42 protein-coding genes are annotated in these 49,637 nt (G+C 73.8%); 20 read left to right on the plus strand and 22 right to left on the minus strand.

What is annotated here, in order from left to right; genetic code table 11:
• Window positions 1-123: 123 nt before the first annotated feature.
• Entirely contained in the window at window positions 124-1,335 is a 1,212-nt protein-coding gene (locus ABD284_RS24670; protein ID WP_344148485.1) for an ABC transporter ATP-binding protein, read from the minus strand.
• Window positions 1,336-2,171: 836 nt separating this feature from the next.
• Between ABD284_RS24670 and lnt the strand changes: the two genes are divergently transcribed.
• From lnt to ABD284_RS24690, 4 genes are all read left to right on the plus strand, one after another.
• Window positions 2,172-3,794, plus strand: a complete 1,623-nt coding sequence (gene lnt, locus ABD284_RS24675; protein WP_386699703.1) for an apolipoprotein N-acyltransferase — start codon at window positions 2,172-2,174, stop codon at window positions 3,792-3,794.
• A gap of 107 nt (window positions 3,795-3,901) precedes the next feature.
• Window positions 3,902-4,396, plus strand: a complete 495-nt coding sequence (locus ABD284_RS24680) for an FxsA family protein (protein ID WP_344148488.1) — start codon at window positions 3,902-3,904, stop codon at window positions 4,394-4,396.
• Window positions 4,393-4,884, plus strand: coding sequence for a hypothetical protein (locus ABD284_RS24685; protein WP_344148491.1), 492 nt, complete (start codon window positions 4,393-4,395; stop codon window positions 4,882-4,884). Before ABD284_RS24680 ends, ABD284_RS24685 begins: the two co-directional genes overlap by 4 nt.
• Before the next feature lie 118 nt (window positions 4,885-5,002).
• On the plus strand, window positions 5,003-5,794 hold the full coding sequence (locus ABD284_RS24690) for an HAD-IIA family hydrolase (RefSeq protein ID WP_344148596.1): 792 nt from the start codon (window positions 5,003-5,005) through the stop codon (window positions 5,792-5,794).
• A 73-nt stretch (window positions 5,795-5,867) separates the two neighbouring features.
• On the opposite strand, the gene ABD284_RS24695 is transcribed toward ABD284_RS24690, so the two are convergent.
• Complete coding sequence (locus tag ABD284_RS24695) at window positions 5,868-6,251, minus strand: RNA polymerase-binding protein RbpA (protein ID WP_344148494.1); 384 nt, start codon at window positions 6,249-6,251, stop codon at window positions 5,868-5,870.
• Window positions 6,252-6,897: 646 nt separating this feature from the next.
• The gene (locus tag ABD284_RS24700; RefSeq protein WP_344148497.1) at window positions 6,898-7,302 is read right to left on the minus strand and encodes a nitroreductase family deazaflavin-dependent oxidoreductase; all 405 of its coding nucleotides are present in this window, start codon (window positions 7,300-7,302) and stop codon (window positions 6,898-6,900) included.
• A 289-nt stretch (window positions 7,303-7,591) separates the two neighbouring features.
• Here ABD284_RS24700 and ABD284_RS24705 point away from each other — a divergent pair, with 289 nt between their 5' ends.
• A complete protein-coding gene (locus ABD284_RS24705; protein WP_344148500.1) occupies window positions 7,592-9,028 on the plus strand; it encodes a S28 family serine protease in 1,437 nt (478 codons plus the stop codon).
• Between the two features lie 85 nt (window positions 9,029-9,113).
• Here the strand turns inward: ABD284_RS24705 and ABD284_RS24710 are convergent, their stop codons facing one another.
• Window positions 9,114-10,520 (minus strand): MFS transporter, encoded by a 1,407-nt coding sequence (locus tag ABD284_RS24710; RefSeq protein ID WP_344148503.1) that lies wholly within the window; start codon window positions 10,518-10,520, stop codon window positions 9,114-9,116.
• A gap of 36 nt (window positions 10,521-10,556) precedes the next feature.
• Window positions 10,557-11,372 carry a glycerophosphodiester phosphodiesterase family protein gene (locus ABD284_RS24715; RefSeq protein ID WP_344148506.1) on the minus strand — a complete coding sequence of 272 codons (816 nt, stop codon included), beginning with the start codon at window positions 11,370-11,372 and terminating at the stop codon, window positions 10,557-10,559.
• 227 nt (window positions 11,373-11,599) lie between these two features.
• Between ABD284_RS24715 and ABD284_RS24720 the strand changes: the two genes are divergently transcribed.
• From ABD284_RS24720 to ABD284_RS24735, 4 genes are all read left to right on the plus strand, one after another.
• Window positions 11,600-12,121, plus strand: coding sequence for an Rv3235 family protein (locus tag ABD284_RS24720; protein ID WP_344148509.1), 522 nt, complete (start codon window positions 11,600-11,602; stop codon window positions 12,119-12,121).
• Window positions 12,122-12,367: 246 nt separating this feature from the next.
• A complete protein-coding gene (locus tag ABD284_RS24725) occupies window positions 12,368-13,525 on the plus strand; it encodes a Gfo/Idh/MocA family protein (RefSeq protein ID WP_344148512.1) in 1,158 nt (385 codons plus the stop codon).
• Window positions 13,522-14,688, plus strand: a complete 1,167-nt coding sequence (locus ABD284_RS24730) for a dihydrodipicolinate synthase family protein (protein WP_344148515.1) — start codon at window positions 13,522-13,524, stop codon at window positions 14,686-14,688. Before ABD284_RS24725 ends, ABD284_RS24730 begins: the two co-directional genes overlap by 4 nt.
• The gene (locus ABD284_RS24735) at window positions 14,688-15,593 is read left to right on the plus strand and encodes a sugar phosphate isomerase/epimerase family protein (RefSeq protein ID WP_344148518.1); all 906 of its coding nucleotides are present in this window, start codon (window positions 14,688-14,690) and stop codon (window positions 15,591-15,593) included. The genes ABD284_RS24730 and ABD284_RS24735 overlap by 1 nt, the downstream gene beginning before the upstream one ends.
• Window positions 15,594-15,939: 346 nt before the next feature.
• Here the strand turns inward: ABD284_RS24735 and ABD284_RS24740 are convergent, their stop codons facing one another.
• The 5 genes from ABD284_RS24740 to ABD284_RS24760 form a co-directional block, all read right to left on the minus strand.
• A complete protein-coding gene (locus tag ABD284_RS24740; RefSeq protein ID WP_344148521.1) occupies window positions 15,940-16,974 on the minus strand; it encodes a LacI family DNA-binding transcriptional regulator in 1,035 nt (344 codons plus the stop codon).
• A 195-nt stretch (window positions 16,975-17,169) separates the two neighbouring features.
• Complete coding sequence (locus tag ABD284_RS24745; protein ID WP_344148599.1) at window positions 17,170-18,072, minus strand: NAD-dependent epimerase/dehydratase family protein; 903 nt, start codon at window positions 18,070-18,072, stop codon at window positions 17,170-17,172.
• Between the two features lie 263 nt (window positions 18,073-18,335).
• Complete coding sequence (locus ABD284_RS24750) at window positions 18,336-19,265, minus strand: DUF6807 domain-containing protein (protein ID WP_344148524.1); 930 nt, start codon at window positions 19,263-19,265, stop codon at window positions 18,336-18,338.
• A 73-nt stretch (window positions 19,266-19,338) separates the two neighbouring features.
• The gene (locus ABD284_RS24755) at window positions 19,339-20,535 is read right to left on the minus strand and encodes a Gfo/Idh/MocA family protein (protein WP_344148527.1); all 1,197 of its coding nucleotides are present in this window, start codon (window positions 20,533-20,535) and stop codon (window positions 19,339-19,341) included.
• A gap of 261 nt (window positions 20,536-20,796) precedes the next feature.
• Window positions 20,797-21,753, minus strand: coding sequence for a sigma-70 family RNA polymerase sigma factor (locus ABD284_RS24760; RefSeq protein WP_344148530.1), 957 nt, complete (start codon window positions 21,751-21,753; stop codon window positions 20,797-20,799).
• 121 nt (window positions 21,754-21,874) lie between these two features.
• On the opposite strand from ABD284_RS24760, the gene ABD284_RS24765 reads away from it, so the two are divergent.
• Together ABD284_RS24765 and ABD284_RS24770 are read left to right on the plus strand one after the other, a co-directional pair.
• Entirely contained in the window at window positions 21,875-22,651 is a 777-nt protein-coding gene (locus ABD284_RS24765; RefSeq protein ID WP_344148533.1) for an SDR family oxidoreductase, read from the plus strand.
• 190 nt (window positions 22,652-22,841) lie between these two features.
• Window positions 22,842-23,210 carry an STAS domain-containing protein gene (locus ABD284_RS24770; protein ID WP_344148536.1) on the plus strand — a complete coding sequence of 123 codons (369 nt, stop codon included), beginning with the start codon at window positions 22,842-22,844 and terminating at the stop codon, window positions 23,208-23,210.
• Here ABD284_RS24770 and ABD284_RS24775 read toward each other — a convergent pair.
• Window positions 23,182-24,924 carry a PH domain-containing protein gene (locus ABD284_RS24775; RefSeq protein ID WP_344148539.1) on the minus strand — a complete coding sequence of 581 codons (1,743 nt, stop codon included), beginning with the start codon at window positions 24,922-24,924 and terminating at the stop codon, window positions 23,182-23,184. The two genes, ABD284_RS24770 and ABD284_RS24775, sit on opposite strands and share 29 nt — an antisense overlap.
• Window positions 24,921-25,454: a PH domain-containing protein gene (locus ABD284_RS24780; RefSeq protein WP_344148542.1), complete on the minus strand. Its 534-nt coding sequence runs from the start codon at window positions 25,452-25,454 to the stop codon at window positions 24,921-24,923. The genes ABD284_RS24775 and ABD284_RS24780 overlap by 4 nt, the downstream gene beginning before the upstream one ends.
• A gap of 107 nt (window positions 25,455-25,561) precedes the next feature.
• Between ABD284_RS24780 and ABD284_RS24785 the strand changes: the two genes are divergently transcribed.
• Window positions 25,562-26,494: an SPFH domain-containing protein gene (locus ABD284_RS24785; protein WP_344148602.1), complete on the plus strand. Its 933-nt coding sequence runs from the start codon at window positions 25,562-25,564 to the stop codon at window positions 26,492-26,494.
• Window positions 26,495-26,511: 17 nt separating this feature from the next.
• Window positions 26,512-26,796 carry a type II toxin-antitoxin system antitoxin gene (locus ABD284_RS24790; RefSeq protein WP_344148545.1) on the plus strand — a complete coding sequence of 95 codons (285 nt, stop codon included), beginning with the start codon at window positions 26,512-26,514 and terminating at the stop codon, window positions 26,794-26,796.
• Between the two features lie 37 nt (window positions 26,797-26,833).
• On the opposite strand, the gene ABD284_RS24795 is transcribed toward ABD284_RS24790, so the two are convergent.
• The gene (locus tag ABD284_RS24795; RefSeq protein ID WP_386699704.1) at window positions 26,834-28,570 is read right to left on the minus strand and encodes a class I adenylate-forming enzyme family protein; all 1,737 of its coding nucleotides are present in this window, start codon (window positions 28,568-28,570) and stop codon (window positions 26,834-26,836) included.
• Between the two features lie 104 nt (window positions 28,571-28,674).
• Window positions 28,675-29,766 carry a zinc-binding dehydrogenase gene (locus ABD284_RS24800; protein ID WP_344148550.1) on the minus strand — a complete coding sequence of 364 codons (1,092 nt, stop codon included), beginning with the start codon at window positions 29,764-29,766 and terminating at the stop codon, window positions 28,675-28,677.
• Window positions 29,767-30,015: 249 nt separating this feature from the next.
• Here ABD284_RS24800 and ABD284_RS24805 point away from each other — a divergent pair, with 249 nt between their 5' ends.
• From ABD284_RS24805 to ABD284_RS24815, 3 genes are all read left to right on the plus strand, one after another.
• Complete coding sequence (locus ABD284_RS24805) at window positions 30,016-30,600, plus strand: TetR/AcrR family transcriptional regulator (RefSeq protein WP_344148605.1); 585 nt, start codon at window positions 30,016-30,018, stop codon at window positions 30,598-30,600.
• Between the two features lie 211 nt (window positions 30,601-30,811).
• Window positions 30,812-32,608: a thiamine pyrophosphate-requiring protein gene (locus tag ABD284_RS24810; RefSeq protein WP_344148553.1), complete on the plus strand. Its 1,797-nt coding sequence runs from the start codon at window positions 30,812-30,814 to the stop codon at window positions 32,606-32,608.
• A gap of 70 nt (window positions 32,609-32,678) precedes the next feature.
• A complete protein-coding gene (locus ABD284_RS24815; protein ID WP_344148556.1) occupies window positions 32,679-32,933 on the plus strand; it encodes a hypothetical protein in 255 nt (84 codons plus the stop codon).
• Window positions 32,934-33,257: 324 nt separating this feature from the next.
• On the opposite strand, the gene ABD284_RS24825 is transcribed toward ABD284_RS24815, so the two are convergent.
• Window positions 33,258-33,710, minus strand: a complete 453-nt coding sequence (locus ABD284_RS24825; protein WP_344148559.1) for a hypothetical protein — start codon at window positions 33,708-33,710, stop codon at window positions 33,258-33,260.
• 361 nt (window positions 33,711-34,071) lie between these two features.
• On the opposite strand from ABD284_RS24825, the gene ABD284_RS24830 reads away from it, so the two are divergent.
• From ABD284_RS24830 to ABD284_RS24840, 3 genes are all read left to right on the plus strand, one after another.
• Window positions 34,072-35,367 (plus strand): GAF domain-containing protein, encoded by a 1,296-nt coding sequence (locus ABD284_RS24830; RefSeq protein ID WP_344148562.1) that lies wholly within the window; start codon window positions 34,072-34,074, stop codon window positions 35,365-35,367.
• A gap of 723 nt (window positions 35,368-36,090) precedes the next feature.
• Window positions 36,091-37,323, plus strand: coding sequence for an aminotransferase-like domain-containing protein (locus ABD284_RS24835; RefSeq protein ID WP_344148608.1), 1,233 nt, complete (start codon window positions 36,091-36,093; stop codon window positions 37,321-37,323).
• A gap of 55 nt (window positions 37,324-37,378) precedes the next feature.
• The gene (locus tag ABD284_RS24840) at window positions 37,379-38,338 is read left to right on the plus strand and encodes a D-alanine--D-alanine ligase family protein (protein ID WP_344148565.1); all 960 of its coding nucleotides are present in this window, start codon (window positions 37,379-37,381) and stop codon (window positions 38,336-38,338) included.
• Between the two features lie 133 nt (window positions 38,339-38,471).
• Here ABD284_RS24840 and ABD284_RS24845 read toward each other — a convergent pair whose 3' ends face one another.
• The 7 genes from ABD284_RS24845 to ABD284_RS24875 all read right to left on the minus strand — a co-directional run bounded on the left by ABD284_RS24845 (window position 38,472) and on the right by ABD284_RS24875 (window position 48,558).
• Window positions 38,472-39,524 (minus strand): TerC family protein, encoded by a 1,053-nt coding sequence (locus ABD284_RS24845; RefSeq protein ID WP_344148568.1) that lies wholly within the window; start codon window positions 39,522-39,524, stop codon window positions 38,472-38,474.
• 79 nt (window positions 39,525-39,603) lie between these two features.
• Window positions 39,604-40,185, minus strand: coding sequence for a hypothetical protein (locus tag ABD284_RS24850; protein WP_344148572.1), 582 nt, complete (start codon window positions 40,183-40,185; stop codon window positions 39,604-39,606).
• Complete coding sequence (locus tag ABD284_RS24855; RefSeq protein WP_344148575.1) at window positions 40,185-41,810, minus strand: Nramp family divalent metal transporter; 1,626 nt, start codon at window positions 41,808-41,810, stop codon at window positions 40,185-40,187. The genes ABD284_RS24850 and ABD284_RS24855 overlap by 1 nt, the downstream gene beginning before the upstream one ends.
• A 219-nt stretch (window positions 41,811-42,029) precedes the next feature.
• Window positions 42,030-44,171: an acetate--CoA ligase family protein gene (locus ABD284_RS24860; RefSeq protein WP_344148578.1), complete on the minus strand. Its 2,142-nt coding sequence runs from the start codon at window positions 44,169-44,171 to the stop codon at window positions 42,030-42,032.
• 4 nt (window positions 44,172-44,175) lie between these two features.
• On the minus strand, window positions 44,176-45,405 hold the full coding sequence (gene frc, locus ABD284_RS24865; protein ID WP_344148581.1) for a formyl-CoA transferase: 1,230 nt from the start codon (window positions 45,403-45,405) through the stop codon (window positions 44,176-44,178).
• Window positions 45,406-45,421: 16 nt separating this feature from the next.
• Complete coding sequence (locus ABD284_RS24870) at window positions 45,422-47,110, minus strand: thiamine pyrophosphate-binding protein (RefSeq protein WP_344148584.1); 1,689 nt, start codon at window positions 47,108-47,110, stop codon at window positions 45,422-45,424.
• 74 nt (window positions 47,111-47,184) lie between these two features.
• Complete coding sequence (locus ABD284_RS24875) at window positions 47,185-48,558, minus strand: MFS transporter (RefSeq protein ID WP_344148587.1); 1,374 nt, start codon at window positions 48,556-48,558, stop codon at window positions 47,185-47,187.
• A gap of 299 nt (window positions 48,559-48,857) precedes the next feature.
• Between ABD284_RS24875 and ABD284_RS24880 the strand changes: the two genes are divergently transcribed.
• Window positions 48,858-49,637 (plus strand): ATP-grasp domain-containing protein (locus tag ABD284_RS24880; RefSeq protein WP_425573293.1); only part of this gene is annotated, 780 nt, incomplete at its 3' end.

A 49,637-nucleotide genomic window follows, 5' to 3' on the forward strand; every position in this document is an offset into this window, starting at 1 on the left:
CTGGCCACCGAGGTCTCCGTGTAGACGGTCTGCTTGGTCGTTGATCCATCTACCGGAGACCTCGCTTATGCGCAGCCCCGACATGCCGGAGAAGCAGAACAAGCCGGGCTTCTTAAACAGGGCCTAGGCGGGCTGGCCGATGGCCAGGCCGCTGTCCTTGTCGAAGTAGTGCATCTGGGAGGTGTCGACCGCCAGGGTGATCGTCCCGCCGGGGCGCACCGAGCTGCGCGGGCTCACGCGGGCGGTGAACTGCGACTTGTCGCCGCTCAGCGGCAGCGCGGCCTCCTCGGCCTCGTCGCCGGCGGCGTCGGCGGCCAGAGCGGCGGCCTCCTCGTGGCGGACCGGAGGGGCGTTCACCGAGAAGATCACGTTGATCTCGGTGCCCAGCTCCTCGGTCACGTCGGCGACGGCCTCCATGGTGGCGTTGGTGCCGTTGCCGGCGATCGCGGCGTCCTCGTAGTCGGAGGGCCGGATGCCCAGGATGATCTGCTTGCCCATGTAGTCGCGCAGGCCGGGGCGGTCGTCGACGACGGCGCCGGGCACCGAGAGGGTCTGGTCGGCGAACTTCAGCAGCGCGCCCGAGCCGTCCTTCTGCAGTTCGGCGTTGACGAAGTTCATGGCGGGGGAGCCGATGAAGCCGGCGACGAACAGGTTGGCCGGGCGGTCGAACAGGTTCTTGGGGGTGTCGACCTGCTGGAGGCGGCCGTCGCGCAGCACCGCGACGCGGTCGCCCAGGGTCATGGCCTCGGTCTGGTCGTGGGTGACGTAGACCGTGGTCACGCCCAGGCGCTCGTGCAGCTGGTTCAGCGAGGCGCGCATCTGCACGCGCAGCTTGGCGTCGAGGTTGGACAGCGGCTCGTCCATCAGGAAGGCCTGCGGCTCGCGGACGATGGCGCGGCCCATGGCGACGCGCTGGCGCTGGCCGCCGGAGAGGGCGGCGGGGCGGCGCTTGAGGTAGGACTCCAGGCCGAGCATGGAGGCGGCCTCCTGCACGCGCTTCTGGATCTCCGGCTTGGGGATCTTGCGCAGCTTCAGGCCGAAGGCGAGGTTCTGCTCGACCGTCATGTGCGGGTAGAGCGCGTAGTTCTGGAAGACCATCGCGATGTCGCGGTCCTTGGGCGGGCGGTCGTTGACCACCTCGTCGCCGATGTAGAGGTCGCCGCCGGTGATCTCCTCCAGACCGGCGATCATCCGCAGGCCGGTGGACTTGCCGCAGCCCGAGGGGCCGACGAGCACCATGAACTCGCCGTCGTTGATTTCCAGGTTCAGGTTGTCGACGGCCTTGACTCCGCCGGAGTACACCTTGTCGACGCCGTCCAGGACGATCTTCGCCATGGGGTAACAGCTCCCGTGTCCGTTGCCCGCTCCGGATTCCGGGAGCGAGCTTCTCGCTGTGGTGATCGCTCTGTATCGATCTGTTGGCCAATATCGAACACCAGTGATGCCGATCTGTCGATAGTTCGCGCGATTTCGATCCGGTTGCGTCCAACATGTGAGACGGGGGTGGGTGGGGTGCCGGACGGCGGCGGGCGGGGTGAGGCGCGCGGCCCGGGCGCGGGTGCGGGGAGTCGGGAGGGCCGCCGCCCGCGCGCGCCGGTTTCCGCCCCGGTTTCCGGACGCCCGCGTGCGCGCCCCGCACCGGCGCCCACTCCCGCGCGTGCGGGAGGACGCGGGTGTGCCCGCACATGCGGCGTTCCGCGCATCGTCCCAGTACACAGCGTTGATCGAGGGCCTGTTCGGCGGTCCTCGCACCGACCGGGCGGACTGGCGTGCGGCCACCGGGTGCGTTAGCCTGGCGGCGGTTGCCCGGATCCGGTCGTTTCGCATCCTCCGCGTGCGTGAGCGGGCGGGACACCTCTCCCGACACGTCGGCGAAGCGTTGCGGCGCACGGCCCCGAGTCTGGGTAATCTACTGACCAGTCCAGCACTGGACGGACCGGTCGAGCGGTCCGGTCGTTGTCTTGCCGGACGTCGCACCACGCACCAGGTGCGGTCGGCGGCCTGATAAGGACCGGGGTTCCGCGACCGGGCGGGGGGTTGGACCCGGAGAAGGCCCGAACATCCAGTAGACAACGGTCTCCGCGCTCGCCGCCGACGAGACGGATCCGGTCCGAAGGGTGGTTTCGGGCCTTTTCCGCGTCCCCCCATTCACAGGTGAAAGCGAGCCAGGCGTGGTTACCGAGGACGCCCAGCACACGGGCGACAACGCACACGCCGCCACCGCGGCGGTTCGGCGGTCCCCTCGAAGCTCGCTGACCGGTCCCGCCCCGCGCGCCCTCGCGGCCGCGGCGGCGGGGCTGTGTCAACTCCTCGCCCTGCCGCCCTACGGGCTGTGGTGGCTCGGGCCCCTCGGCGCCGCCCTGCTCACCCTGGCCGTCATGGGCGCCCGCGCCCGCCGGGCCGCGTGGCTGGGCCTGGTCGCCGGCGCCGCGCTGATGGTGCCCCTGATCCGCTGGCAGGATGTCTTCGGGGTGGACGTCTGGCTGATCATCGCCGCCGCCGAGGCCGTCTACTTCGCGCCGATGGCGGTCGGCATCGCCTGGGTCGCCCGGCTTCCGGGGTGGCCCGTGTGGACCGCCGCCCTGTGGGTGCTGCAGGAGGCCGTGCGCGCCCGGTTCCCGCTGGGCGGGTTCCCCTGGGGCAAGCTCGCCTTCGCCCAGCCCGACACGCCCTTCTCCGGCTACGCCGCGCTGGGCTCCTCGCCGCTGACGACCTTCGCCGTGGCGCTCGTGGGCGCCCTGCTGCTGGCGGCCGCACTGCGTCTGGCGCGCCGGCCGAGGGCCCCGCTGGCCGCGACCGCGGGGCTGGCGGCCGGCGCCGTCGCGATCACCGCCGCCGGCTCGGCCCTGCCCGCGCTCACCGCGCCCGCCGTCGACCACACCGCCACCGTCGCCGTGGTGCAGGGCAACGTTCCGGGGGTCGGCCGGATGAGCGTCCTGGGCGAGCGCGCGCAGGTCCTGCGCAACCACGTCGATGCGGTGCACCGCCTGGCCGACCGGGTTCAGGCCGGCGAGGAGCCCCGGCCCGACCTGGTCGTGCTGCCGGAGAACGCCAGCGACATCGACGCCTACGCCGACCCGGCCGCCGCCGAGATGATCGGCGACGCCGCCCGCGACATCGGAGCTCCGCTGCTGTTCGGTATCACGCGGTACCGCTCGGGCGGCAGCGAACGCGAGGTGCGCAGCGTGGTCTGGGACCCCCAGGAGGGGCCGGTCGACCACTACACCAAGCGCTACCTGGTGCCCTTCGGCGAGTACATCCCCTACCGCGAGGTCTTCACCCGGTTCGTCGACCGCCTGAACCACGTCACCAGCGACGCCGTGCCCGGCACGGAACCGGGAGACCTGACCCTGGGCGGCACGACGCTGGCGACCGCGATCTGCTTCGACGTCGCCTTCGACCGGCCGGTGCGCGAATCGGTGGCCGAGGGAGGCCAGATCATCGCGGTCCCCACCAACAACGCCAACTACAACTTCACCGGCCAGTCCGAGCAGCAGTTGGCGATCACCCGCCTGCGCGCCGTCGAGCACGGGCGCCCGGCCGTCGTCGCCGCCACGAGCGGGATCAGCGCCGTGGTCACCGCCGGGGGAGAGGTGACCTACCGCTCGCCCGAGGCGCAGCCCGCGGTGCACGTGGCCGAAATGCAGGCCATGTCGGGGCTGACCCCGGCGACCCGCCTGGGCGCGCTGCCCGAGGCGGCCCTGTGCGCGCTGGCGGCCGGCGCCCTGGCCGCCGCCGGTGTCGCCGCCCGCCGCGCGAAACGCGCCCCGGACGGCGAAGCCTCCGCCGGCTAGCAGAGCCGCCCGTCCCCGAGGCGCATCACCGCGGCCCCGCAGGGAACGATGAGGGGCCGCGGGGCGTTGACCGATGAGGGAGCCCTGCCGAGCCGAGGATGGTACCCATGCCGCTGCTGATCGTCATCGCGCTGATGGCGCTGCCCTTCCTGGAGATCTGGCTGATGATCCTGGTCGGCCAGCAGATCGGCGTCGCCTGGACCATCGCGCTGCTGTTCGCGCTGAGCGCCGCCGGGGTCCTCGTGCTGCGCAGCGCCGGAACCAAGACCTTCCGCGAGGCCGATCAGGCGATGCGCACCGGCAAGCGCCCGGAGGGCGGGCTGCTGGACACGCTGATGCTGATGGTCGGCGGCATCCTGCTGCTCACCCCCGGATTCGTCACGGCCGTGCTGGGTGCCGTGATGGCGCTGCCCTTCACCCGGCCGGCGCTGCGCTGGGCGTTCACCGGCTGGGCCGAGCGCCGCATCAAGCGCATGCGCGACGCCGCCGAGGCCCAGTTCGTCGCCCAGGGCGGCCGTATCCCGCCCCAGCCCGGGCAGTCGGGCGAGCGCGCGCCCGGGGGCGGACGGATCGTCCCGGGCCGGATCGTCGAGGACGAGTGAGTCGAGCGGTCGGGACGGGAGGGCCGCCGGCGCTGTACGAACTGAGGGTCGGCGTGTTCGCCACCCCCGAGGGCGTCCGCGACTTCGTCCACCGGGCCCGCGCGCTGCTGGCCGGCCCCGCGGGCGCGGCGGCGCGGCGCTGGACCGTCTCGGTCGCCCAGGAGGCCGACCCGGCCTCGCCCTCGGGCGGCGACGACGCCTCGCTCACCGTGGCGGGCCTCTACGACGAGCTGCCGCAGCAGTGGGCCATCGAGCATCCCGGCCGCGACCCGCGCGGGCGCACCACCGCCCAGGTCCGGTTCGGCGTGGTCACCGAGGCCCCCGACGCGGTCCACGAGGCCCTCTGCGGACTGCTCTGCCCCGAGCCCCTCCACCCGGGGCCGTGCCCGGTCCCGTGGGCCGCCGACTCCCGGGCGTGCGACGACGAGCACGAGCGCGCCTACCTCGAAGGGGCCTACCGCCACCTGCTCGACGGAAGGAGCGCCTGAGTCCGGCGGCGGTAAGCCGGCGCCGGCTGCCCCTCCCGCGCAGCGCCGTACGGGACGGCCGCAGCCGGGGCGTGGCGATAGTGTGGCGGGCGTGAACGACAAGCCGTGGAACTACCTCATGGACATGGACGGGGTGCTGGTGCGCGAGGAGCACCTCATCCCCGGGGCCGACGTGTTCGTCTCCGAGCTGCGGGAGAACGGCATCGGCTTCATGGTCCTGACGAACAACTCCATCTACACGCCACGCGACCTGCGCGCCCGGCTCAAGCGCAGCGGACTGGACATCCCCGAGGAGTCGATCTGGACCTCCGCGCTGGCCACCGCGCGCTTCCTCAAGGAGCAGCGGCCGGGCGGATCGGCCTACGTGGTGGGGGAGTCGGGCCTGACCACCGCGCTGCACGGCATCGGCTACGTGCTCACCGACCGCGATCCCGACTACGTGGTGCTGGGCGAGACCCGCACCTACAGCTTCGAGGCGATCACCCGCGCCATCCGGCTGGTCGAGAGCGGCGCGCGGTTCATCGCCACCAACCCCGACGAGAAGGGCCCCAGCCGCGAGGGGTCGCTGCCGGCCACCGGCGCGGTCGCCGCGCTCATCGAGCGCGCGACCGGGCGCGCCCCCTACTACGTGGGCAAGCCCAATCCGCTGATGATGCGTTCGGCGCTGCGCGCGCTCGGCGCCCACTCGGAGAGCACCGTGATGATCGGCGACCGGATGGACACCGACGTGCGCTCCGGCCTGGAGGCGGGTCTGCAGACGCTGCTGGTGCTGTCGGGGATCTCCGGCCGCCAGACGGCCGAGCTGTTCCCCTACCGGCCGACGAAGGTGCTGGACTCGGTGGCCGACCTCGTGGGCCGCACCCGCGACCCCTTCGGCGAGCAGAGCGCCGAGGAGGCCCAGCACGTCTGAGTGCTCCCGGGGCGGGGAGCCCTGCGCATGCGAAGGGGCGGTCGGCCCTCCCGCCTCCGCCCCTCGCGCGTGCTCAGGCGCTGCGCCGCTCCTCGGCCATCGCCTGCATGTGCTCCTGCTCTTCCCGGCGCCGCGCCCGGAGCAGTTCCAGCCGCTCGTTGAGGACCTCCTCGAGGTCCTCCATGCTCCGGCGCTCCAGGAGCATGTCCCAGTGGGTGCGCGCGGGCTTGGCCTTCTTCTCCTGCGGCTCCCGGCCGTCGACCATCAGGGCGGTGTCGCCGCAGAAGCGGCACTCCCAGTTCGTGGGAACCTCGGCCTCGGTCGCGAAGGTAATGGAGAAGCGATGACCCCGAGGGCAGTCGTAGGTGACCTCTTGGCGCGGTGCCAGGTCGGTGTTGCGGTCGTTCTCGTAGCTCGTCGCCCCGAGTCGTGTGCCGCGAAGTGCTCGCTCGGCCATCGGTTGCGTGCCTCCAGGCGCTCTTGCGGTATACATGGGTTTAACACGTCGGTCCGTGTCAAGATTCCCCGCACATCGGTCATCCAACCGTGCGATAATGGCCGGTCGGCGATGACCGGGCCGCGCCGTACGGTAGTAGGCGCAGGACACAGCCGCGCAACGTTGCGCACACGGCGGGATCGCGCTCCACGTCCGCCGACGTCTTCTTGACACAATCTTTACCGCGCGCGCTTCACCCCGCGCGGCGGGTGCCGCGGCAGCACGGACGCCGCACCGCCGACTCACGGCGGAAACAATCCGCCCCGACCCTCGGATTCCCCGTGTCCGAGGAGATGCCGCCTACGGCCCTCACCGAAGCCGCTCCGTCGCACCGCGGCGGCCCTCCGAATCCGCCGCCCGCCCCCGTGCCGCTGCGCCTCCCAAGCCGCCCGCGCCGGCGATCCCGGCCTGGGCCGAAAGCTGCGCGCACGCTGGGGGTGGTCCCGGCGCCGGCGCGTGGGTGCTGCTGGACTACCGCGGCAACCCGGGATGCGCTGCGGGACCGCGACCGCCTCGCGGCGGCTCCGGCGCCCGGCTCCGACGGCTGGGCCGCGCTGCTGGAGCGCTGGAACCGCCCCTGACCGGCCGGCAGACGCGGGCGCCGGACTCAGCCGACCGGTTCCAGCAGGACGACCGGGATGTCGCGGTCGGTGCGCTCCTTGTACTCGTCGTACTGCGGCCACTCCTCGGCCATCCGCGGCCACAGCCGCGCCTTCTCGGCGGGGGCGGCGGTGCGCGCCCGGGCGCGGAAGCGGTCGGCCTTGACCTGCACCTCCACCTCAGGGGAGGCTCGCAGGTTCTTGTACCACTGCGGGTGGTCGGGCGCGCCGCCGTTGGAGGCGACGACCACGTAGGCCCCGCCGTCGGTGCGGTAGATCAGCGGCGTGCTGCGCTGGAGACCGGACGTGCGCCCGGTCGTCGTCAGGATGAGCGTGGTGGTGCCCTGCCACTCGTGGCCCTCTTCGCCGCCGGTCGCCCGGTAGCGCTCGACGTGCTCCCTGCCGAACAGCAATCGTGCCTCCCCTCGCCCGCCGCCGCACCCGGCGGCGCCGTATGCGTCGCGGACCCTCCTTCGCGCGCGCCGCCGCGCTCGCCGTCACCGATTCCGGCGGGCTCGTCTTCGGCGGCCGCAGCAGCCTACCCACCTGCGGCGACGGTCTCACTCCGGCGCACCGCGCCCGATCGACGCGGTGTAGCGCCTTGACTGCGCCCGCGGCACACCCAATGATCGGTCAGTCGGCATCCGACCCGCCCCGCGCTCACCCCCGCCGGGGCGGAGACCCATCGAGGAGGTTGAACGGGTGATCCCCCGCACACCACATTCGGCGGTGTCCTGGCGCGCCGCCGCCGGAGCGCTGCTGACCGCGACCGCTCTGCTGTTCACCGCGGCGCCGGCGAGCGCCGACCCCGCACCCACCGACATCGCCGACCGGCTCGACGCCGTGCCGGGCCTGCGCATCATCGAGGAGACCGAGACCGAGCCGGGCTTCCGCTACTTCGTCCTGGGCTACGAGCAGCCCGCCGACCACGGCGACGCCGACGGCCAGACCTTCGAGCAGCGGCTGACCCTGCTGCACCGCGGGTTCGACCGGCCGACCGTGCTGCACACCAGCGGGTACAACGTCAGCGTCGGCGCCTTCCGCAGCGAACCCGCGCGCATCCTCGACGCCAACCAGATCTCCACCGAGCAGCGGTTCTTCGAGCCCTCCCGGCCCGACCCGGCCGACTGGGAGGACCTGGACATCCGCCAGGCCGCCGCCGACCACCACCGCCTGGTGGAGGCGCTCAACGACGTCTACCGGCAGGAGTGGATCTCCACCGGCGCCTCCAAGGGAGGCATGACCTCGGTCTACCACCGCCGCTTCTACCCCGACGACATCGACGGCACGGTGGCCTACGTCGCACCCAACGACGTCATCGACCGCGAGGACCACGCCTACCGGAGGTTCTTCCGCACCGTGGGCGACGACCCGCAGTGCCAGGACGACCTGGAGGACCTCCAGCACGAGGCCCTGGAGCGGCGCGGCGAGCTCGTCGACCACTACACGGCCCTGGCGCAGAAGAACGACTGGACCTTCGACCGCACGCTCGGCAGCGCCGACCGCGCGTTCGAGATCCTGGTGCTGGACACCGCCTGGGCGTTCTGGCAGTACCAGCCCCACCCCGAGGCCTGCGCCGACATCCCCGCGCCCGACGCCTCCACCGACGAGATCGCGGCCTTCCTCGACGAGGTCGCCGGGTTCTCGTTCTACACCGACCAGGGCACCATGCCCTACATCCCCTACTACTTCCAGGCCGCAACCCAGCTGGGTACGCCCAGTGTGCCCACGGGCCACCTCGACGGCCTGCTGCGCTACCCGGGGCTGTTCCAGGCGCGCAGCTACCTGCCCGACGAGATGGACGTGCCGCGCTTCGACCACTGGGCCATGCCCGACGTGGACCACTGGGTGAGCCACCGCTCCGAGCGGATGCTCTTCGTCGACGGCGAGTACGACCCCTGGGGGGCCGAGCACTTCCGGGCCGGCAGCGCCAGGCGCGACACCATGCGCTTCGTCGCTCCCGGCGCCAACCACGGCGCCGACATCGCCGCGCTGACCGACGCGGACCGCGCGAAGGCCACGGAGGCGCTGAAGCGATGGGCCGGCGTGGGCGACGAGGCCGCCGCCATGGCCGACCGGGTCCCCGAGCTGGACAACGCGGGCGAGCGCCGCGCGAAGATCGAGCGCGGGTTCCGCTAGGCCGCCGCGCGGCCGTCCGCGGCCGTGCGCACCGGGCGGGCGGGGGCACCGTCACCCCGCCCGCCCGGGCCCGGGCGAACGGGCCTCAGATGCGTTCGGGCACGGTGTTGCCCGCCTCGCGGATGCCCCGCGAGACCCCGAGGAAGGCCAGCACCACGAAACCGAGGACGAAGAACACCACCAGCGACAGGATCGCCAGCCGGTAGTCGCCTCCCGTGGCGTCCAGCGCGATCCCCAGCGCGAGCGACCCCAGGAACGCCGAGCCCTTGTCGCTGATCTCGTAGAGCCCGTAGTACTCGGCCTCCTTGCCGCGCGGAATCAGGTGCGAGAACAGCGACCGCGAGAGCGCCTGGGTACCGCCCAGCACGATGGCGATGAAGAACGCCAGGGCGAAGAACTGCACCGCCGATCCCTCGCTCAGCAGCGGCGCCACGGCCACCACGCCCGTCCACACCACCAGGCTGCCCAGGATCGTGCGCTTGGTGCCCAGCCGGCGCCCGATCGCGCCCACCACCAGCGCGCCGCCGAAGGCCACGAACTGCACCATCAGAATGGCGCCGATCTGCACGTCCTGGCCCAGGCCCAGGGCCTGGTCGGCGAAGGTCGCCGAGAAGGCGATCACGGTCTGGATGCCGTCGTTGAACAGGATGTAGGCCACCAGGAAGACCAGCGTCCTGGGGTAGGCGCGCAGGCTGCGCACGGTGTACCAGAGCTGACCGAAGCTGCTCGCGACCGCCCGCACGCCGCTCGCCCGGCCCGGCTCGGCGGGCCGCGTGCCCGTCAGCACGGTGCCGCGGTGGCGGTTGCGCAGCCGGGTCAGCGGGATGATCGTGAACACCGCCCACCACACGCCCGCCGAGGCCATGGCGATCCGCACCGCGTGGCCCTGCTCCAGGCCGAGGGCGCCGTGGAACAGGTAGAGCACCAGGTGCAGGCTCAGCAGCAGCGCGCCGCCGAGGTAGCCCATCGCCCAGCCGCGCGAGGAGACGGTGTCGCGCTCGTCGGGCTCGGCCAGGTCGGGCAGGAACGAGTTGTAGACCACGACCGAGGCGCCGAGGGTGAGGTTGGCCAGCACGAACAGCCCGGCGCCCAGCATGTAGGCGGAGCCGTCGACGAAGTACAGCCCCATGGTGGCGAAGGCGCCGATGTAGGCCAGCAGGCCCATCAGCTCGCGCTTGCGGCCGGTGTAGTCGGCGATCGCGCCGATCGCCGGCAGCGCGACCAGCTGCAGCAGCACCGAGGCCGACGTGGCGTAGGGATAGAGCGCCGTGGGGTCGATCGCCAGGCCCAGCACGCCGATCCGGCCGCCGGGGCCCGCGGCCTCCTGGGCCAGCGCGGTCAGGTAGGGGCCGAAGAAGACCGAGATCACCGAGGTGAAGAAGACCGAGTTCGCCCAGTCGTAGAAGTACCAGGCGCGGCGTTCGCGGCGGAGTTCGGCGGGGTCGGCCGCGGGCGCGCCGGACGGCGGCGGGGCCGGGGGAGTGGTGGCCATGGAGGGTCCTCTTCGACAGGGGAGGAGTTGCGGCGGCTACCGGTCGCCGACCGGGCCGCCCGGCGGATCGTGCCAGGCCCCGCGCTCCATCAGCACGCGCCGCAGGCCCTCGGTGTTGTCGGTGACGATCCCGTCGACACCGGCGTCCAGCAGCCGCCGCATCAGGGCGGTGTCGTTGATCGTCCACACGTGCACCTGCATGCCGAGCCGGTGGGCGGTGGCGATCACGTCGCGGCTGACCAGCGGTACGGGCCCGTGGCTCAGCGGGATCTGCGCGCAGGCGGGGGCGCGCGGAGCCAGCGGCCGCAGCAGCGGTGACATAGACGCCGCCCGCAGCCGCGCCACGTCCGCCGGACCGCACGAGGTGGCGACCGGCCGGTCGAACCGCCTGCGGGCGCGGTCCAGCCGCCGCTGGTCGAAGGACCCCACGCACACCCGGTCCCAGGCGCCGGTCCGGCGCAGCGCCCGCGCCAGGGGCTCGACCGCCTCGTCGCCCTTGACGTCGATGTTCAGGCGCACGTGCGGCCAGGATCCGAGCAGGTCCTCCAGCAGCGGAATGGGCTCGCGCCCGGCGACGCGCGCCCGCGACACCTCGGCGTAGTCCAGGTCGGCGATGCGCCCGGCGCGGTCGGTCGCGCGGTCCAGGGTGGGGTCGTGGAAGGCCAGCAGCACGCCGTCGGCCGTGGCGTGCACGTCGGTCTCCAGGTACCGGTAGCCCAGGTCGACGGCGTACTGGAAGGCGACGGCGGTGTTCTCCAGCGTGGCGTCGACCGCGCCCGACTCGTCCTTGCGCCAGCCGCCGCGGTGGGCGAGCGCGATGGGGACGGGCGTGTCGAGGTACCGGTGAGTCACATGGAGCAGTATGCCCGTATCCGGGGTGCCGGGGCACGCCGGAGGGATCACCGGGAGCGGGTGGGCGATTCCGGTGCCGTGCGCGCCGGGCGCAGAAACCCGGCATTCCAGGTGGCATCGGAACCGGTCGGCGCGCTCTGAGGAAGAGGCGGACGGCGACGTCCGCTCCAGCGCCGCGGGCCGACCCGCCCGCGGACGGCCGCACTCGCCTCGGAAGGGACTCGTCCTTGGCAGGTCAGCAGCTCGACACCGCCCCCTCCCCGACCCGCTTCTCGGCCCCCTCGTCCACGCACACCCCGACCCGACCCGCCACCGGCCCGGCCGCCGGTCCCCGGGTTCCGGCCCGCCGCGGCACGCGCGCCCGCGCGCGGCCGCGCTCCCACCGCGGCCCGGCACGGCCGGGTGCCCTGACCTATCCGCACCGCCGCAGCCCGCGGCAGCTCTCGCGCTTCGCCCAGATCCTGGCCGAGGTGCTGGCGGGCGAGCGCCCGGTCGGCCAGGTGCGGCCGCTGCTCGGGCGGCGCGCCTACGAGCTGCTGCAGCGCCGCGCCGGGGGCTATGCCTGCGCGCGCAGCCCCCGCGTGCGCAGGGCCGTGCTGAGCGCGCCCGCGCCCGACGCCGTCGAGATCAGCGCGGTGGTCGACTGCGGCGACCGGTGCCGTGTGTTCGCCCTGCGCGTGGCCTACGCCCAGCACGCCTGGCTGTGCACGCACATCGAGACCGACCTCTGCCGGTCCCCGGTGCGCTGAGCGGCGGGGCGCCCGCGATCGGCACGGATTCGCGGGCGCCCCGCGCCAACCGCCGGTAAGCGCCTTCCCGTAAGCTTCGGCAGGTCAAAAGCCCGATTATCGGGGCAGGATCGGCGCATCCCCGGCCGCGCCGGTGCCGCGGCCGACGGAGAGCGGCCGGGAAAGGGCGTGAACGCTGCTCTGGCGTAGGAAAGCAGGTTAAAGTACCTTGGAAAGCGCTTTCTGAACCGAGTGATAGGACGACGCATGCAAGATCGGGTGCTGGCCGTCGCCATGAACGGCGTCACCGGCCGCATGGGCTACCGGCAGCATTTGACGCGGTCGGTGCTGGCGATCAGGAAGGCCGGCGGGGTCGAGCTGCCCGACGGCTCGCGGGTCGTGCCCGAGCCCGTCCTCGTGGGCAGGTCCGCGGACAAGCTCCGGCGCATCGCCGAGGAGCACGGCATCGAGCGGTGGAGCACCGACCTCGACTCCGTGCTCTCCGACCCCGGGATCGAGGTCTACTTCGACGCCCAGATCACCAGCGCGCGCGAGGAGGCGCTGCGCTCGGCGATCTCGGCGGGCAAGCACATCTACACCGAGAAACCCACGGCTTCCACCCTCAGTGCCGCGCTGGAGCTGGCCAAGCTCGCCCGCGACGCCGGCGTGCGCAACGGCGTCGTGCAGGACAAGCTGTTCCTGCCCGGCCTGCTCAAGCTGCGCCGGCTGCTCGACAGCGGCTTCTTCGGGCGCGTGCTGTCCATCCGCGGCGAGTTCGGATACTGGGTCTTCGAGGGCGGCTGGCAGGAGCCCCAGCGGCCCAGCTGGAACTACCGCGCCGAGGACGGCGGCGGGATCGTGCTGGACATGTTCCCGCACTGGCACTACATCCTGGAGCAGCTCTTCGCCCCGGTCCGCGCGGTCACCGCCACCACGGCCACCCACATCGCCCGCCGCTGGGCCGAGGACGGCAGTCCCTACGCCGCCACCGCCGAGGACGCCGCCTACGCCGTCTTCGAGCTGGAGGGCGGTATCACCGCCCAGATCAACTCCTCCTGGTGCGTGCGGGTCGACCGCGACGAGCTGGTGGAGTTCCAGGTCGACGGCACCGAGGGCAGCGCCGTCGCGGGGCTGCGCGACTGCCGCATCCAGCACCGCGTCGCCACGCCCCGCGCCGTCTGGGACCCCGACGCCCCCGTCGACCAGGGCGGCTACCGCGACCAGTGGGAGCGCGTCCCCGACAACGCCGAGTTCGACAACGGCTTCCGCACCCAGTGGGAGCAGTTCATCTCCCACGTGTGCGCCGGCACCCGCTTCCCCTTCGACCTGCTCTCGGGGGCGCGCGGGCTGCAGCTGGCCGAGGCGGGGCTGCGCTCCGCCGCCTCGGGCAACCGGGTCGAGCTGGAGGAGGTGGAGCTGCCGTGACCGGCCCGCCCCTGCGGCTGCCGGGTGCCGACGGCCGGCTGCACGACTTCACGCCCCGCGGCGCCGTCCCCGCACCCGCCGGCGCCGCACCGCCCCGCTCGCGGACCGCCTACGCCGCGGCCCACGTCGTCGCCGACCCTGTGGCGGGAAACGCCATCGGCGCACCCGCCCGCCTGGACTGGGACGCCACCCTCGGCTTCCGGCACCGCCTGTGGGACCTGGGCCTGGGCGTCGCCGACGCCATGGACACCGCGCAGCGCGGCATGGGCCTGGACTGGCCCGCCACCGCCGAGCTGATCCGGCGCAGCGCCGCCGAGGCGGCCGGCCGCGGCGCCCTGCTGTGCTGCGGCGCGGGCACCGACCACCTCGGACCCGGCGCGAGCACCACCCTGGAGGAGGTCGAGGCCGCCTACACCGAGCAGCTGGAGACCGTCGAGGGCGCCGGCGCCACCCCCGTGCTGATGGCCAGCCGCCACCTCGCGGCCTGCGCCCGCGGGCCGGACGACTACGCCAAGGTCTACGGCCGGCTGCTGGAGCAGGTGCGCGGACCCGTGATCCTGCACTGGCTGGGCACCGCCTTCGACCCCGCCCTGGTCGGCTACTGGGGGCACGGCGACCCGGCCGAGGCGATCGACACGGTGGCCGGCATCATCGCCGACCACGCCGCGCGCGTCGACGGCATCAAGGTGTCGCTGCTGGACGCCGACCTGGAGGTGCGGCTGCGCGGGCGCCTGCCCGCGGGCGTGCGGCTCTACACCGGCGACGACTTCAACTACCCCGAGCTGATCGAGGGCGGCGCCGAGGGCCACTCCCACGCCCTGCTGGGCATCTTCGCGGCCATCGCACCGGCCGCGGCGGCGGCGCTGCGCGCGCTCGACGACGCCGACACCGACGGTTTCCGGGCGGCCCTGGAGCCCACCGTCCCGCTGGCCCGCCACATCTTCGCGGCGCCCACGTTCTACTACAAGACCGGGATCGCGTTCCTGAGCTGGCTCAACGGCCACCAGCCCGGATTCACGATGGTCGGCGGCCTGCACAGCGCCCGCGACCTGGTGCACCTGTCGAAGGCGCTGCGCCTGGCCGACGCCGCCGGGGTCCTCACCGACCCCGACCTGGCCGCCGCCCGGATGCGGTCCCTGCTGGAGATCTCGGGGGTGCGGTGATGGCGACCGGAGCACACAGCGGCCACGCACCGCCGACCGCGTTCGACGTCCCCTCCGGAGCGCCCGCGGGGGCCGCTCCGGACCCCGGCGACCCGCGGCTGGCCCGGCTCTCGCTCAACCAGCGGACCGTCGACCGGTGCAGCCTGCCCGAGGCCGTCGAGGCCTGCCTGCGCGCCGGCATCGGCGCCATCGGGCTCTGGCGCGAGCCCGCCGCGGCGACCGGCATCGCCGCCTCGGCCCGGCTCGTGCGCGAGGCGGGGCTGCGCGTGTCCTCCTACTGCCGCGGCGGGTTCCTCACCGGCCACGACCGCGCCGCGGCGATGGAGGACAACCGCCGCGCGATCGACGAGGCCGCCGAGCTGGGCGCGCCCTGCCTGGTGATGGTGGTCGGCGGCCTGCCCGAGGGCGACCGCGACCTCGTCGGTGCCCGCGAGCGCATGGCCGACGCGATCGCCGAGCTCGCGCCCTATGCCGCCGAGCGCGGCGTCTGCCTGGCGCTGGAGGCGCTGCACCCGATGTTCTGCGCCGACCGGGCGGTGCTGTCGACCCTGGGCCAGGCGCTCGACATCGCCGAGCGCTTCCCCGTGGGCGAGGTCGGGGTCGTGGTGGACACCTACCACGTGTGGTGGGACCCCCGCGTCTACCAGGACATCGCCCGGGCCGCGGAGCGCATCGCGAGCTTCCAGGTCTGCGACTGGGTGCTGCCGCTGCCCGCCGACCCGCTGCTGGGCCGGGGCATGGTGGGCGACGGGCACGCCGACATCCCGGCCCTGCGCCGGGCCGTGGACGCCGCGGGCTACACCGGCGACATCGAGGTGGAGATCTTCAACGCCGACGTGTGGGCCGCCGACCCCGACGCCGTGCTGGCCACCCTGGCCCGCCGGCACGTCCGCTACCTGGCCTGAGCGGACCCCCGAGCCCTGCGCGGGCGGACGAACCGGCCCTGAGTCCGCCCGCGCAGGCCCTTCCTCCGCGACGGGGCGGCCGCACCGCCGCCGGATCGCGGCCGCGGCGGGCGGCGTGTTGCACGTGGCGGCCGTGTGGGCGGCGATGAGGGCCGGGGAACCGGCGTACCGGAACGGCGTCGCGCGCCCCGGCAGGCGCGCACCGCGGCACCGCCGCCTCTCGGCGCGAACGGACACGGCAACGGCAGGGCCGGGCCGCGCGCGACGTCCGGTGCGCGGTCGTCCACCGCTGCACGGTCGTCCTCGACGCCGCCGGCGCATGGGCGCCGGACCCGCCGGAGGCGCGCTAGGTGCGGGTCGGGGGCGCCGTGCTCGCGCGGACCACGACCTCGCCCGAGACCGGCACCGTGCGGGGCTCGATGTCCCCGTCGTCGACCAGCGCCAGGCGCGCGGCCTCCTCGCCCATCCACTCCAGGGGCAGGCGCACCGTCGTCAGCCCCGGGGTGAGGTCGCGCAGCGTGGGGATGTCGTCGAAACCGGCCACCGACAGGTCGCGCGGCACCTGCAGCCCGGCGTCGCGCAGCGCCGCGACGGCGCCGGTGGCCATGACGTCGTTGACGGCGAACAGGCACGTCGCGTCGGTCTCGGCGGCGAGCAGGCGCCGCGTGGACTCGTAGCCGCCGTCGCGGGTGAAGGCGCCGTGCACCACGTTGCGCGGGTCCAGCTCGATACCCGCGCCCGACAGCGCCGCGTGGAACCCGTCCAGGCGGTCGCGGGCGGTGCGCAGATCGGTCGGCCCCGCCAGCAGCGCGAAGCGGCGGTGGCCCAGCCCGATCAGGTGCCGGGCGAGCTCGGCGGCGCCGTCGCGGTTGCTGGGCACCACCGTGTCGGCGGGCAGGCCTTCCTGCGAGACGCACGCGACGCGGCCGCCGCGGGCGTTGAAGGCGGCGATCTCGTCGGCCAGCCGCCGGGTGGTCTCCTCCTCGATGGTGCGGCTGCCCGCGAGGACCACCGCGCGGGCGCGGTGCGAGCGCAGCATGGCCAGCAGCGCCAACTCGCGCTGCGGTGTGCGGCCGGTGGTGCCCAGTACCACGACCAGCCCCTCGTCCTCGGCGGTGCGGGTGACGCCGGAGGCGATACTGGAGAAGTAGGGGTCGGCGATGTCGTGCACGATCAGCCCGACCAGGGAGCTGGTGTTGCGGGCGAGCGTCTGCGCCGAGGCGTTGGCGAGGTAGCCCAGCTCGTGGGCGCTGGCGGTGACCCGCTCGTGCAGCGCACGCCCCACCTGGCGCGTGCTGCCGTTGAGGACGCGCGAGGCGGTGGCCAGGGAGACGCCGGCGTGCCGGGCGACCTGTTCCAATGTCACGTATCCGTTGCCCACGGCCTCACCTTTCACGCCTTCCTTGGAAAACTCTTTCCGCAGTTCGATCATAGGCGGCGGCGAACACCGTCAACAGCCCATCACCGTGGTATAGACCGGTGGCGCCCGACACGCCGGTCCCGCGGCGGCGGCCGCGCCGGCGCCGTCCGGCACGCCTGCGACGCGGCCGCCGCGCACGCGTGTGCGAGGCCGCGTTCAGCCGCCCTCGGAAACCGTTTCCACCAGCTCGGTGCGCCAGGTCCGCTGCGCGCGCCAGCCTAGCCGCTCGGCCGCCAGGGCGGAGCTGAACGCTGAGCGCCGGCCGGTGAGGGCGGACGCCGGTCCGGCGGCGCCCGGGTGGTAGCGGGGAAGCAGCTCGGCCAGCGGCGCCAGGGCGAGGGCGTCTTCGGCCACGGCGTGGTAGGCGCCGCCGGTGGCGGCGAGGTCGGGGCGCTCGGCCAGCAGGGCGAACAGTTCGGCGGCGTCGCGGGCGTCGACGTAGTTGAACAGGGCGGCCGCCGACAGCTCCGGATCACGCAGCCGCTCGGCCACGGTGTGGCCCTGCTGGGTGGGCGCGCCCGCCCACTCCTCGGGTGCGATGACGTAGCCGGGCCGAACGCAGGTGAGGGTGCATCCGGCGTCCTCGGCGCGGGCGAGCGTGCGCGCCGTCTCCTCGATGATCACCTTGCTCAGGCCGTAGGAGTGGCGGGGCGCGGTGGGGTGCTTCTCGTCCAGCGGCAGGTAGCGGGGACGCCAGGCGGCGGTGCCGTAGCCGAAGACGGTGGGGCTGGAGGCGGCGACGGCGGAACGGGCGCCGTGGCGGACGGCCGCAGCGAGCACGCCCCAGGCCAGGCGGGTGTTGATGTCCAGGATCTCGGTGTCGGGGCGCGCGAAGGGGACGGCGATGCCCGCGAGGTGGACGACCGCTTCCGGGCGCACCTGGGCGAACAGGTCCTCGCGCGCGCTCTCGTCGAGCAGGTCGAGGGTGTGGGAGCGGACACCGGGCCCGGTGTCCGCGGGGGCGAGGTCGGCGGAGGTGACGTCGTGGCCGCGGGCCGCCAGCGTCGCAGCCACGCTGCGGCCGAGCCGTCCCGAGCCGCCGGTGAGGAGGATGCGCATGGCCGTCCTGTTCTGGTGGGCGGGGTCGTGGATGTCGCCGTGGGCGAAGGGCGCGGTCCGCACGGTGACGGAAAGCGCTTACCGATCAGCTAAGCACGCCGTGCCGGACCAGTCAACGCCGAAGGACGGGGAAGCGGTCCTTCCACCGGGGCAGCGGGTCGGCCCCGGCGGTCCGGCGACGCGGCGCGCTCGCAGGCCGGGGATCGGCTTTCCGGGGCTTCCGGCAGGTGGGCGTTGTTCGGAGCCGGGGACGTCGCCCGGGGTCATCCCCCGGAGGTGAACCGCTCCGGCTCGGGCGCTCCCAGCCGGGCGCGGGCGGACGACACCAGGCCGGGCAGCTCGCCGGGGTCGGGGTGGCCGTCGGCGACGAGGGTGACCACGCGGCGCTCGACGGCCGATCGCGCGGCCATGCGCAACGGGTGCCGCCAGGCCAGCGACCCGCCCACGCCGGGGTACTCGGCGGCGCGCACGAACCACGGGTCGGCGAGCCCGCCGGCGGCGGCGAACACCAGGGTCCAGCGCGCGCCGGTGCCGGCGGTGCCCAGCAGCGCCAGCCACGGTGCGCGCGAGCCGTGCAGCGCCTCCTCGCCCTCGGCGCCGGGCCCCAGCACCCGCGGCGGCTCGGCGTGCTTGGGCGCGCGCCAGAAGTAGCCGCCGTAGCCCGCGCCCGGACGCCCCTTGGTGGCCGGGCTGTTGATCTCCAGGTCGCGCTCGCCCGCGTGCAGCCGCGTGCGCAGGTCCAGCGCCCAGGTGTGCGCGTCCACCTCCCAGGCGGCGGTCTCGCGCACCTCGGTGAGAAGCTCGGCGCCGTCGCGCCCGGTCCACGACAGGTGCTCCACCAGGCCGGAGCCCTCGGCCGGGCCCCAGCCGAGGTGCTCCTGGCGGCCGTGGTCGTCCAGCAGGACCGGCCCGCGGTCGCGGACGAAGGTCGTGCCGCCCCAGAAGCTGCTGCCGTCGACGTCGGGGATCGCCACGCCGACGCCCAGGTGGTGCCGGTGGTCCTCGGGGTGGATCTCGGTGACGACGGTGCCGTCGAGCGTGCGCACCGGGTGCAGGTAGGGCCGGGGGGACAGGTGCGGCTCGACCCCGGCGCCGCTGTTCCACTCGGCCACGACGGCCCCGCGGCACCGCAGTACCGCCCCGTCGCCGCCGCCCGCGCCGTCCTCCTGCGCGGCGCCGCCCGTCTCGCCCATGACTGCCCCTCCTCGGTCCTCGGTTCCGTGTTGTGGCACGGCTTCGCCCGCCCGCCGGCCGCGTCCGGCCGGGTCATCCGCCTCCGGCGTCGGATGCCGCGCCGGCACGGCCCGCGGCGCCCGCACCGGCGGCGCCGGGGACCGCCCAAGGCGCCGCCAGCTCCGAGAACAGCGCGACCCGCTCGGCGCTCAGCGCGACCAGGTCGTCGACACCCTCCACCACGCGCTGGACGCCGCCGTCCGCGCCGGTCACCCGCTGCATCCCGGGCGGGATCGGCAGCGGGGCGGGCGCCCGGCGCACCGCGTCCAGCACGGCGGTGAACCCGGCGGTCTCCTCGGGCGGCACCAGCAGCGGCGCCTCGCCGCGCAGGTGGGCGACGAGGTTGCGCAGCAGGTCGGTGCGGGGGTGGACGCCGGTCTCCGGCTCGCGCCCGGGGCGCTCCAGCCGGACCTCGTCGAGCGTGTAGAACAGCGTGATGCGGCCCGCGTCGCCGTGTACGACCAGCCGCGGTGGGCGGTGGGTGGCCGCGCACAGGGTGACCGCGATGCTCACCGGTACGCCCTCGCGGGTGCGCAGCCGCATGCAGGAGGTGTCGTCGCTCTCGATCTCGTGGGCGTGGAACAGTTCGAGCTCGACGTCCTCGGCGGTCTCGCGCTGGGCGCCGGCGACGGCGAGCGCGGTCGCCACCGCGTGGGCGAACGGGTTGGTCAGCGCGCCGTCCACGACGTCGACGCCGCCGAGCCTGCGGCGGCCCGCCCATTCGGCCCGCGCGTAGTACTCCGACGTGCGCACCCAGGTGCCCGCGCCCCCGATGCCGCGTACCTCGCCGACGGCTCCGTCGGCGATCAGCGAGCGCACCGCGCCGATCGCCGCTGAGCCCAGGCTCTGGAACCCGACCTGGCAGGCGAGCCCGGAGGCGTCCACCGCCTCGCGCAGCGCGCGGAACTCGGCGGCCGTCGCGGCGGGCGGTTTCTCCAGCAGCAGGTGGGAGCCGGCGTCCAGGGCGGTGCGGGCGAGGGGGAGGTGGGTGTGGATCGGCGTGCACAGGATCGTCGCGGCAGCGCCGGTGCGCCGCAGGAGGTCGCCGAGGTCGGGGCCCTGCTCGGCGCCGGGGTGGTCGGCGAGCTCGGACGCGGGCAGGGGGACCCGGTCGCACACGCCGACCAGCCTCACCAGCCCTTCCTCCGCGAGCGCCCGGACGTTGCGCAGGTGTGAGCGGCCGTGTCCGTGGGCGCCGGCGAGGACGACCGGGACGGGGGGTTCACTCATCGGGCCTGCCTTAGCGCGTTCGTCGTCCCGGTCCTGGCCGGGTGTGGGAGGGGCGGAGTCAAAGGGAGGATCGGGGCGCTGCGTGCTCGTGGTGCGGCCTCCTCGGTCCGCCGGCGTGCGATCGGGCGTGGAAAGCGCTTGCCAGATTAATCTAGGCAGCCCACTCACGCTATGTCAACGCCGTCGCCGAACCCCGGCCTCGCCCGGCGCCCGCGCACGCGCGCCGGGCGGCGACCCCCGGCAGCCTCTTGCCCGTGCGCCTCAGCCGTCGAGGACGGCGACGTCCAGGGTGTGCAGGCGCTCCGGCTCCGCGATGGCCTCGATCCCGGTGATCAGGTCGTCGGCCACGGTGAACGTGAGGACCAGGGACACGCGGCCCTCCTGGACCCGCACCAGGGCGGGCGAGCCGTCGACCAGGCCCGGCACGGATTCGCGCGCCCGCTGCGCCGCCGCGGAGGCGCCCTTGGCGACGTTGCGCGCGCCGCGGAGCATGACGGGTGTGCCGCCGGGGACCGTGGCGGCGTCGGCGCGGAACACCACCTCGGGGTCGAGGACCGCCAGCAGGGCGTCGAAGTCGCCCTCGCGCGAGGCGGCCAGGAACGCCTCCACCACCCGGCGCCGGCGGGCCCGGTCGGTCTCGGGCGGCCGGGCGCCCTCCTTGACCCGGCGGCGGGCGCGGCTGGCGAGCTGCCGGGCGGCGACGGGGGAGCGGTCGATCATCGGCCCGATCTCGTCGAAGGGCACGGCGAACATGTCGTGCAGGACGAACGCGATCCGCTCGGCGGGGGTGAGGGTGTCCAGCACCACCAGCAGCGCCAGGCCGACCGAGTCGGAGAGCACCGCCTCCTGCTCGGGATCGGCCGCCTCGCCGGGGGCGTCCGCGGCGCCGGGCGCCCGGCCCCCGCGTCGCGCGTGCTCCGCGTGCGCCGCCTGCTCGGCGTGCGCTACGTGTGCTGCGTGCTCTACGTGTCCTTCGAAGGATTCCTCCCTCCGCGCCTTGCGCGAGCGCAGCATGTTCAGGCACACCCGGGCCACCACGGTCGTCAGCCATGCCGCCGGGTTCTCCACGCCGTCGGTACCGGAGCGGTCGATGCGCAGCCACGCCTCCTGCACCGCGTCGTCGGCCTCGCCGTGCGAGCCGAGCATGCGGTAGGCGACCGCGCGCAGCCGGGCGCGGTCCTGCTCGAAGTGCTGCATCAGCCATGTGCGCTCATCCATGCCGTCACGTTCCTTCCCAGCGGTGTGTCGTTCAAGTAGACCCCCGGAATCCGGCCGGTGTGACGGTGAGGAGCCCTCTGGCTCCTCCCGGCGCGGCGGCCCGGCGCGAAAGGAACGGATCATGACAGCACCCATCCTGGTCACCGGAGGAACCGGCACCCTCGGCAGCATCGCCGTCCCGCTGCTGGAGGGCTCGGGCGCCCCCGTCCGGGTGCTCACCCGCAGGCCCCGCGCGTCCGCGGGCGGTGCCGACTACGTCGTCGGCGACCTGGCCACGGGCGAAGGCGTCGACGAGGCGGTGCGCGGCGCGCGCACCGTCCTTCACCTGGCGGGCGGGCCCAAAGGCGACGCGGAGGCGACGCGCACCCTGGTGCGCGCCGCAGCGCGCGCCGGAGTGCAGCACCTGGTGCACATCTCGGTGATCGGTGCCGACCGGGTGCCGCTGGCCTGGTTCCGGTCCCAGGCCGGGGCCGAGCAGGCGGTGACCGAGTCCGGGATCCCCTGGACGATCCTGCGCGCCGCCCAGTTCCACGACCTGACCCTCTCCGCCGTACGGGCGATGGCGAAGCTGCCGGTGGTTCCGTCCCCGGGCGGGCTGCGGTTCCAGCCGGTCGACCCGCGGGAGGTGGCCGAGCGGCTCGTTGAGCTGGCCGGGGGCGAGCCCGCCGGGCGGGTGCCCGACCTGGCCGGCCCCCGGGTCTACGCGATGGACGAGCTGATCCGCGGGTACCTGAGCGCCCGCGGCGGCCGCCGGCCGCTCGTCCGGATCCGCATCCCGGGCAAGGCCGGCCGCGCCTACCGCGCCGGCGAGAATCTGTCGGTTGCGGGTGTCCGAAACGCCGCGGTGACCACGGGCGGGCGGAGCTGGGAGGAGTTCCTGGCCGAAGCCGTGGGCTGAATGCCGGCCGCGGACCGCGGCCGGGCGCGCCGACCTCGGAGGACGACCGCCTCCCCCGCGGGCTCCTGCTCGCAACCCCCGCGAATCGGTGGATCCCGGGACTCGCGGGTGCGCCCGCAAACCCTCTGTACCCGATACGATCATGCGCCGGGGGGAGGGATCCGGATAGGCGAGTGAGAGGCGGCACGGCGTGCCCGGACAGACCGGAGCGAACGGCCCGCGAAGCGACTGCGGGGATACGGTGGTCGTCGCGGTGCAGGGCGAGATCGACATCGCGACGGCCGACGACATGCGCGACCGACTGCTCGCCGCGGCGAGCGAGCCCGGTTGCGCCACGGTGGTGGCCGACCTCTCCGAGGTCGAGTTCTTCGACGCCAGCGGTGTGCGCGCGCTGATGGCGGCGCGCCGCCGCCTCGACGCCGACGGCGTGCGGACGGTGCTGGGAGGGCCATCCGCCGCCGTCGTGCGCACGCTGGAGGTGCTGGGCCTGGCCGGCCTCTTCCCGGTGGTTCCGCCGACCGAGGCCGCGTTCAGCGTCGGTTCGGCGAGTCGGCGCTGAGGCCGGGCCCGCCGGCGCCCGGGGAGGCGCCGCGCGCCGGGTGCGGCTGCGGACCGCCGCGCTCGGCCCCACCGGTGCCCTCCTGCTCCAGGAACTGGGCCAGCAGCCCGGGGACCGCCTCGTCCGCGAGCCGCAGTCCCGCGCCCAGCTCGACGTCGGCCGCGGCATAGCGTCCGCGCCCCGCTGCGGTGGTGGCGAAGACCGTCGCCAGCCCGGCCCGGCGCTGGAACGGCGTGCGCGCGATGCGCCAGCCGATGATCCCGTCGCGACGCAGCGCCACCGTGGTCCGCAGCAGCGCCCCCTTGCGGACGACGAGGAAGCCGGGCGCCAGCGCGTGCCCCAGGCCCCGGTAAGCCGAGACCGCCCACGGCACCAGAAGCAGGACGCCGGTCAGCGCTCCCGCCAGCGCGCCCGCCGTCGCCGCCGTCGCCGGGTCCGGCACGCCGCCGGCGGGCGGGAGCAGGCCCGGCGCCGCCGGTGCAAGAGCCGCGGTCGGCACCGCCGCGGCCGCGGCGAGGACCGCCGCGCCCGCAAGGGCACGGGTGAGCCGCCGGCGCAGGGCCGCGCGCGGGTGCGCCCGCAGCGGCACCGCGATCGGCGGCTCGGCCGTGCGCACCACCTCGGCGCTGAGGCGCAGTGCGCGCCGGCGCGGCAGGTCCGGCGAGAGCGCGCTGCGCGGAACGGCGCCTCCCTTGCCCTCGGCCGAGCCCAGACCGGTCGCCACCGCCCGGACGCGCGCGGCGCCGAACCAGCGCTGCGGCAGCGCCTCGCGCAGCTCCACCCCGCGCAGCCGCCGCTCCTCCAGCGACAGCGACGTGCTGGTGACCAGGCCGCGGCGCAGCCGCAGCGTGCCGTCGGGCTCGCGGTCCAGGCGGTAGCCCCACCACGCGTCCACCTGCAGGGCGGTCGCCGCGAGCGCGCCGGTGAGCAGCACCGCCGCCACCGCTGGCAGGACCAGCAGGGGGCTGGCCGCGAGCAGGTCGTAGACGCCGACCGCGATACCGTTCGCCCGCTGCTGGCCGAACCAGCTCAGCACGTTGAAGGCGCCCCCGAGAGCGGTGGCGCCCAGCGCCGGGGTCGCGGCCGACAGCGGAGCGAAGCCGAACCACACCGGTCGCAGGCGCTCCAGCTCGCGGACGGAGTGCTCGGCGCCGCCGAGGCCGCCGTCCGCCCGGGGCCGCCCGGGGGCGTCCTCCGGCGCGCGCCGCAGCAGCCCGGCGCGCAGCCGGTCGCCCTCGGCGCGCAGGACGTACTCCAGCCGGATCTCGTCGCCCTCGGCGCCCGCGCTCTGGCCGGTGCCGACGGTGACCTTGCACAGCCCCAGCGGCCGCAGCCAGATCGGCACGGCCACGTCGACGCTGCGGATGCGGTCGCGCGGCACGGAGCGGTGCGCGGTCACCAGGACCCCGCTGCGGATCTCCAGGCGCTCCCCGGTCACCCGGTAGCGCGCCCGGTGCCAGCGCAGCCACTCGCCGGCGGTGACCGCCGCCGCGAACGCGGCGCAGCCGGCGGCGATCAGCGCTCCCCACGGCCACAGCGCTCCGGCCAGGCCGGTGGCGACCGCCCCGGCGGCCGCGCCGGGGACGCAGATCGCACCGAGCACGAGAACGCCGGCCCAGACGGTGAGCGGATGCAGCCGCCGCCACCCCTCGGCGGCGTCGGCGGCGTCGGGTGCGGGGGGAGCGGCCGCGGCGGCGGGGCCGGTGGTGCTCATGTCGCGTCTCCCTCCGTGCTGTGGGCGGCCTCGGTCAGCTCGGCGGCCACGCGTTCGGCGCGGTCGCCGTCCAGGCCCGCGATGGCGATGGGGCCGGCGGCCGAGGCGGTGGTGACGGTGACGTCGGCCAGCCGGAACAGCCGCTGGAGGGGGCCGCGGCTGGTGTCGACGGTCTGGACGCGCGACATCGGCGCCACCCGCCACTCCTGCCAGAACCAGCCCGAGGCGGTGTAGACGGCGGTCTCGGTGACCTCCCAGCGGTGGACGCGGTAGCGCCACTGCGGCACGACGGCGATGGCGGCCAGGCCCACCGCGCCCAGCGCCGCCGCCGCAGCCCACAGCGCCGAGACCAGCGCCGCGGGCGCGGGCGCCACGGCCGGCAGGACCAGGGCGGCGAGCGCCGGCGCGCCGGCCAGGGGAGCGGCGAGCAGCAGGATGCGGGTGCTCCACCAGGCGACGGCGCGGCGTTCCACGCGGTGGCGCGGGGGCCGAAGCCGGGTCGCCGGCGGCGCGGATCGGGTGACGGTCATGACCCGGATCCCTCCTTCAGTGAGTGCGGTGAAGCGATGTACTGAAAAAGTGATATCACAATGCTACTATGAAGCAATCATTGAGCGAAGGAAAGGGGACGCCGCCCATGACGCCGTCCGAATCCCCCGCCGCGGGCGTCCGGATGCCCGCACCCACGTACCGGGAGCGCACCGCGGCGCAGCTGCCCGGCCTCCCCGCGGCGGGAGTGTGCCTGCTCGCGCTGCTGGCGGGAGTGGCCGCGGTCGCGGCCGGAACCGGCCTGCTCGGGGCCGGCGGAGCCTCCCTCCCGCTGGTCCTGGCGGGGGCGGTGCTCGCCGCGGCGGCGCTGGTGGGGGCCGCCGGCCTGACGGTCGTCGCGCCCAACCGGGCCCGCGTGCTGCAGTTCTTGGGCCGCTACGCCGGCACGGTGCGCTCCGACGGCCTGCGCTGGGTCAACCCGCTGACCACGCGCCGGACGGTCTCCACGCGGATCCGCAACCACGAGACCTCGGTGCTCAAGGTCAACGACTCCGGGGGCAGCCCGATCGAGATCGCCGCCGTGGTGGTCTGGCAGGTCCAGGACACCGCCCGCGCGGTCTTCGAGGTGGACGACTTCGTCGAGTTCGTCTCCATCCAGACCGAGGCCGCCGTGCGCCACACCGCCAACAACTACCGCTACGACGCGCCGGTCGAGGGCGCCATGTCGCTGCGCGACAACGCCGACGAGGTCACCGAGCGGATGTCGGCCGAGATCGCCGAGCGCGTGCAGTCGGCGGGCGTGCGCATCGTCGAGTCGCGCATCACCCACCTCGCCTACGCCCAGGAGATCGCCCAAGCCATGCTGCAGCGCCAGCAGGCGGGCGCCGTCGTCGCCGCGCGCCGCGAGATCGTCGAAGGCGCGGTCGGTATGGTCGACGCGGCCCTGACCCGGCTGGCCGACCGCGACGTGGTCGAGCTCGACGAGGAGCGCAAGGCGGCGATGGTGAGCAACCTGCTCGTCGTGCTGTGCTCGGACCGTCCCGCGAGCCCGGTGGTCAACACCGGAACGCTCTACCAGTAGGGAACCCCTGTAAGACCGTGGCTGAGCGGAAGAGAATCCTGCTCCGGCTGGACCCGGCCGTGCACGACGCGCTGGCGCGCTGGGCCGGCGACGAGCTGCGCAGTACCAACGCCCAGATCGAGTTCCTGCTGCGCCGCGCCCTCTCCGCCGAGGGCCGGCTGCCCGGCGGCGCCGGGGCCATCCCCCGCCGCGGCCGCCCGCGCGCGTCTCCCGCCCCCCAGGAGCAGGAGGAGGACGCGGGCGGCGACGGCGACGGGGAGGGCCGCGAGGGCGGCGGCGCGGACGGCGGACCGCCCGGCTGAGGCGCCGCACCCGCACCGCCGGCCCCGGCCCCGGCGGTCAGCCCTGCTCGGCGCCGGCCCAGCCGTACTCCTGCTTCAGCCGCCTCTTCAGCAGCTTGCCCGACGCGTTGCGCGGCAGGTCGCCGGCGGCGATCCGGATGTGGGAGGGGATCTTGAAGGCCGCCACGTGCGGCTTGAGGAACTCCGCCAGCTCCGCCCCGGTGAGCTCGGTACCCGGCAGCAGGCGCACCACCGCGCCCACCTCCTCGCCGTAGACCTCGTCGGGCACGCCGACCACCGCCACCTCGCCCACGGCCGGATGCTCGTGGACGGCGGCCTCGACCTCGGCGCAGTAGACGTTCTCGCCGCCGCGGATGATCATGTCGGTGGCCCGGTCGACGATGTAGAGGAAGCCTTCCCCGTCCAGCCGCCCCAGGTCTCCGGTGCGCAGCCAGCCGCCGGTGAACGCGGCCGCGGTCGCCTCGGGGCGCCGCCAGTAGCCGTGCACCACGCCGGGACCGCGGATCCACACCTCGCCGACCTCTCCCGGCGGCAGCTCCCGATCGGCGGCGTCGACCACCTTGACGTCGACGGTGGCCACCGGCACCCCGGCGCTGTCGGGCCTGAGCAGGTAGTCGCTGCCGCCGTTGGCGGTCGCCGTCGCCGAGGACTCGGTGAGCCCGTAACCCTGGCCCAGCAGCATCTCGTGCATGCTGCTGCGGGTGCGCGAGACCAGCGCGGGCGCGGCGGGCGCGCCGCCGGAGGCCAGGAGCAGCAGGCTGCTGAGGTCGTAGTCGCCCAGCCGTGGCGAGGCCGTCATCTGCGAGATCATCGCCGGTACCGCGGTGATGGCGCTGACCCGCTCGCGCTCGACCAGCCGCAGCGCCTCCTCGGGGTCCCACTTGTACATCAGCACCAGCGTGCCGCCGTTGGCGAGGGTCGGCAGCATGACCGTCTGGGCGCCGGTGGCGTGGAACAGCGGCAGCACGCACAGCACCACCGAGGGCCCCAGCGCGTCCACGTAGGCCTGGACCTCCTCCATCTCCAGGCCGAGCCGCATCAGCGAGCGGAACCGCGAGTAGGACGCCGAGACGATGTTGGTCGCCAGGTTGCGGTGCGAGGCGACGGCGGCCTTGGGCCGCCCCGTGGTCCCGGAGGTGTAGAAGAGCGTGCACGGGTCGTCCGCGGCCACGTCGGCCTCGGGCAGGCGCGCGTCGGCGCCGGGCTCGCCCAGCACCTCCTCCCAGGCGCGGCCGCCCTCGGGCAGCGCGCGGGTGCGCACCCCGATCACCGGCAGCTCCAGGCGCCCCAGGCCCTCGCCCAGCCGCTCGATGCGCTCGCGGTCGGCGATCAGCACCTTCGCCCCGCTGTCGGCGAGCCCGAACTCCAGCTCCGGGCCGCTCCACCAGGAGTTCAGCGGTACGGCGATCGCGCCGGCGCCGGTGGCGGCGAAGAAGGCGACGACCCATTCGGGGTAGTTGCGCATCGCGATCGCCACCCGGTCGCCCTTGGCGACCCCGTAGTCGGCGACCAGCCGGCGGGCCAGGGCGGCGGTGCGCCGATGGAATTCGGCGTGGGTCATCCGCTCGTCGCCGTAGACCAGCGCCGCCCGGTCGCCGTACTGGGCGCACGACTCCACGACGGCGCGCAGGTGCGCGGGCGCGTGCTTCCACACCCGCGTGGCCACGCCGCCGATCTCGGCCGTCTCCATCTCGAAGGGGCCTCCGCTCACCAGCAGCCGAGCGGTGACCGCCGCCAGCGAGCGGATCGGAGGGGTGATCTCTTGGCCGGTCACCTGCTGCTGAGCACTCACATGCACTCCCCACGGTCGGTCGGGGCCAATGGCGGGCCCGGAGGCGGTGCGGCCCGTGCGGCCGGGCGGACGCCGCGCCGCCGCCGTCAGTCGAAGCGGATCAGCGTGCGCCCTCCCTTGCCCGCGCGCATCCGCTGGAACGCGTCGGGCAGCCCGTCGAGGCCGACCTCGTCGGTGATCATGGTCGCCAGGTCCAGGCCGCCCCGGCGGACGTGCTCGGCCACGCGGGGCACGTCGCGGTCGGGGTCGCAGGAGCCGTAGAAGCAGCCGCGCAGCGTGCGGGCCTGGTGGAAGATCTCCAGCGCGCTGAATCCCACGGTGTCCTGCAGCGCGCCGGCGCCCACCACGGTGACCGATCCGCCGCGCCGGCTGATGTCCCAGGCGGCGCGGATGGTGGCGCTGGAGCCCACGACCTCGAAGGCGTGGTCGGCTCCGCGCCCGCCGGTCAGCGCGCGCACCTCGCCGGCCAGGCCCTCGCCCGCCTCCAGGAAGTGGGTGGCGCCCAGGGCGGTCGCCAGGTCGCGCTTGGCGGGCGAGGCGTCCACGGCGATGACGGGGTCGGCTCCCGCCAGCGCCGCCGCCTGCAGCGCCGCCAGCCCGACGCCGCCCAGGCCGATGACGGCCGCCGACTGGCCGGGGGCCAGGCCCGCGGTGTTGGTGACGGCGCCCCAGCCGGTGAGGACGGCGCAGCCCAGCAGGGCGGCGGTCGCGGCGTCGACCCCCTCCGGCATGGGCACCACGCCGTTGGCCGGGACCACCGTCGCCTCGGCGAAGGCCGCGGTGCCCAAACCCGGGTAGACCGCTCCGCCATCGGAGAGGACGCCGTAGCGCCGCTGCGCGGCGTCGAGGCCGTGCTCGCACAGATAGGGCTCGCCGTTCTCGCAGAACCAGCACGCGCGGCACGGCGGGGTCCAGTTCAGCACCACCGGTGTTCCGACCCGCACGCCCCGCACCCCGGGCCCGACCGCCTCGACGGTGCCGGCGCCCTCGTGGCCCAGCACGGCCGGCAGCGTCTGCGGCAGCACGCCGTCGGCGAGTGAGAGGTCGGAGTGGCACACCCCCGCCGCCGCCAGCCGCACCCGCACCTGCCCCGGCCCGGGCTCGTCGAGGGTGACGCGCTCGATCCGCGGCGGAGCCCCGGTCCCGGAGACGACGGCGGCGTTGACGGTGGTGCTCATGAACGGCCCCTCGTGTGATCCCGGTTACTCGGAAGTACGGCGACTGTACAAGACCGACTGGTCGGTTTTCCAGGGGGCGAGCCGCTCCGCCGGTCAGCGCCGCGTGCAGAAAACGGGCCCGGGACCGCCCGCGATCACGACCCTGCGCATTCGCCGGAGCCGCCGCGCCGGCCGCCGCGGCGGCGATAGAGTCGGGGCGTGGCGGGCAAACAGCAGCAGCGGCTGCCGCGCGAGGTGCGCGAGCGGCAGATGATCGACGCCGCGGTGCGGGTCTTCTCCCAGGTCGGCTACCACACGGCCAGTGTCGAGGAGATCGCCGGTGCGGCGGGCATCTCCAAGCCCATGGTCTACATCTACCTGGGCTCCAAGGAGCGGCTGTTCACGGCCTGCATCCACCGCGAGGCCGACCGGGTGGTCGAGACCGTGCGCGCCGCCGTGCATCCCGACGAGCCCCCGGAGCTGGGGCTGTGGTCGGGGCTGCGGGTCTTCTTCCGCTTCGTCGCGGACAACCGCGACAGCTGGACGGTGCTCTACCAGCACGCCCGCACCCAGGGCGAGCCCTTCGCCAAGGAGGTCCGCGCCGCCCGCAACCGGGTCATCGCGGAGATCACCGCCATGGTGGTCGCCGGCACGCGCATGCCCGGCGGCGAGCGCATCGTCTCCGAGCGCGACGCCGAGATCCTCGCCCGCATCGCCATCGGCGCCGCCGACTCGCTCAGCGACTGGCTGCTGGAGCACCCCGACGAAAGCCCCGACAGCCTCGTCGACCGGGTGACCGACCTGGCCCTGGTCGGCGTGGAGCGCTACAACACCGGCGACCTCCCGCCCTCCTGACCGCGGTCGCGCGGTCGCCCCGTCGGCGAGCGCGCCCGGCCGCGGAGCCGGTGCCCGCTCTCGGCCAACACGCCGGGCCCCTGCGGGCCCCGTCGACCGCCGCGTGCCCGTCGGACCGGGCCCGGTCACGTTTGCCCCGCGGACGCGAGGGCAGCGGCGCGCCCGAGGCAAGAGGCAAGGCACGACGCGCCGCGACCAAGGGGAGACCGACGTGAGTCAGACGGTTGCCAACCACATACTGCAGCGCCTGCGGGCCTGGGGGGTCGAGCACATCTTCGGCTACCCGGGCGACGGGATCAACGGCCTCATCTCCGAGCTGGGCCAGGCCGAGGGCCCGCACTTCGTGCAGAGCCGCCACGAGGAGATGTCGGCCTTCGAAGCCGTCGGCTACGCCAAGTTCAGCGGAAACCTCGGCGTCTGCACGGCCACCAGCGGGCCGGGCGGCATCCACCTGCTCAACGGCCTCTACGACGCCAAGCTGGACCACGTCCCCGTGCTCGCGATCGTGGGCCAGGTCCATCGCACCGGCATGGGCGGCAGCATCCAGCAGGAGCTGGACATGCACACGCTCTACAAGGACGTGGCGGGCGCCTACGTGCAGACCGCGATGGTCCCCGAGCAGTTCCCCAACCTGATCGACCGCGCGATCCGCACGGCTCTCTCCGAGCGGTGCCCTACCGCGATCATCGTTCCGGCCGACCTGCAGGAGACCGACTACAGCCCGCCCCAGCACGAGTTCAAGCACGTGCCCTCCAGCAAGCCGGGGCTGAGCCGGCCGCAGGCGGTTCCGCCCGAGGACGAGGTGCAGCGGGCGGCCGACGTCATCAACGAGGGCGAGAAGACCGCGATCCTCATCGGCCAGGGCGCGCGCGGCGCGGCCGACGAGGTCGTCGAGCTCGCCGAGGCCACCCGCGGCGGCGTGGCCAAGGCGCTGCTGGGCAAGGACGTGCTCGACGACGAGCACACCTTCGTGACCGGCTCGATCGGGCTGCTGGGCACCCGTCCGACGTGGGAGATGCTGCGCGACTGCGACACCTTCGTCATCGTCGGCTCCAACGTGCCCTACGCCCAGCATTATCCGCCGTTCGGCAAGCGGGCGGTCCAGATCGACATCGACCCGCACATGATCGGGATGCGCTACCCGACCGAGGTCAACCTGGTCGGCGACGCCGGCGAGACGCTGCGCCGGCTGCTGTCCAAGGTGCGCACCCGCAAGGGGGACCGGGGGCCCGAGCGCTGGCGCGAAGGCATCGAGAAGAGCGTGCGCGAGTGGTGGGACTCGATGGACCAGCAGGCCCACGTGCCCGCCGACCCGGTGAACCCGATGCTGATCTTCAACGAGCTGTCGCCGCGGCTGCCCGACGACGTGATGGTCAGCTCCGACTCGGGCTCGGCGGCCAACTGGTACGCGCGCCACCTTCGGTTCAAGAAGGGCATGCGCGGGTCGCTGTCGGGGACGCTGGCCACCATGGGCTGCGGGGTGCCCTACGCCATCGGCGCGAAGTTCGCCCACCCCGACCGGCCGGCGATCGCCGTGGTCGGCGACGGCGCCATGCAGATGAACGGGATGGCCGAGCTGATCACCGTACGCCGCTACGCGCAGGAGTGGAGCGATCCGCGGCTGATCGTGTGCGTGCTGCACAACAACGACCTCAACCAGGTCACCTGGGAGCTGCGGGCGATGGGCGGCTCGCCGAAGACGCCCTACAGCCAGGACCTGCCCTCGGTGTCCTTCGCGGCCTTCGCCGAGTCCATCGGCCTGAAGGGCGAGACGGTCGACACCCCCGACGCCGTCGCGGGGGCCTGGGACCGGGCGCTCTCCGCCGAGGTCCCGGTGGTGCTCGACGTGCACTGCGACCCCGACATCCCGCCGATCCCGCCCTACGTGGAGATGGACCAGCTCACCGACACCGCCAAGGCGCTGGCCTCGGGCGATCCCGACAGGTTCGGCCTGATGACCAAGGGCCTGCGCACCAAGCTGCAGGAGTTCACCTCGCCGCGCCGCTGAGCCGCCCGGGTGCGGCGCGGCCGCACCCGGGACGACCGGGGCAGGGGAGATAGAGGCAGGAGGGGCGACGATGCCCGAACACGACCGGCGCGCCGGCGCCGACCAGGACGCGGGGGCCGCACGCGGCCGCGGCGAAGCCGGGAACGGGGGCGGAAACGGCGGCGATGACCGGCCGCTGGCCGACCGCCGCGCCGACCAGGGCGCCCTTCCCTCGCCCGACGAGGAGATCGCCGCCGAGCGCGAGCCCTCGCCCACGGACCCGGCCGCCTACGACCCGGACAGCGAGGACCGCGACGAGCCACCGGAGCGGCCCACGCGCGCCTGAGGCCGCAGCCGCCCACCGGCGAACAGAGGGGGCACTCCCGCGGCGAACACCCGGGTCGGCCCCGCGGAGCCCGGCCGCGTCCCGCGCTTCGCGGGCCCTGCCGCGTTCGCCCGGCTGCTGCGGCTCGACGAGGCCGGCCGCGCCGTCGTGGGCGCCCCCTGCGCGGCCCGGCCGGCTGCCGCCTGGTGGGCGCCGACCGTGGAGGGCGCCCCGGCCGGCGGCCGTGCGGACGATCACCGCGCCCGCGGCGGCGCACGCCGCCTGCGCCCCCGCCGCCCTGCTCGCGCTCGACGGCGCCCGGGTTCTACGCGCGGCCGGCCCGGGTCAGCTGGGCGAGGCCGCGGGGGAGGAGTCCTCCTCCAGCTCGCCGGGTTCGCAGTTGAAGCAGTTCATCCGGAAGACCTCGTCGCCGTCGGCGGTGCCGGTGTAGGTGCCGGGCAGGCCTTCGGCGAGGTCGGGCTGGGAGGCGACCGCGCCCGGGTCGATGCGTCCGCGGAAGCGCAGCTTGCCGTCCTCGGCGCTGCGCCCGGTGCACACCACGGTGAGCGGCTCGTCCTCCCGCGTGCGGCTGCGGCATTCGAGGCCGCCCCGCACCGGGTGGCCCTCGCGCTCGAATGCCTCCTCGGCCTCGGGGCGCAGCAGCACCGCGGACAGCTCGGCGGTGGCCGTGCGCATCGTCTGCGCGTCCTCGGACTCCGGCTGCGTGCAGCCCTGCAGCGCTGCCGCGCCCGCGAGCACCAGCAGCGCTCCCGCGGCCCGGGCGGTCCAACGCTCCATCGTGTGCCTCCCTCTGCGCCCCTCGCGCCGGGGCCGGGGGCGCACCCGGGCGGCGCCCGCGGCGGCCCCCGCCCGGTCTTGTTCCGACTCCGCGCCCCACCCTCGCGCACGGCGCCCGGGCCGGCCCGAACCGCCACGGGGCGCGGGGGCCAAGATGTCGCCAAGATCGGGCAAGCGGCGGCGCCGCCCGCGTGCTTTCGACGAATTGCTGGCGGCGGGCGGCGGGCGAGCGCGCATTCGGAGACGCGGCGGCCGCTCAGTGCCCCGAAGACGTTGTTGGGAACCGTTCCGGTTGCCGCGCCCACCTGTGCCGAGAAGGATGGGGGAGCATCGTGGAGCAGCCGGCTCAGCGGGGGGTGCGATGACGCAGCCGTACTTGGACACCTCGGTTCCCGCGGGCGTCGACCCGGGTGAGTACGCCCGGCTGCTGCGCCGGGTGCACCAGGCGGTGCTGTCCGGCGGCCGGCCTCCCGCGTCGCTGCGCCCCGTGATCGCCGACTCCTGGGAGCGCGTGCGCCGCAGCCGCGTCGACCCCGACGCGGCCAGGCCCGCCCCGGTACTGCCCCGCGAGGAGCTGCAGCGCCACCGCTCCGCCTCGCCGCTGGCCGACCTGCTGCCCATGCTGCGCCAGTCGCTCATGGGCGTCGCCGAGGAGGCCTCCTACATCATGGTGGTCGCCGACGAGAGGTGCCGCGTGCTCTGGCGCGACGGCCCGGTGCGGATGCGGCGCATCGCCGACTCCACCGGCGTGGTCGAGGGCTCGCAGTGGAGCGAGGAGGCGGTCGGCACCAACGCCCTGGGCACCTCGCTGGCCGTCGACCGGCCGCTGCAGGTCTACTCCGCCGAGCACTACACCCGCGGCCTGCACCAGGTCACCTGCTCCAGCGCACCGGTGCACGACCCGCGCAACGGGCGCGCGCTGGGGGCCGTGATCCTGAGCGGGCCCGCGCGTACCGTGCACCCCACCACCCTGGCGCTGGTCAGCGCCGTCGCCCAGCACGCCGAGTCGCAGCTGCGCGGCCGCCACCACGCGCACCTGGAGCGCTTGCGCGCCGTCGCCGCCCCCCTGCTCTCGGGGATACGGGAGAACGTCCTGGTCGTCGACAGCGACGGCTGGACGGCCACCGCCGCCGGCATGGACCCGCCGCGCCGCGTCCTGCTGCCGCGCGGGCTGCAGGACGGCGGCGCGTGGCTGTCGGGCCTTGGCCGGTGCCAGGTCGAACCGCTGCCCGGCGGATGGCTGATCCGGCCGGGCGGCGGCGAGGCACCCGCCCCCACGGAGGTGGTGCTGGACCTCGCCGGCGCCGCGGCGCCGGAGGTGACCGTGCGCGGGCCCAGCGGCGGCTGGACGCACCGGCTGACCCTGCGCCACTGCGAGCTGCTGTTTCTGCTCTCCCGCCACCGCGAGGGCTGCAGCGCCGCCCGGCTGGCCGCCGACCTGTTCGGCGACCCCGAGCGGCTGGTGACCGTGCGGGCCGAGATGTCGCGGCTGCGCCGCCACCTGGGCGGTGTCGTCGAGAGCCGCCCCTACCGGTTCAGCGAGGGCCTGCGGGTGGAGGTGCGCACGCCCGACTACGCGGCCGACCTGCTCCCCGCCTCCAGCGCGCCGGGCATCCGGCGCGCCCGGGAGGAGGTCGCCCGCGCCGCGCACGGCTGATTCGGGGCGGCCGGCCGGGCGCCGCCGGGCTCCCGCCGCAGGTAGGCGCACTCCGCAGTCGAATGTGACTCCCAGTAGTTGCTCTGCAACCTGTTGCAACCTTTGCTCGTGGGCGGGGTGATGCAGTTGAGTTCGTAGTGCGGCGGCCGGAAGGCCGCGAGACTCTGCGAAGACCCGACGGGCCGGGCGCCCCGAAGGCTTCGGCGACCGAGTCCGCCCGTGCCCGTGCCTTGAGGGGGGTACCGGGTTCGATCACGCAGGGCGGACCTTCCAGAGGCGGCGGCCCGCGACGGGTGGGGGAGCCTGTCGGGGCCGCCGCCGCATGCGCGGACCGCCCCCCGCCCCCGAGGAAGCACCGGCTAAGGATCGCGTCTGGACTCGGCAAAACGCGGTCGGAGGACCCGGTCCGAGCGGGAACCCTCTCAGCAGCGGCCCGGGGGCCGCTGCCCGCGGCCGCGGGAGGTGCCCGCGGCCCGCGGCGGCGGGCCTGCATAGACTGGGCCGGGACCGGCCGTCCTCGGACGCCGCGGCGGGTGGCTGCGCCTCCGGCCCGGCCCCGTGCGAACCGGCGGCGCCGTCCGGGCGTCCCACAGGCCACAGGCACCATCGTCCCCGCAGCGGAGGTGGATCGTGCAGGATCCCCGAGAACCCCACCGGCAGCCCTCGGTCCAGGGCTCGCGCATCGACCCCTATGTCGGCAGCTACGCGGCTCGGACCAAGGGCATGGTGGCATCGGAGGTCCGCGCGCTGTTCGCCGTGGCCTCGCGCCCCGAGGTCGTCTCGCTGGCGGGCGGAATGCCCAACGTCAGCGCGCTGCCGCTGGACGACATCGGCCGCATCGTGCACGAGGTCGTCGCCGAGCAGGGCGCCACCGCGCTGCAGTACGGCTCCGCCCAGGGCGACCCGGTGCTGCGCGAGCACATCTGCGAGGTCATGGCCGAGGAGGAGATCGACGCCGCGGCCGACGACGTCATCGTCACCGTCGGCTCCCAGCAGGCGCTGGACCTGGTCACGCGCGTCTTCGTCGACCCCGGCGACGTGGTGCTGTGCGAGGCCCCCACCTACGTCACCGCCATCAACACCTTCGCGGCGTTCCAGGCCGACGTGCGCCACGTCGAAATGGACGGCGACGGCGTCGTCCCCGAGGCGCTGGAGGAGGCGCTGACCCGCATGGCGGCCGAGGGCCGGCGGGTCAAGTTCTTCTACACGATCCCCAACTTCCACAACCCCGCCGGCGTCACCCTCTCGGCCGAGCGCCGCGACCGGGTCCTGGAGATCTGCCGGCGCCACGGCCTGCTGGTCCTGGAGGACAACCCCTACGGCCTGCTGCGCTACGACGGCGAGCCGGTGGCACCGCTGCGGTCGAAGGCGCCCGACAACGTCATCTACCTCGGCTCGTTCTCCAAGACGCTCTCGCCGGGCTTCCGCATCGGCTGGGCGCTGGCGCCCTCGGCCGTGCGCGCCAAGCTCGTGCTGGCCGCGGAGTCGGCGATGCTCAGCCACTCCACGTTCAACCAGATGGTGGTGCGCCGCTACCTCACCACCCACGCCTGGCGCGAGCAGATCAAGAACTTCAACGAGATGTACCGGCAGCGCCGCGACGCCATGCTCGGCGCGCTGGACACCCTGATGCCCGCCGGGACCGAGTGGACCCGCCCCGACGGCGGGTTCTTCGTGTGGCTGACCCTGCCCGAGGGGCTGGACGCCAAGGCGATGATGCCGCGCGCCGTCAACGAGCGCGTCGCCTACGTGCCCGGGACCGGCTTCTACGCCTCCGACGAGGGCCGCCGCAGCATGCGGCTGTCCTTCTGCTACCCCACGTGCGAGCAGATCCGCGAGGGCGTGCGGCGGCTGGTCGGCGTGATCGAGGGCGAGACCGAGCTGCGTGATACGTTCGGCGGCATGTCGCCGCCCGCCGCCGCGGGCGACGGCTCCCCGTTCCCCGACCTCCCCTGACGATGCGGGGACGGATCCGGTGACACCCGCAGCAGCACAGCAGGAAGGCAGGACCGTGGCCGATCTCGACCGGGTGCTCGTACTCGCGGGCGGCATGTCTCCCGAGCACGAGGTCAGCGTGCGCTCGGGCCGGCGCGTCGCCGAGTCCCTGCGCCGCCTGGGCGTGGAGGTGCAGACCGCCGACATCGACGCCGCCCTGCTCGACCGGCTGCGCACCGACCCGCCACAGGCGGTCTTCCCGGTGCTGCACGGCGCCTCGGGCGAGGACGGCGCCACCGCCGAGGTCCTTCAGCTCAGCGGCGTGCCCTACGTGGGCGCGCCGCCCTCGTCGTGCCGGATCGCCTTCGCCAAGCCGACCGCGAAGGCGCTGGTGGCCCAGCACGGCGTCCCGGTTCCGCGCGGGGTGACCCTGCCCAAGTCGGCCTTCCACGACCTGGGCGCGCCGGCGCTGCTGGAGCGCGTGGTGGCCCGCCTGGGCCTGCCCCTGTTCGTCAAGCCGGACCAGGGCGGTTCCGCCTTCGGCGCGACACCCGTCGACTCCGTCGAGTCGCTGTCGGCCGCGATGGTCAGCTGCTTCGCCTACGGCGACCGCGCGGTGATCGAGGAGCGCATCGAGGGTACCGAGATCGCGGTGGGCGTACTCGACCTGGGCGAGGGCCCCTTCGACCTGCCGCCGGTGGAGATCGTGCCCGACGGCGGGGTCTACGACTACGCCGCCCGCTACACCCCCGGCCGCACCGAGTTCTTCAGCCCCGCCCGGCTGCCCGAGGAGACCTCCCGCGCGGCGGCCGAGGCCGCGCTGACCGCCCACCGGGTGCTCGGCCTGCGCGACTACTCCCGCACCGACCTCATCGTCGACGGCGCGGGGCGCGTGCGGTTCCTGGAGGTCAACGTCGCCCCCGGGCTGACCGAGACCTCCACCTTCCCGCTGGCGGTCGAGGCCGCGGAGCTGGACTTCTCCCGTGTCTGCCGCGACCTCGCGTTCAACGCCTTCAACCGCGGCCGCGCCGACTAGCCGCGGCGGCGGGCCGCGCCCGCCGAGTCCGGCCCGGAAAAGGCCCCCGCAGCGGCTCGCGCCGCCCGCGGGGGCCTTTTCCGGTTTCGCACGATGGGTACCGGCCCAGAGCAGGGGGAGTGCCCCTTAGACCTCAGAGCGACACCCGCTCGTCCAGGTCATCGTCGTCGTCGCTGGAACCCGTGGAGGACGTGTGCTGCCCGGCGCCGCCCGCGGTCCCCGCCTTCTCCGCCGCGCCCGCCCCGGCGCGGGCGTCGCGGCGCGACTTCAGCAGGCTGAGCACCGTGGTCAGCGCCAGCGTCACCACGATCACCACCAGCGACAGCACCGTGGGGATCTCGGGGACGTGCAGGTCGGTGGTCTCGTGGATCGCGTGCAGGATCAGCTTGACCCCGATGAAGCCGAGGATCACCGCGAGGCCGTAGCTGAGGTAGACCAGCTTGTCGAGCAGCCCGCCGATGAGGAAGTACAGCTGGCGCAGGCCCATCAGCGCGAAGGCGTTCGCGGTGAAGACCAGATAGGGCTCCTGGGTGATCCCGAAGATGGCGGGGATCGAGTCCAGCGCGAAGAGGATGTCGGTCATGCCGACGGCGATCATCACCATCAGCATGGGGGTGACCAGGCGCTTGCCGTCGACGCGCGTGATCAGCTTGTGGCCGTCGTAGGTGTCGGAGGTGGGCAGCACCCGCCGCACCATGCGCAGCGCGGCGTTCTCCTCGTACTCCTCGTCCTCGCCGCCGCTGGAGACCAGCTTCCAGGCGGTGTAGAGCAGGAACGCGCCGAACAGGAAGAAGACGCCGGCGAAGGCGTTGACGGCGGCGGCGCCGGCGGCGATGAACAGGCCGCGGAAGAGCAGTGCGAGGGCGATGCCCACCAGCAGGACCCGCTGGCGGTGCTCGCGCGGTACGCCGAAGGAACCGAGGATGAGGATGAACACGAACAGGTTGTCCATGCTCATCGAGTACTCGACGATCCAGCCGGTGAAGAAGTCCACCGCCTGCCCCTCGGTGAAGAAGGAGAGACCGATGCCGAAGACGATCGCCAGCGACACGTAGATGGAGACCCAGATGGCCGCTTCGCGCATCGACGGTTCGTGGGGTCTGCGGGTGATGATGACGAAGTCGAGCGCGATCACGCCGAGCAGGACGGCGATCGTCGCTCCCCAAACCCAAGGTGCGATATCCAAGCCAGTACTCCAGAAGATTCGGTGGCGCGGGCGGGCCGGTCCCGGGCGACGGATACGCCCGGGACCGGTCTACTACATCTCAGGAGGAGCCGCGTCGGCGGGACCGCTTCTCGGCCCGCTCCTCCTTCGCGGTACGGCGCCGCTCCTCCAGCTGGGTGGCCTGCGAGACGTAGCGCTCGACGAGGCCCGCGGCGACCGGGTTGTGGTCCTTGATGCGGACCAGCATGTGCGGTGCGATCCGTTCGTGCAGCCACAGGAACCCGATGGCGAATCCCATGCTGAGCATCGCCTGGAAGGCCAGGAACGACAGCAGCGGCTCGCGCAGGGCCTGGTCGTGGCCGAGCACGGCGGCGACCGCGTACTGGTCGACCAGACGCGCGAGCGGGAAGCCGATCAGCCAGTAGAAGGCCGCCGGCCCGAGCGCGCCGACGCCGAACTTTCCCATGGCGAGCAGGACGCAGTATCCCGCGCCCAGCAGGGCCAGCGGCACACCCAGTCCGGCGGCGATGGTCGCGATCTGCAGGGCGGGAAGCCCGGCCATCGACGCCACACCGGCGGCGAAGACGCCGGCGACCAGCCCGACGCCCGCTCCGGGAACGGCCACCTCGGCGTACTGGAGCGCTACCGGCATGTGCCGCACGGCGGTGACGTGGGCGCTCATCAGCTCACCACCACCCCGAAGGCGAACAGCGAGTAGAACAGCATGCCGAGGTAGAACACCGCGGCGAACGCGATGATCAGGTTGGACAGGATTCCGGGACGCACCGGTTTGGGCAGCATCAGGTTGTTGACCAGCAGCAGCGTCACACAGTAGGCGCCCATGGCGAAGGTGGACAGGAACGCCAGGGTGTCCAGGATGCCGGCGGGGCCGTCGGCGGGCCCGAACAGCAGGATGGCGATGCCGAAGCCGATGACGCCCCACAGGAAGAACGCGTAGAGCTTGGACATGCTGAACCGCTTGGCACCGGGGATGAAGTAGTAGGTCATGTCGGCCTGACCGCGGGAGAACGAGTCGAACAGGCCGAGGGTGGCGTTGAGGCCGATCAGTGAGATGAACAGGAAGAAGACGGTGCCGAAGATCGGGCTTCCGGCGGCGGTGAAGGAGGCCGCCATGGCGTCCAGGGCCGCGTCGCGGTCGCCGCCGCGGATGACGTTGGCCACGTTGGGGTCGAAGCGCGCCGAGGCCTGGGCCAGCACGGTGAAGGAGATCGTCACCAGCATCGTGATGCCCCAGAAGAGCACGAACGCGTCGAAGGTGACCCACCGGCGCCAGCCCTTCCACTTGGCCATCTCGTCGGAGTTGCTGGTGTCGAACATGAACCCGCGGGTGGGCATGGTCTCCTGCTCGTCGGCGTGGCGCAGGCCGCGGATGCGGGGGATGTGGGTGCCCATGCCGGCGCCCTTGTCCCGCAGGTGCAGGGTGTACCACATCTGCTGCATGCCCGACGGGCCGGCGAACGCGATCGAGCCGACGATGACCGGGAACCAGGCCGGGCTCATCGCCTCCTCGGGCATGTAGCCGAAGGCGAACATGCCGGTGATGGTGCTGGAGAGGTCGGCGAGGTTGCCCACCAGGGCGGCGACGACCGAGGTGCCCACGACGAGTACGCCGATGAGGATGGAGAGCACGTTCTCCAGCAGGTTGTAGATCACCTTGGCCAAGGTGAACACGACGCCCACCAGCAGCATGCCGGCGACCGCCGTGGCCTGCCAGGGGATCCCGCTCACCCGTTCGAAGGCCGATGCACCCGCTGAGAGGTGGCCCGGCCATATGTAGACGAGCATCGCTGTGACGAAGAAGAACCACATCAGCGGTTTGAACACCCGGGCGGCGCCGAAGAAGATGCTCTCGCCGGTGGCCATCGCATAGCGCGACATCTCCAGCATGACCACGGCCTGCAGGCTGACGCCGATGAGGAACAGCCAGCGGATCTCGGGTCCGAAGATCAGGACCAGCCGCGGCCACATGTAGGACTCGCCCATGCCCACGCCCAGGGCGACGAGGAAGACCGTCGGACCGAGCAGGTGGATGGAGGGCGGAGCTTTGGGCAGGGTGCGGATCGGCATCGGCTCCAGCCGACCCGCTTTCCAGTAGCGCTCTTCCTGCGGGGGCTCGTTGGCCTCGGCGGCGGCCGGGTCGCCGGCGCCGCCGGCGCCGTTGTCGGAGCCGCCTGCTTCGGACGGAGCGGGGCCTCGTTGCGCGGGCACCTGTGATTCGGGCGTGTCGGTGCCGGTGAGGTCATCACGGCCCAGCGGCCGGTCTGAGTTGATGTCTGAGGAGTCCATGCGTGGAGCTCTCCCTCGCTGGATCGCGGATGCGGGCTGGTTGCCCCCTCGGTAGCCCCCTGCTTCTTCGGACCTCCTTGTCGTGGCCGGCGGGGTGATCAGCGGCTCCTGCGGCGGCGGGCCTGGCGGAGGCCGCCGCTGCGGGGTACCCGGTGGCCGCTTCGTGGCGGCTCAGCGGCCACCGGGTGTGATGCGGGTTACAAATCGAAGATCAAGTGATCAGAGTAGCCCGGCCGCGCGCGCCCAGCGATACTTCGCGCCGAGCACTTGAACGGGCTTTTCGGTGGTGTAGGGGTAGGCCACCACACCGTGTGCGAACAGGTGGGCGCTGGCGGCCTCGACCTCGGTGTCGCCCGAGAGCGAGGCCACCACGGGCTTGTCGATCCCCGCGGCGCGGGCCTGGCCCACCACGTCGGCCACCAGTTCGGCGAAGACCATCGGAGGAGTGACGATGGTGTGCCAGTAGCCCAGGATCAGCGCGTGCACCCGCGGGTCCTCCAGGCCCAGGCGGATGGTCTTCTCATAGGTGGACGGCGGCTCCCCGCCGGTGATGTCGACCGGGTTGCCCGCCGCGCCGAACGGCGGGATGAAGGCCCGGAACGACTCGTCGAGGTCGGGCGGGATCTCCATCAGCGACAGGCCGTTGTCGACCACCGCGTCGGAGAGCAGCACCCCTGAACCGCCGGCGCCGGTGATGATGACGACGTTCTCGCCGCCGGGCGTCGGCAGCACCGGCAGCGCGCGGCCGTACTCCAGCAGCTCGTTGAGCCCGGGGGCGCGTACGACGCCGGCCTGGCGCAGGATGTCGTCGTAGACCTTGTCGTCGCCCGCGAGCGCCCCGGTGTGCGAGCCGGCGGCCCGCGCACCCGCCGAGGTCCGGCCCGCCTTGAGCACCACCACCGGCTTCTTGGGGACCACCTCGCGGGCGGCCTGCACGAACGCGCGGCCGTCCTTGAGGTCCTCCAGGTGCATCGCGATGGCGTTGGTGTTGTCGTCCTGGCCGAAGAACGTCAGCAGGTCGTCCTCGTCGATGTCGGCCTTGTTGCCCACGCCCACGATCGCCGAGACGCCGGTGCTGGTGCTGCGGCTGTAGCCCAGGATCGCCATGCCGATCCCGCCGGACTGGGAGGTCAGCGCGGTACCGCCGGCGACGTCGTAGGGCGTGCAGAACGTCGCCGAGAGGTGCTCGGGCGTGTAGTAGTAGCCGTAGATGTTGGGGCCCAGCAGCCGCACCCCGTGCCGGCGGGCGACCGCGAGGACCTCGTCCTGCAGCTCCTGCTCACCGGTCTCGGCGAAGCCGGAGGGGATGAGGATCGCGCCGGCGACCCCCTTGCGGCCGGCCTCCTCCAGCGCCGCGGCGACGAACTTCGCGGGGATCGCGAAGACCGCCACGTCGATGCCGTCGGGGGCGTCGGCCATGGTGGGGTAGGCGGCGCGGCCGTAGACCTCGTCGGCCTTGGGGTTGATGGGATAGACCTGCCCGGCGTATCCGCCGTCGACGACGTTGCGGATGACCGAGTTGCCGATCTTGCCCTGCTCGTTGGACGCGCCGATGATCGCGATGGAGCGCGGCTTGAAGATGCGGTTCATCGAGGCGAGGATCTCCTCGCGGGTGAACCGCGCCGGCGGCTCGGGCGGCTCGAAGTCGAGCACGAAGCGCAGGTCGGCGGCCACGCTGCCCGAGGCCGAGGCGAAGACCGGGTTCAGGTCGGCCTCGGAGATCTCGGGGAAGTCGGTGACCAGGTCCGACAGGCGGGTGATGACGTCGGCCAGGCGGTCGGTGTCCACCGCCTCGCCGCCGCGCACGCCCTTGAGGACCTCGGCGGCCTTGATGTCGCCGATCTGCGCGCGGGCCTCCTCGGCCGAGACGGGGGCCAGGCGGAAGGCGACGTCCTTGAGCACCTCCACCAGGATCCCGCCGAGGCCGAACACCACGACCTTGCCGAACGTGGGATCGGTGGTGGCGCCGATGAGGACCTCTTGGCCCCCGCCCACCATCTGCTGCACCTGCACGCCCTGGATGTCGGCCCCGGGGTTGTAGGCCCGGGCGTTGTCGACGATGCGCTGGTAGGCGGCCTTGACCTCCTCGGCCGAGGAGAGCCCGACCTCGACGCCGCCGGCGTCGGTCTTGTGCAGGATGTCGGGCGAGACGATCTTGGCGACCACGGGCAGGCCGAGCTCCACCGCCAGCGATACGGCCTCGTCGGCGCTGGTGGCCAGCGCTTCGCCGGGGATGGGGATGCCGTAGGCCTCGGCCAGCGCCTTGCCCTCGGGCGCGGTCAGCGCGGCGCGGCTCTCGGAGCGGGCCCGGTCGAGCACGGCGCGGACGGCATCGCGGTCGTAGCCGGTTTCCGTTGCCATCTTCTCAGATCACTCCGTTCGATTTGAGGGCTTCGAGGTCCTCGTGGGTCAGTCCCAGCTCGTCCTGGTAGACCTGGGTGTTGTGCTCGCCGAGCAGGGGGGAGCGGCCGATGTCGGCGGGAGAGGCCGACAGCCGCATGGGCAGGCCCACCGTCTTGTAGGTGCCGCGGTGGGGATGCTCGACCGTGGCGACGATCCCGTTCGCGTTGAGCGTGGGGTCGTCGATGATCTCCCGGGTCGACAGGATCGGCCCGCAGGGGATGTTGTGCTCGTTGAGTGCCGCGAGCACGTCCCACTTGGGCAGGTTGGACGACCACTCCTCGATCAGCCCGAAGCACTTGTCGAGCTTGTCCAGCCGCGCCTCGGGCGTGGCCCACTCGGGGTCGGTGGCCAGCTCGGGCCTGCCGATGATGCGGGTGATGTGCTCCCAGCCGGTCGGCTGGATGATCACGTAGACGTAGTCGTTGGGGCCGCCGGGGGCGGTGCGCACGGCCCAGCCGGGCTGCCCCCCTCCCGAGGCGTTGCCCGAGCGCGGGACCTCGTCGCCGAAGTCGGAGTTGGGGTACTCGTTGAGCGGCCCGTGGGTCAGGCGCTGCTGGTCGCGCAGCTTGACCCGGCACAGGTTGAGCACCGAGTCCTGCATGGCGACCTCGACGCGCTGCCCCTCGCCGGTGCTCGTGCGCTGGTACAGCGCGGCGAGGATACCGGCGACTGTATGCATTCCGGTGCCCGAGTCGCCGATCTGTGCGCCCGTCGCCGTGGGGGGACCGTCCTCGAAGCCCGTCGTGCTCATCGACCCGCCCATGGCCTGGGCGATGACCTCGTAGGCTTTGAAGTCGGCGTAGGCGCCCGGGCCGAACCCCTTGATGGAGGCGTAGATCAGCCGCGGGTTGGCTTCGCGCAGCACCTCCCAGGTGAAGCCCATCCGGTCCAGCGCGCCCGGTGCGAAGTTCTCCACCAGCACGTCGCTGCGCTTGACCAGGTCGAGGAAGAGTCGCTTGCCCTCGTCGCTCTTGGTGTTGAGCGTGATGCTGCGCTTGCTGCCGTTGAGCATCGTGAAGTAGAGGCTGTCGACGTCGGGGAGGTCGCGCAGCTGGCGCCGGGTGACGTCACCCGAGGGGGCCTCCAGCTTGACCACGTCGGCGCCCAGCCAGCCGAGGATCTGGGTGGCCGAGGGGCCCGACTGCACGTGGGTCATGTCCAGGACGCGGACCCCGTCAAGTGCCTTGCTCATGTGGATCCTCCAGCGCCTACTTGTACATGGTCTGGTTCATCGTCCCCGGCGCGTAGACCTCGGGGTCGATCCAGACGTTGATGAGCGAGGGCTTCCCGGACTCGCGGGCGCGCCGCAGCGCCGGCCCGATCTCGCCGGGCTCGCGGACCTCCTCGCCGTAGCCGCCCAGCATCTTGGCGAACTCCGAGTAGCGCACGTCGCCGAGGGTGTTGCCGATCTCGCCGCGGTCGGCGCCGTACTTGGCGATCTGGCCGTAGCGGATCTGGTTCATCGAGGAGTTGTTGCCGATGATCCCGATGAAGGGCATGTCGAAGCGCACGAGCGTCTCGAAGTCCCAGCCCGTGAGGCTGAAGGCGCCGTCGCCGAAGAGCGCGACGACCTCCTTGTCGGGGCGGGCGTACTTGGTGGCCATCACGAAGGGGATGCCGACGCCCAGGGTTCCCAGCGGCCCCGGGTCCAGCCAGTGGCCCGGCGCCTTGGGCTGGACGACCTGGCCGGAGAAGGTGACGACGTCGCCGCCGTCGCCGATGTAGATGGAGTCCTCGGTCAGGAAGTCGTTGATCTCGCTGACCAGGCGGTAGGGGTGGATCGGCGAGGCGTCGGAGGTCAGCAGCGGCGCCCTCTTCTCCAGCGCCTTGTTCTCGGCCTGGCGCAGCTCCTCCATCCAGGTCTTGCGGCCCTGCGCCCCGTTGTCGCCGTAGGCCGAGGTCGCCTGCAGCACCGAGGAGAGGACGACGTCGGCGTCGCCGACGATGCCCAGGTCGATGTCGCGGTTCTTGCCGACCGTGGCGTAGGACAGGTCGATCTGCACCACCGTGGCGTCGGTCGACAGCCGCTTGCCGTAGCCCATGCGGAAGTCGAAGGGGGTGCCGACGATGATGATCAGGTCGGAGTTGGAGAAGGCGTGGCGCCGGGAGAGCTGGAAGTGGTGGGGGTCGGCGGGGGGCAGGGTGCCGCGGCCGCCGCCGTTCATGAACGCGGGGACGTTGAGCGTGCGCACCAGCTCGGCGGCCGACTCGGTGGCCCTGGTGGTCCACACCTGGTTGCCGAGCAGGATGCTGGGGCGCTCGGAGCGCACCAGCAGCTCGGCGAGTCGCTCGATCGCAGCGGGGTCGCCGCCCTGGCGGGTGGAGGCGCGGTAGTGGCCGGCCTGGGGTACGCGGGCCGACTCCACCGGGACCGAGGCGTCCAGGATGTCGCGGGGGATCTCCAGGAAGGACGGGCCGGGCGCGCCGTTCAGCGACTCGCGGAAGGCCATGGAGACCAGGTCGGCGACACGCTCGGTGTGCGGCACGGTCGCGGCGAACTTGGAGATGGGGCCGATCATGTCGACGTGCGGAAGGTCCTGCAGCGAGCCCATCTTGTGCTGGCTGAGGGCGCCCTGGCCGCCGATCACCAGTAGGGGGCTCTCGGCGCGGTAGGCGTTGGCGATGCCGGTGACCGCGTCGGTGGTACCGGGGCCGGCGGTGACCACGGCGCATCCGGGTTTGCCGGTGACCCGCGCGTAGCCGTCGGCGGCGTGGGCGGCCACCTGCTCGTGGCGGACATCGATGACGTCGATGCCCTCGTCGGCGCACCCGTCGTAGATGTCGATGATATGGCCGCCGCAGAGTGTGAAGATCACATCGACCCCCTCGGCCTTGAGGGCCTTGGCGACCAGGTGGCCGCCGGAGATCGTGGTGTCCCCACCCTTGTCGTCAGTCATCTGAGCACACATCTCCTTTATTGGATACTGCATACCGTATGTTTTCCATTGCTACACGACCCCCCGTTCGGTGTCTAGAGCGGAAGCGTGCGAATGGGTACCGGGCGCCGCAGCCGGGCCGCGACCGCGGCCGCGGCCAGGCCTGCCAGGCCGGCGGCCGCCAGGCACAGGGCGGGCCCCGAATGCGGGGCCAGTGCGACGAGCGCCGCGGCGCCGCCCACGCCCAGCAGCCCGCCCAGCGCCTTGGCGCTGTAGACGAGCCCGGGGATGTCGGCGCTGTCGCGGCTGCCGAAGAAGTCGTGGGCCAGGGTGCGCGTCAGGGGATAGCAGCAGCCCCCGCCGACGCCCGCGGGGACGGCCATCAGCACCAGTACCGCGGGCGAGCCCGCCAGCGCGGCGGCGACCAGCCCGAACTGGGCCGCTCCGCCCGCGGCCAGCGCCGCTACGAGGACGCGCCGCCGGCCCAGGCGCTCGCCGCAGCGCCCGGCCGCGGCGCGGCCCAGCCCGCTGGAGGCCACCAGCACCGCCAGGGCCGCGGCGACGGCGGCCGGCGGCAGCCCGCGCTCGACCAGCAGCATCGGCAGCACCGCCACGTCCAGGAGGGCGGCGGCGCCGGCCAGCGCCACCACCGCGTGCAGGCCGGGCAGGGCACCGCTGCGCCAGGCCTGGGCGGGGGAGTGGTCGTAGCAGGCGACGGGCTCGTCGCGGCGGCGCAGCGCCCAGTCGCGCGGATCGGTCTCGGGCGGCCACCAGTGCGGCGGCGGCGTGCGCAGTCCGGCGCCCGCCGCGGCCACGACGACGGCCGTGGCGGCCCCCAGCCACGGCGCGGCGGCCAGGTGGGCGGGATCGGCCAGGGCCAGGCCCGCGGCCAGCGGGACGGCGCCCAGGGCGAAGCCGGCACCGGCCCATGCGGCCGGTGCCGCCGGGCGCTCGGGGTACCAGGCCGCGACCGTGTGCACGCTGGAGTGGTAGACGAGCCCGGCGCCCAGTCCGCCGGCCAGCCCGTAGCCCGCCAGCGTCCAGCCCAGGCCGCCGTCGAGGCCGAGCGTCGCCAGGGCGGCGGCGCACAGCAGGGCGCCGATCACGATGGCGCGCGCGGGCGGCAGCAGGCCGCGCTCGCGCAGGCGTGCGATCGGCCACGCGCTGCCGCCCTGGACCAGGGCCCACACGGCGAACGGCAGCAGCGCGGCCGCCGGGCTCCAGCCGTGCGCGGCCACCAGCAGGGGCAGGGCGGCGCCGTAGCCGAACTGCAGGGTGCCGATGGCGGCCACCGCCGCGACCGCTCGCGCCGCCTGTACCGCGCGCCCGGTGCCGGCCAGCTCGCGGGCCGGCCGGCCGACGACGTAGCGGCGCCCGCTCCAGTCGTGCATCTCGCCGGCGCGGGGAGCGGGGACATAGGGCGACGCCAGGTGGCCCGGCGGGGCTGGGGCGGGGGGCGGGTGTTTCATGGCGCACCTCACATCGACCGTGGATCGTATACAGTATGCGTCGCTGATGCGATTCTGAGAAGAGGGCGCGAAGATCTTTCGCGGATTCACAGCGGAGTCGGGTCGGCTCCTGTTGCGGGTCGGCCGCCGGGTGATCGGCGAAACGGAGCGCGCCGTCTCTTATGGCGGTATTGCATACTGCATACGATCTCGCGTAAGACAGGTAGGGAGGGTCCCAGAAGACACAGCTATGCCGAGGAGGCTCGGTGGACCTCTACGAGTACGAAGCCAAACAGCTGTTCGGCGACCACGACGTGCCCCTGGCCGAGCGCCAGCTGGCCACCTCGCCCGAGCAGGCCGAGCTCAGCGCCGCCCGACTGGGCGGCAGAGTCGTCGTCAAGGCCCAGGTCAAGACGGGCGGCCGCGGCAAGGCCGGCGGCGTGAAGGTGGCCGACGACCCCGCGGACGCCCGGGCCAAGGCCGAACAGATCCTCGGGATGGACATCAAGGGGCACACCGTGCACCGGGTCCTGATCGAGGAGGCCAGCGACATCGCCGAGGAGTACTACGTCTCCTTCCTGCTGGACCGGGCCAACCGCAGCTTCCTGTCGATCTGCTCCGCCGAGGGCGGCGTCGAGATCGAGGAGGTCGCCGAGAAGCGCCCCGAGGCCGTCGTGCGCACCCCCGTCGACGCCCTGACCGGTCTGGACCGCGAGACCGCCCTGGCCATCTGCGAGAAGGCCGGCCTGCCCCAGGAGGTCCACCCGCCCACCGCGGTCGTGCTCCAGCGGCTGTGGGAGGTGGCCCGCGAGGAGGACGCCACGCTCGTCGAGGTCAACCCGCTGGTGCGCACCGCCGACAACCGCATCCTCGCGCTGGACGGCAAGGTCACCCTCGACGACAACGCCCTGGACCGCCACCCCGAGCGCTTCCCCTTCCACGACGACGGCGCGGCCGACTCGCTGGAGGCCCGGGCCAAGGAGAAGGGGTTGAACTACGTCAAGCTGGACGGGCAGGTCGGCATCATCGGCAACGGTGCCGGGCTGGTCATGTCCACGCTGGACGTGGTCTCCTACGCCGGTGAGGCCCACGGCGGGGTG

Source organism: Streptomonospora arabica, assembly GCF_039531585.1.
Lineage (GTDB): Bacteria > Actinomycetota > Actinomycetes > Streptosporangiales > Streptosporangiaceae > Streptomonospora > Streptomonospora halophila.

Excerpts from the sequence above, each read along its gene's own strand:
- ABD284_RS24670 (WP_344148485.1), bottom strand. The coding sequence starts at position 1,335 with ATGGCGAAGATCGTCCTGGACGGCGTCGACAAGGTGTACTCCGGCGGA.
- ABD284_RS24860 (WP_344148578.1), bottom strand. The coding sequence starts at position 44,171 with ATGGCAACGGAAACCGGCTACGACCGCGATGCCGTCCGCGCCGTGCTC.
- ABD284_RS24765 (WP_344148533.1), top strand. The coding sequence starts at position 21,875 with ATGACAGCACCCATCCTGGTCACCGGAGGAACCGGCACCCTCGGCAGC.
- ABD284_RS24775 (WP_344148539.1), bottom strand. The coding sequence starts at position 24,924 with ATGAGCACCACCGGCCCCGCCGCCGCGGCCGCTCCCCCCGCACCCGAC.
- frc (WP_344148581.1), bottom strand. The coding sequence starts at position 45,405 with ATGAGCAAGGCACTTGACGGGGTCCGCGTCCTGGACATGACCCACGTG.
- ABD284_RS24755 (WP_344148527.1), bottom strand. The coding sequence starts at position 20,535 with ATGAGTGAACCCCCCGTCCCGGTCGTCCTCGCCGGCGCCCACGGACAC.
- ABD284_RS24875 (WP_344148587.1), bottom strand. The coding sequence starts at position 48,558 with ATGAAACACCCGCCCCCCGCCCCAGCCCCGCCGGGCCACCTGGCGTCG.
- ABD284_RS24680 (WP_344148488.1), top strand. The coding sequence starts at position 3,902 with ATGCCGCTGCTGATCGTCATCGCGCTGATGGCGCTGCCCTTCCTGGAG.
- ABD284_RS24760 (WP_344148530.1), bottom strand. The coding sequence starts at position 21,753 with ATGGATGAGCGCACATGGCTGATGCAGCACTTCGAGCAGGACCGCGCC.
- ABD284_RS24835 (WP_344148608.1), top strand. The coding sequence starts at position 36,091 with ATGGTGGCATCGGAGGTCCGCGCGCTGTTCGCCGTGGCCTCGCGCCCC.
- ABD284_RS24735 (WP_344148518.1), top strand. The coding sequence starts at position 14,688 with ATGGCGACCGGAGCACACAGCGGCCACGCACCGCCGACCGCGTTCGAC.
- ABD284_RS24825 (WP_344148559.1), bottom strand. The coding sequence starts at position 33,710 with ATGGAGCGTTGGACCGCCCGGGCCGCGGGAGCGCTGCTGGTGCTCGCG.
- ABD284_RS24870 (WP_344148584.1), bottom strand. The coding sequence starts at position 47,110 with ATGACTGACGACAAGGGTGGGGACACCACGATCTCCGGCGGCCACCTG.
- ABD284_RS24695 (WP_344148494.1), bottom strand. The coding sequence starts at position 6,251 with ATGGCCGAGCGAGCACTTCGCGGCACACGACTCGGGGCGACGAGCTAC.
- ABD284_RS24745 (WP_344148599.1), bottom strand. The coding sequence starts at position 18,072 with ATGCGCATCCTCCTCACCGGCGGCTCGGGACGGCTCGGCCGCAGCGTG.
- ABD284_RS24800 (WP_344148550.1), bottom strand. The coding sequence starts at position 29,766 with ATGAGCACCACCGTCAACGCCGCCGTCGTCTCCGGGACCGGGGCTCCG.
- ABD284_RS24850 (WP_344148572.1), bottom strand. The coding sequence starts at position 40,185 with ATGAGCGCCCACGTCACCGCCGTGCGGCACATGCCGGTAGCGCTCCAG.
- ABD284_RS24785 (WP_344148602.1), top strand. The coding sequence starts at position 25,562 with ATGACGCCGTCCGAATCCCCCGCCGCGGGCGTCCGGATGCCCGCACCC.
- ABD284_RS24815 (WP_344148556.1), top strand. The coding sequence starts at position 32,679 with ATGCCCGAACACGACCGGCGCGCCGGCGCCGACCAGGACGCGGGGGCC.
- ABD284_RS24725 (WP_344148512.1), top strand. The coding sequence starts at position 12,368 with ATGCAAGATCGGGTGCTGGCCGTCGCCATGAACGGCGTCACCGGCCGC.
- ABD284_RS24690 (WP_344148596.1), top strand. The coding sequence starts at position 5,003 with ATGGACATGGACGGGGTGCTGGTGCGCGAGGAGCACCTCATCCCCGGG.
- ABD284_RS24780 (WP_344148542.1), bottom strand. The coding sequence starts at position 25,454 with ATGACCGTCACCCGATCCGCGCCGCCGGCGACCCGGCTTCGGCCCCCG.
- ABD284_RS24830 (WP_344148562.1), top strand. The coding sequence starts at position 34,072 with ATGACGCAGCCGTACTTGGACACCTCGGTTCCCGCGGGCGTCGACCCG.
- ABD284_RS24855 (WP_344148575.1), bottom strand. The coding sequence starts at position 41,810 with ATGGACTCCTCAGACATCAACTCAGACCGGCCGCTGGGCCGTGATGAC.
- ABD284_RS24805 (WP_344148605.1), top strand. The coding sequence starts at position 30,016 with ATGATCGACGCCGCGGTGCGGGTCTTCTCCCAGGTCGGCTACCACACG.
- ABD284_RS24710 (WP_344148503.1), bottom strand. The coding sequence starts at position 10,520 with ATGGCCACCACTCCCCCGGCCCCGCCGCCGTCCGGCGCGCCCGCGGCC.
- ABD284_RS24750 (WP_344148524.1), bottom strand. The coding sequence starts at position 19,265 with ATGGGCGAGACGGGCGGCGCCGCGCAGGAGGACGGCGCGGGCGGCGGC.